This is a genomic window from Winogradskyella psychrotolerans (assembly GCF_018860565.1).
Taxonomy (GTDB): Bacteria; Bacteroidota; Bacteroidia; order Flavobacteriales; family Flavobacteriaceae; genus Winogradskyella; species Winogradskyella damuponensis.
In genome coordinates this window covers 1-57,671 of sequence record NZ_JAHKPS010000001.1, presented here as the reverse complement: position 1 = coordinate 57,671, position 57,671 = coordinate 1, and the positions used below count along the sequence as shown (strand labels likewise).

Here is a 57,671-nt window from a genome sequence, read left to right as displayed (position 1 = left end):
ATGGTGCTGGTGCGCAAAGAAACGATCCAAAACAAGTAGGAAACAATACTTACCCAACATATTTTGGACCACAAGGTGATATTTTATATGTTAATAACTATGTGAGAGCCGTCAGAGACATACCTTTGGCATTGTCTTTAGATGAAACAATTAAAATAAATTTCAATATTTATCCAAATCCTGCAACTGATAAAATAGTAATAGAAACCACTAATGACCTCAAATTAAAAATTCAAAATATTGAAGGAAAAACGATAAAGACCATCAAAATTAATGCTGGATTAAATACAGTTTCTTTAAAAGAAATATCTTCAGGAATATATTTCTTTCAATTATCTGATTCAATTTCAAGACGTGTAGAAAAAATAATCATTAATTAAATAGAACTTTTTAATAACAAGATAGAGCTAAACAATCGTTAAATGTATTGGTAAAATAATACTAATGATGTCTTAGAGTCAAAACTGAATACCTTTAAACACCAAATAAAACCATACAATTCAGCTTAAAATTTATTAAAAAGTGGTTACAATATAGCTTACCTTAACGAGATTAAATTATTTTCCATTTTTTGATAATCAAGATGCTGTAGCAAACTAAAATCAAACTTTAGTTTTTAGTAAACGCTATTTTATAAGTAAATATCAATGCTATAGAATTGTAAATAACAGACAAATAATGAAAACATTAAAAGAACAAACCGACGCTAAGATTGCTGCAGGGAGAAAAGCAAAACCTGAATTTATGCAAGGTGTTGATGATATCATTGAAAAAGCAAAAGCTTTTGAACAAGGAAAAGATGCTCTAAAAATTGGGAACAAAGCTATAGATTTTGAATTACCAAATCCAAAAGGGCAACTCATTTCACTGTCTGGTTTACTCGAAAAAGGGCCTGTAATTGTTACATTTTATCGTGGTAGTTGGTGTCCTTATTGCAATTTGCAATTGAGAGCATTGCAAGATAAATTAAGTGAAATTCATGCCTTAGGAGCTACATTAGTTGCCATTAGTCCAGAAGTACCAGATGGCTCATTAACAGAAAACGAAATCAACACAATGGCATTTACAGTGTTATCTGACCAAGACGCAAAGATAGCGTCACAATATGGTGTGGCTTGGGAAGTTCCTGAGTTTTTAATGGAACATATGCGCGTAGATCGTGGACTAGATTTGAAGAAAATTAATAATGGCAATGCTAGTATTTTACCAATACCTGCTACATTTATTGTAGATACGGATGGTATTATAAAATGGAATTACGTCAATGTAGACTACAGAACGCGCTCTGAACCAGATGAAATTATTGAAGTACTTAAAAATTTAAGTTAAGCAATAACAAAATGTTTAGAGTTGTAATATAAACGGTGTTTTAGTTTATTAAAAATTGAAGATAAATAAAAAACTAAATACTTAAGAATAAATCACTTGACTATAAATCTCAAAAAAACTACTTTCGTTTAACGTTGGCTATAAAACATTCAAACGCTTTTATAGCCGCGAGACATTGACATTCATTGATGGAACGCACTCTGAACGGATAAAAATCGAAATAAATAAAACGAAATTTTAAAATTATGAAACATATATTTATCCTTACGACAATTTTTCTATTGAATTCAGTTTCATCACCTCTGTTTGCTCAACAGGATAGTTTTATTGAGGATTATTTGGAACGATTGGAAAATTCTCGGAAATACTTGGTTCTTGTTGCGGAGAAAATGCCAGAAGACAAATATGCTTTTAAAGCATCACCAGAGTCATCGAGCTTTGCTGAAAATTTAATGCATATTGCTTGGGCAATGGATTGGCATAGTCAAACTTTATTGGGTGAACGTAAAGCAAGAGATTGGAATACAGACACAGAACTTAAAGTTGAGAATAAATCAAAAAAGGAAATGATTGCAACAATAGAAAAAACATTTAATGAAACAATAAAATTAATAACTGAATTTGATACAACTAAATTTAATGATAGATTGGACTATTTAGGATTAGATAGAACCAAAAGACAAATTTTTCTATTACTTACTGACCACATTACTCATCACCGAGGGCAAATGCTCGTTTATTTGCGACTAAATGGAATAAAACCACCGAGATATGTTTTATATCAATAAATTGAATAATATAATACAGAATGAATTATTAACACAAAATCGGAATTGAAAAACGAATGGAATAAAATAACGAAATGGCAACACCGTTTATAATTAATTACTAGTGTGGGTACTCGGAAAATCCTGCGGATTTTCCTAATGGTTCGTTTTCTTTTAATAATTTAATCATAGCCAACACAACTAATCATACACAAAACCGTCAAACAACTATATGTCCTCACATAAAATGAATACCAAATAAACCTAAATTTTTCATTCACCACTGAGCAATACCCAAACCCATTGGCTTTTTCACACACACGTTCCATACCAGCCTTAGTTTAAATCGCTTTTCTAGTAAACCCACCATCCGCTTTTTGTGCCATCGGCTTACCATTCAAATCCTAAAAATTAATATCATATAACGTTCCTACTAAAGGGATAATTTCGGTCTGTTGTGCCACAATCTCAAATCTTAAGCTAAACACCTATGAAACAGCGTTATAAAAAATTTCAAAATACAGGTTATAGCGTGGTTATAGCATGCTTATAAAGTGCTTAAAACAAGCTTATAGCATAAAAGAACACACGGCGTAAGGCACAATACTAATATCTAGATTAATAATACAGGCTTATAACCTTAAGATTTGCATAACTAATTGCTGGTTCTCTACGTACTCTCGGTCATTAAAAACATCTACTAAACGTCATAATTAAAACTTTCATTACCTTTAAGTACTAACTTAAACTCTAAATTATGAAACTAGGCGCATTTTCAATAAGTCTTGCGGTAAAGGATATAAAAGCCTCACAAACATTTTACGAAACTTTAGGATTTTCAGTATTTGCTGGAAGTTTAGAACAGAACTATCTCATTATGAAAAATGGAGAATCCTTAGTGGGTTTGTTTCAAGGCATGTTTAAAAACAATATATTCACTTTTAATCCTGGTTGGGACCAACACGCCAATGCACTCGAAAAATTTGATGATGTGCGCACCATTCAGAAACATCTAAAAAGTAAAAACATCATATTAGAACACGAAGCAGATGAAACCACCTCTGGACCTGCAAGCTTTGTGGTTTTAGATCCTGATGGCAATGCTATTTTAATCGACCAGCATGTCTAATAATTTTTCATTATCTTTTAAGGATAACTAAAAAACGAAACACATGTCAAAGCCAGATTTTTCAAATTTAAAAGCCGTTTTCATTAACTGTACGCTTAAGAAGTCACCAAGAGTGAGTCATACACAAGGCTTAATGGATCGCTCCATAGACATTATGAAAAAGGAAGATGTTAGTGTAGATACCATTCGTTTTATAGACCATGATGTGGCATCAGGAGTATATCCTGACATGACAGAATACGGTTGGCAAACCGACGAATGGCCAACACTCTTTAAACGTATTTTTGAAGCAGATATCTGCGTTATTGGCACACCAATTTGGTTGGGTGAAAAATCCTCGGAAGCCACCAAATTAATTGAACGTTTTTATGCCATGAGTGGCCAACAAAATGACAAAGGGCAATATCTATTCTACGGAAAAGTTGGAGGTGCTATTATAACAGGCAACGAAGATGGCGTAAAACATTGTGCCATGGGTATGCTTTATGCCTTGCAACATATTGGTTATTCTATTCCACCACAAGCAGATTGCGGTTGGATTGGCGAAGTTGGACCTGGTCCTAGTTATCTCGATAAAGAAGCAGATGCTAAAAACAATGATTTCACCAATAGAAATACCACCTTTATGACTTATAATTTAATGCATTTGGCTAAACTTTTAAAGGAAAATAATGGGTATCCTGCTTACGGTAATTCTCGTAAGGATTGGGATGATGGTACACGTTGGAATTTTGAAAATCCGGAATACAGATAAATGAAATAAATTAATATAAAGTCTTAAAAAACGAAAGGCAACATTTAAAAAACAAAATACCAAATAATCACACTAACAAGTGTATAAAACAATAATAAACCTATTTGCATTCTATTGTGTTTTACTGAGCTGGTCATATTACTACGGATTTGTATTCAACTATATGACACAAAATACAGTATATTGTCACTTGTTTAACAGAAATATCAAACAAAATGGAAAAAGCGTTACAAACCATGATTGATAATATGCCTGAGAAAACAGGCAAATCCTTAGAACAATGGAAATCTATTTTAAGTAAAAAAGCATTTGCTAAACATTCTGAAGGAGTCAATTTCCTAAAAAAAGAACATGGTGTCACCCATGGTTTTGCCAATACCATTGTTACCCTTTCTAAAGAAGAAAACAATACGCCTGAGGATTTGGTGAGCAACCAATATAAAGGCAAGGAGAGTTTATTTCCTATTTATGAAAAGATACTTGCTACCGTTAAAACCTTTGGAACAGATGTGACCATCACACCTAAAAAAACCAGTGTTAGCGTTATTAGAAAACGCCAATTTGTGTTAATAAAACCTGCTACAAAAACACGAATTGATTTAGGATTAAAACTCCCTGAAAAACTAACTACAGACCGACTAGGAAATTCCGGACCTTTTGGTACCATGTGTACACATCGTGTTCAAATAACATCTATTGACAACATTGACGACGAATTAATTGAATGGATGAAAGAAGCCTATATAAAAGCCGAATAGCACAACTGTAAAAAGCTTTAGCTATTTCAAATTGTTTTAGGACACTAAGACTTCGCCATACAAATCAAAATCTTCTGCTTCAGTTACTTTAATGGTTGCAAATTCTCCGGTTTTTAAATAAACCTTAGAGGCATCAATTAAAACTTCGTTATCTACATCTGGCGAATCAAATTCAGTTCTACCAACAAAATAATTACCTTCTTTACGGTCAATAACCACTTTAAACTCTTGTCCTATTTTGGCTTGATTCAATTCCCAAGAAATCTGAGATTGAATTTCCATGATTTCATTGGCACGCTGAATTTTCACCTCTTCAGGTACGTCATCTTCTAAATTGTAAGCGTGTGTATTTTCTTCATGAGAATACGTAAAACAGCCTAAACGCTCAAAACGCATTTCAGAAACCCATTGTTTAAGTTCTTCAAAATGTGCTTCTGTTTCACCAGGATAACCAACAATTAGTGTTGTTCTAATGGTCATTTCAGGAACTATAGCTCTAAATTCATGAATCAATTTAGTGGTCTTTTCTTTAGTTGTACCACGACGCATCGATTTTAGTAAGTCATCAGAAATATGTTGTAACGGAATATCTAGATAATTACAAATCTTAGGTTCACGCTTCATGATGTCTAACACATCCATCGGAAATCCTGTTGGAAATGCATAATGTAATCGTATCCACTCAATACCTTCAACCTTAACTAAGTGTTCTAGTAACTCAGCAAGATTTCGTTTTTTGTAAATATCTAAACCGTAATAGGTTAAATCTTGAGCAATTAAAATTAATTCTTTAACACCTGAGGCAGCTAATTTCTCTGCTTCAGTAACTAAATTTTCAATTGGAGTACTTTTATGTTTTCCGCGCATGATAGGAATAGCACAAAAACTACAAGGTCTATCACAACCTTCTGCTATTTTAAGATAAGCGTAATTTTTTGGTGTTGTTGTTAAACGCTCTCCAATTAACTCATGCTTATAATCGGCTCCTAAAGCTTTTAACAAGCCTGGTAATTCTGTAGTACCGAAATACTGATCTACATTTGGAATTTCTTTTTCTAAGTCTGGCTTATAACGCTCACTTAAGCAACCTGTTACAAAGACTTTATCAACCTCTCCATCTTCCTTTTTCTGCATGTATTCCAAAATGGTGTTCACACTTTCTTCCTTGGCATTATTAATAAAACCACAAGTGTTAATCACTACAACGTTGCCTTCTTGCTCATGGACAACGTCCTTTCCGCTTGCTTTTAGCTGTCCCATTAACACTTCGCTATCGTAAACATTTTTACTACAGCCTAGAGTTACTACGTTGATTCTGTTTTTCTTAAGAGTTTTTGTACGCATGTTTAAATAAATCAGTTTGCAAAGATACAATGTAAATTAAACCTTTAGTATATTTATAGGTCTTAAATAAAAACTTACGATGAAATCTTTTCAATTTACATCCATTTTAATAGTTATATTTCTATTTATTTCTTGTTCAAGTGATGATACTTCTTCAGAGAACCAAGGCTCTCCAACCGATGAGATCTATTTCCCTCCTTTAAATTCCGATACCTGGGAAACTAAATCAATTTCAGAATTAAATTGGAATGAAGATCAGCTTCAACCATTATTAGACTTCCTAGAGGAAAAAAACTCTAAAAGTTTTATGATTCTTCATAACGGCAAAATAGTTGAAGAACATTATTTTAATAACCATACCAGTTCTACCCCATGGTATTGGGCAAGTGCAGGAAAGACATTAACTACTGCAGTTACTGGAATTGCTCAAGATGAAGGTTTATTGGATATCAATAATAAAGTTTCAGATTATCTTGGTACTGGTTGGACAAGTGCTCCATTAGAAAAAGAAAACCTAATTACTTGTAAAAATTTATTATCCATGACCTCTGGTTTAGACGATACTTTAGGTGATGATGTTTCGCCTGTAAATTTACAGTATATGGCAGATGCTGGTACGCGTTGGGCTTACCATAATGTGTATGTAAAATTACAAGATGTTGTGGCTGAGTCTAGCAATACAACTTGGGACAATTACTTTAATACACATCTTAGAGACAAAATAGGAATGACTGGAAATTGGATAGACTTAAGTGGCTTAAGTGTTTACCTAAGCGATACCAGAAGCATGGCTAGATTTGGCTTATTAACTTATGCCAATGGCAAATGGGAAGATGAACAAATTGTAAACGACAATTATTTATCTGCTGCCACCAACACTTCTCAGGAGGTTAATTTGGCTTATGGTTATTTGTGGTGGTTAAATGGTAAATCTTCGTATCATTTACCTCAAACTCAAGTTGAGTTCTCAGGAGCACTTATTCCTGATGCGCCAGATGACATGTATGCTGCGCTGGGTAAAAATGATCAGAAAATCTATGTGGTTCCTAGTAAAAAATTAGTCATCATACGAATGGGCCAATCTGCTGACGATAATAATTTTGCGCTTTCTAATTTTGATAATGAGCTTTGGATAAAAATTAATGCTTTGATTAATTAGCCATAAGGATTAAAACGCATAATGCATTGATAAATCTGCCTCTGAAAAATGCAAAACAAAAATACAATTCCAAACAAGGCATAAACACGTTTAACATTATACTGTTTAGTCCATAAACTTCGCATACTAAAGAAACTTAGGACAGCAAAAAATACGACTATAAAATACAACGGAAAGGATGCATAAGCATTTAACTGCTTTGGAAGTAAAGGGCTTTGTGGTGTTGCATAGACCAATATTAAAGACGCTGCATATTTAAAAAACATAAAAGCCGAATACAATACCGTAAGTATTGTAATCGGCTTTAAAATCTTATAATCCTTTAAATGTAATGGTTTACACATTATAAAACGCCTAATGGTGCTACACCTGAACTTAGAAGGTGTTATTTAAAGAATGAATCTACAAATTCGTATTTATTAAAGACTTGTAAATCTTCAATACCTTCTCCTACTCCAATATATTTCACCGGAATTTGAAACTGGTCGCTAATACCAATCACAACTCCTCCTTTGGCAGTTCCGTCTAACTTGGTTACGGCTAAAGAAGTAACTTCGGTTGCTGCTGTAAATTGTTTAGCTTGTTCAAAAGCATTCTGACCTGTTGAGCCGTCTAAAACTAAAAGTACATCGTGAGGCGCATCGCCAACTACTTTTTGCATGACACGTTTTACTTTTGTCAGCTCATTCATTAAATTGATCTTATTGTGTAAACGTCCAGCTGTATCAATAATAATGACATCTGCTTCTTGATTGACACCAGATTGAATAGCATCAAATGCTACAGAAGCAGGATCAGATCCCATTTCTTGTCGTATCATTGGTACATCTACTCTATCTGCCCAAACCTGTAATTGATCTATTGCTGCTGCTCTAAAGGTATCTGCAGCTCCAAGCACTACTTTTAAGCCTTTCTTTTTAAACTGATATGCCAATTTACCAATGGTTGTTGTTTTTCCAACACCATTTACTCCAACAACCATAAGTACATAAGGCGTTTTAGAACCATTAGCTTGTTTTGGTAATTCAGGAATTGTGTATTCTGTTTCTTCGCCAGACTTAGTTTCTGAGAGTAACGCAGCTATTTCTTCCCTTAGAATTTTGTTCAATTCTGAAGTGCCTAAATATTTATCTTTAGCAACACGTTCTTCAATACGTGTAATCACTTTTAATGTCGTGTTAACACCAACATCACTAGTGACTAGGATTTCTTCAAGATTATCTAAAACGTCATCATCAACTTTAGATTTTCCGGCAACGGCTTTATTTAATTTATTGAAAAAAGAAGATTTAGATTTCTCTAAGCCTTTATCTAAGGTTTCTTTCTTTTCGGAAGAGAATATTTTTTTAAAAAAACTCATTTTGTTGTTAGGTTATTAATCAGCACCTCGACAAGCTCAGTGTGACAGTATTATTCGCAATTATTACATTGCAACAACCTTGCCTTTAATATTTTACTGTTAAGATGTCAGATGTTTTCAAATATAAACATAAAAAAACTGCTTTCAAATGAAAGCAGTTTAGTTAATCTATATATAAATAAAGATTATTTTTTGTTTAAAAAGTCATTGACAAATTCTGGTGCCATTACTGATTCTACGAACATGTATGCTCCAGTTTTTGGTGATTTCACCATTTTTATAGCTTTTGTCAAACGTTTTGATCCTGTCTGTAAAGACGCTACTGATTTCTTTGCCATGGTTTCTTATTTTATCTCTTTATGAACTGTCATACGCTTAAGGATAGGATTAAATTTTTTAATCTCCATACGGTCTGGCGTATTCTTCTTATTCTTCGTTGTAATATATCTTGATGTTCCTGGTTTTCCAGAAGTTTTGTGCTCTGTGCACTCTAAGATAACTTGTATTCTATTTCCTCTTTTTGCCATTGTAAATTGACTTAAGCGCTAACGCTATTATTTGTAAAATCCTTTTGCTTTAGCTTCTTTTAACATTGCTTCGATACCAATTTTATTGATAGTCTTTAATGCTGATGTAGAAACTTTTAATGTTACCCACTTATCTTCTGAAGGAATATAAAAACGTTTTTTGATTAAATTGGCATCAAATGTACGTCTTGTTTTATTCATAGCGTGAGAAACATTGTTTCCAACCATCGCTTTTTTCCCAGTAAGTTCACAAACTCTTGACATTGTTTTCTTTCTTTAGGTGTATTATTATTTTTCTGCTAACTCTTAAAATTTTATTTTTCTCAAAGAAATTCTTTGAAAATACTAACCCTAAGAATATAATATCCGAACATAGATATTTTAAACAGGGTGCAAATTTAATAAAACTTTACGTTTCAGCAAATATAAAACTCTACTTTTTCAAAAAATATTTCTGAAGCATTTCAAAAGCTTTATTTGTAGCTCTACCAATCACTTTTTCACGATGATCTCCAAAGTTAAAAACTTCAGAATACACCTGGTCTTTAGAGGCAATTGCAATCCATACCGTTCCAACCTCTGCTTCTGAATCTCCTTTTGTTGGCCCTGCGTTTCCTGTTGTACTTATAGCATAATCGCTGTCAAATAATGTTCTTACATGCTTCGCCATAGCTTCTGCTACCTGTTTACTCACTACCGAATATTTTTTAATATCCGCTTCTGAAACATTTAAAATTTTTATTTTAGATGTTGTTGCATAGGTTACTACACCACCATTAAAATAAGCTGAAGATCCTGCATTTGCTGTAAATGCTTCGGCAATGCGTCCACCTGTACAACTTTCTGCAACAGCTAACGTTTTTCCTTGCTCAGTTAAACGTTTTCCAATAACAGCTTCAATAGATTCATCTTCCTCATAACCTACAAAAACATCTTCAATCTGTGTTAATAATAAATCTACCTGATGTAGTATTTCTTTTTCAACTACAGATTTATCATTAGCTTTTCCTGACAAACGCAAACGTACACGTCCTAAACTTGGCAAATAGGCTAGCTTTATAAAGTTAGGTAAATTATTTTCCCATGTTTCAATACGTTCTGCCAATGCACTTTCTCCTAAACCATAAGTTAAGATGGTTTTGTGCATTATATAAGGAAACTTAAATTGTGCTCTTAATTTTGGAATAACTTGCTCTGTAATTAAGGCCTTCATTTCGTAAGGCACGCCAGGAAGCGATACAAATACTTTTCCGTTTTTTTCTAACCACATACCTGGTGCTGTACCATTGTGGTTCATTAATACTTTACATTTAGAAGGCACTAAGGCTTGTTGCTTATTAACTTCTAATAATGGTGCAGAATTATATTTTGCAAAAATCTGCTCTACATTAGTTAAAACAGCTTTGTCTTCTACTAAGGTATCCTCAAAGTATTCGCAAATAGTATGCTTGGTAATATCGTCTTTGGTTGGTCCTAAGCCACCAGTTATAATAATGATATCTGCATTTTCTTCAGCTTCTTTTAGCGCTTTAAGGATATGTGATTTTTCATCTTGTACTGATGTAATCTGATAGATAGAAATTCCGAACTTATTAAACTCTTTGCCTAAGAACGCCGAATTTGTATCTACAATTTGGCCAATGAGAATCTCATCTCCAATAGTAATAATCTCTGCTTGCATCTATATGTTATAGTCCAAAATCGGCTTTAATTTCATTTACAGCATTATCTACTGCAGTTAAGACTGTTGTAAGCTGCTCATCTATATTTTTATCTGATTGCTCAAATTTACCCCAATCCTGTACTTCTATCAATGTATCTAATACACCAAGTTCAAATAGATCGATAGTTGGCTTCATTTTATGAGCAGCTTGATAAACTTCCTTATAATCTTTTTCTGGTACTGCTGTTCTTAAACGTTCAGCGTCTTCTGGCACCTCTTCTAAAAAAGCGGCTGCTAAAGCTGCAACGAAATCTTCGTCATTATCAGCCATTTCTCGTACGCGATGTAATTTATAATATTCTGACATTTATTTTATTTTTATTGAAAACATTTCCTCGTTTTCAAGATATCCTTTTAATTGGTCTTCTGCAAAAACTTTACCAACTCCTGCTGGTGTGCCCGTAAATATAATGTCTCCTATTTTTAAAGTGAAATATTTTGAGACATATTCTATAAGTTCATCAATTTTCCAAAGCATAAGTGCTGTATTCCCTGTCTGAACGGTGTCGTCATTTTGCTTTAAACTAAAATTGATATTGTCTATATTTTCAAATTTAGTTTTTGGCAACCACTTCCCTATTACAGCAGCTCCATCAAAGGCTTTTGCCTTTTCCCAAGGTAAGCCTTTGGCTTTTAATTGTGCCTGAAGGTCTCGTGCTGTAAAATCTATACCAAGCCCTATTTGGTCATAATATTTATGTGCAAATTTCTTATCTATATATTTCCCTACTTTGTTGATTTTCACTAAAACTTCTACTTCATAGTGAACATCATCTGAAAAATCCGGAATAAAAAAAGGCTGCTTCTTTAATAGTATTGCCGTATCTGGCTTTAAAAACACGACTGGATCTGTAGGTTTTTCGTTTTCGAGTTCTTTAATGTGGTCTGTGTAATTACGACCTATACAGATTAGTTTCATTCTTCTTAACGCTTTGGTATTAACTTAACTTATTATTAAATTGACGCAGTTTAATTGCCGTTAAAACCTTCTTGGTATACAAAGGAAAATCTGCATTTAGTAACCAACCAAAATAGCCTGGTTCTTGTTCCATGACATCAACCACACGTTTGCCTTTATGCTTTCCAAATGAGAAACACTCTTCTCCTTCTTTATTAAAGATTAAAAAACCTGCAAAATCTGCAAACTTTTTACGTGAGCTAAATTCTGCTAAAAACTTGGTATCGTTTTCTAAATCTTCGTAACGCTCTAATTGTGCTTTTAAAACTTCGTATGTGGCTTTAGTATCTGCTTCTGCGCTGTGAGCATCACTTAAATCCTTATCACAGTAAAACTTATAAGCAGCCACTAAAGTGCGCTGTTCCATTTTATGAAATATGGTTTGCACATCTACAGATCGTGTATTTTTCATATCAAAATCTACACCTGCTCTTAACATTTCTTCTGCCAATAAAGGGATATCGAATCGGTTAGAGTTAAAACCACCTAAATCTGAATCCTTAATTAAGTTATAAATTTCCTTGGATAATTCTTTAAAAGTGGGTTTATCTGCAACATCTGCATCCGAAATACCGTGAATTGCTGTCACTTCAGCTGGAATTGGCATTTCAGGGTTCACTAACCATGTCTTTGCATCTTCCTTACCATCTGGATAGACTTTAAGGATTGAAATTTCTACGATACGGTCTTTTGAAATATTAATCCCTGTAGTTTCTAAATCGAAAAAGCAGATGGGTTTTGTAAGATTGAGTTGCATGACTTATTTATTTTTTTACAAAGGTAGTTAGATTCTTTAATAAAGACTGATTTGCTTTAATAAACCTACAGTATATAGAACCATACTTTAGTAATTTACTTTTCCATTTTATCAAAAAACCTAAGCGTTAGAAAACCCCTAAGCATTCCTCTATTAATATTATAAAAAAAACCCACAGTATAAACAATAAATTTCAGTATTTTGTAGGACAATAAAACATTTTGCCAACCAATAATGCGATTTTTACTCCCCTCCCTCCTATTACTTTTACTCATTTGTAACGTTCATGCGCAACATACAAATGACACCAATGATAGTATTCTAGACGCTTCTGATTCCGAAATCACAAGTCATATTGATTCCATTAAAAACGTAATGATAGCAGATTACTATGAAGAAAACTACAGTTCTGTAATTCTTAATGCTAGCGAAATTTTAAAAATTGTTGACCAAAATGAGCTTCCTCTCGAAGTTTTTAACATCCGTAGTTACCTAGCCAATTCCTACCTTCATTTAAACGATTCTGTAAAAGCTATTGAATACGCTCAAAAAAACAACAAATTATCAGAACGACTTAAAGACACTACGGCGATTATAGGCGCTAAGATAGACCTAGGTAATATCTATTTAGCGTTTGGATCCTCTATTGAATCTATACATTCTTTTGAGCAAGCCTTACCTCTGGCAAAAAATCAAAATAACAAAATGGCGCTTTTTATATTAAACTATAATATTGCAGATATCCATTTTAACCAACTTAACGATCCTACAGGCGCTATGCCTTATATAGATGCTGCTGAAGAAAATGTAGGCAAAGATTTTAAATTAGGACAAACCGGCATTAGTTTACTTAAGTCGCATTATGCATTTTACAATAAAGACTACGATGTAGCCGCAGATTTATACCAGCAAACCATACGCATGGCTAAAGAAACAAACTATATCGATGTCTTAAAGCAAGGCTATGAAGGCTATATTAATTGCCTTGTAAAAAAAGAAGATTATAAAAAGGCTTACGAGATTGGCAAAATACAGGACAGTCTTTCGCTTGCAAGACGTGAAGAGGAAATTGAGAAATCGGCAAAAATTTTAACGGCAGGTTTAAAAAGTGCACAAATCCAAGAAGAGCTTGAGAATGAAGAATTAAGAAGTAAATTGGCGATTGAAAAATCCGAAGCACAAAAAAATCTACTAATAGGCAGTGTCTTAGTTTCATTGTTACTTTTAGGACTTTTATTATACCTTCTGAAGGTAATAAAAAACAGAAGAAGACTAAATAACGAACTCAAGATTAAGAATCAAGAATACTTAGAAGCGAAATTAGAATCTGAAAAATTAGCAGAAGTAAAAACGCGTTTCTTATCTACAATGAGTCATGAGTTACGCACACCATTATATGGAATTATTGGATTAAGTACTGTACTTAACAACGATAAAAATCTAAAATCTCATAAAACAGAATTACAATCTTTAAAATTTTCTGCAGACTACTTACTCAATTTAGTAAATGACGTACTGACTTTAAATAAAATGGATTCTAATGAAAAAAATGAATTAGAAGCTAAAGCCTTTCTTCTTAAAGACCTATTAAATAATATAAAAGAGTCTCTAGAATACATCACAGGCCAAACCAACAATAACCTTACAATAGCTTTAGATAGTAAAATCCCTAAATGGATAAAAGGTGATCAGACAAAAATGTCACAGATCCTAATTAATTTACTTGGTAATGCTTTAAAATTCACTAATAATGGCGAAGTACAACTTGTTGTTACTTTAATAGAAAAGGTCGAAAACAATTTAAAGCTAAAATTTGAAGTTATAGATAATGGCCAAGGCATCTCTGAAGCAGACCAGAAAAAAATCTTTGAAGAATTTGGACAACTAAAACATCAAGGCTATTTTCAAGGTTCAGGGTTAGGACTTACCATTGTGCGTAAATTACTTTTTGATATGGGCTCTAAAATAGAACTCAAAAGTGTTGTTGGTGAAGGTTCAAATTTCTATTTCGAAATCACCGTAGGTCAAGCCCAAAAAGAACACGCCAATGAAAATATAGAAGATAAGATATCGATAGACAGGCTTAAAAACAAAAGAGTTTTAGTTGTAGATGATAATACCATTAATCTTTTAGTTACCAAGAAAACACTAGAGAGTCACAACATTTTAGTTGATGTTGCCACTAATGGTCAAGAAGGGCTAGATAAAATTATGATAATGGATTACGATATCGTGCTAATGGATGTTAACATGCCTATAATGGACGGTATAGAGGCCACAAAAAAAATCCGTGAACTCCAAAAACCTGTAATAGTTATTGCGCTAACAGCAGTTACACAAGATGAACAAGATGACCGTTTTAAAAGTGCACAATTCAACGATTCTATTGTAAAACCATATAAGGTTAATGAATTTTTAAAAACACTCTACTACAACCTCAACAAAAGAGCTTAACAATACGACATATCAGGTAGGTTGTCACATAATAAGATAGTATAGAAACAGTATAACACCATGCTTTAATAGCAATTCAATTGTTATAAAAACCCATAGGACCATAAAAAAAAGCACAGTACCAAACTGTGCTTTTTTTAAAATTTTATTCTATAGTTGCTATTTCACAAAAAATAAAATTAATACAACTATATAGTAAAGAATAACGGAAGAAACAGCTATAAGAAGTATACCTCCAACCCAATATAATATAACTTCCACTACCTCAAAAAACGTAGATTTCGTTTTATTATCAATTGGTTTTTTAGAATTCATTATATCTCTCTATCACTATCCCAACCTTCCAAATAATCTTTTACGGCTTTTACAAATTGTCCACCTAGCGCTCCATTAACAACTCTGTGATCGTAAGAGTGCGACAAGTACATTTTATAACGAATACCTATATAATCTCCTTCTGGTCCTTCAATTACGGCTGGTGCCTTTCTAATAGCACCTAAGGCTAAAATACCTACTTGAGGTTGATTGATAATAGGTGTTCCCATAATACTACCAAACGTACCAACATTAGTTACGGTATACGTTCCGCCTTGTATATCATCTGGGTCTAATTTTCCCAAACGTGCTCTATTCGCTAAATCGTTTACACGCTTTACCATACCAAATAAATTTAACTGATCTGCATTTTTAATTACAGGTACAATTAAATTACCATCAGGTAAAGCCGCTGCCATACCAACGTTAATAGCTTTCTTTTTAATAATTTTATCTCCTTGTACAGAAATATTCATCATTGGGAAATCTTTTAGAGCTTTAGTTATAGCTTCCATAAAGATTGGAGTAAAGGTCAGATTTTCACCTTCACGTTTCATAAAACCGTCTTTAACCTTTTTTCTCCAGTTCCATATATTAGTGACATCAGCTTCTATAAACGATTGCACGTGTGCAGACGTCTGTACTGAATCTATCATATATTTTGAAATGAGTTTCCCCATTCTACTCATTTCAATAATCTCATCTCCTCCTGAAACTGCAATTGGCTTTTCTTTAGGTTTTTCAACCTGTTTCTCAGCCTTAGGTTGTTCTGGTGCTTTAGGTGTTTCTACTTTTGGAGCAACAACTGGTTCTGCCTTAGGAGCTTCAACTGTTTGTGCAGCAGGTGCAGGACTTGGTGCAGAACTGCGAGATTCTAAATACGCTTTAATATCGTTTTTAGTCACACGATTATCTTTTCCTGTTCCTGGAATGGTATCTAATTCTGCTTGAGAAATACCTTCTTGTTTTGCTATATTTTTAACTAATGGAGAATAAAAACGATCTTCTGTAGAAACTACCGGCTCTACAGATGTTTTTGCTGCCACCACTGTTTGTGCAACTTCTGCTACTTTTGGTGCTACTGCTTCAACCACTGGTTCTGGTGCTGCAGCAGGAGCTTTTACTTCTACTGTTCCACCACCTTCAGTTTCAATAACTGCAATGGTTTGACCTACTTGTACAACATCATCAACTTCAAATAGTTTTTCAACTAAAACTCCGTCTACTTCACTTGGAACTTCACTATCTACTTTATCTGTAGCAATTTCTAAAACAGCTTCGTCTGCTTCAATAGTGTCTCCAACATCTTTAAGCCATGAGGTTATAGTTGCTTCTGCAACACTCTCTCCCATTTTTGGTAACTTAAGTTCAAACTTTGCCATATCTTTAATTTGTGGGTCTTTATTTTGTAATCGACTGCAAAATTAATAAAAAAACATGTGATTTACTGACTTTTATTCAATTATTACAACCTAAAAATGTAGCACTTCCCCTCTATTTGTAGCACTATCACTTCCGAGTATAAATTTACTGTTTTTTGGTAGAAATCTAAAAACAATATTCTCTTGCATCGATTTTTGTTTCATGTCATTAATTACATCACTAGCTTTCAATACATTAAAATCATACACAAGCATACTGTCTTTTTCAATTTTGTCTTGTATTGCATCTGTAATCTCGATTGGTTGGGGTAATTGTTCTTCTAAAGATTGACTAATAGCCTTAGTGTAAATAAAACTTCTTTCAGATTTTATTTCTACTATTTCTGGAGCTTTACTCATTACATAAGCCAGTTTAATTCCTAACCAAACGATAGCATTAAATACCGCATTCTGTTTAAAATGCTTTTTGTAAAAAATTTGCATTGCACCATAAAAGCGTTTAGCATATTTACGATCTCTTAAGGTACTTTCTCCTTTAAAATGAACGACTGTTGTATCTCCAAAATAAAAATTATCATAACCTGCTTTTATTACTTTATAAGATAAGTCTATATCTTCTCCGTACATAAAGTAAGCTTCATCAAAACCATGAACATATTCGTAAACATCTTTTTTAAGCCACATGAATGCACCTACTAAAATATCAACTTTGCCTGTGTTTTCAATCTCTACGTCATTTGCATAATAACCATTAGTATTACCTAACACTTTTTGTAAAGACACTTTTGGAGTGGGCACATTACGCTTACTTTCTGGAAGAAACTTACCCTTTCCATCAATTAATTGACAGCCTACGATACCAAGATTATCTTTGGAATCTGCAAATTGAATAAGTTTTATAAATGTATCTTCTGCAACTACGGTGTCTGGATTAAGAATACATAAATACTCACCTTTTGCATGAGTTACACCAATGTTATTTCCTTTTGAAAACCCTGAATTATCTTTGTTTTCAATTAAATTCACAGTTGGAAAAAGCCGCTTAACCATATCACAACTATCATCAGGCGAATTATTATCTACAACTATAATCTCTGCATCGATATCTGCAATTGCAGCTACGACACTCTTTAGACATAATTCTAAAAAGTAGCGGACATTGTAGTTTAATATGATAACAGATAACTTCACTATTTTGCTATGATTTTAAAGAAGCTTCAAAAGGTACACGGTCTATAATGCTTCGACCTAATGTAATTTCGTCTGTATATTCTAATTCGTTACCTGCAGCAACACCTCTTGCAATGGTTGATGTTGCTACATTATAACCTTGTATTTGCTTAAAGATATAAAAGTTAGTCGTATCCCCTTCCATTGTTGGGCTCATAGCAAAAACCAATTCTTTTACTTTACCTGATTTTACTTTTTCTACTAAGGTCGAAATATTTAAATCTTGAGGTCCAATACCATCCATTGGAGATATTTTCCCTCCTAAAACATGATATAAGCCTTTAAAAGAACTCGTGTTTTCTACAGCCATAACATCTCTAACATCTTCTACTACACAAATAAATTCACTATTTCTATTTGGGTTTTCACAGATTTCACACAAAACCTTGTCACTAATATTGTGGCAAGATTTACAGAAATTGATTTCCCTGCGCACCTTAGACAAAGCATCTGCCAACTGAAAGGTTTGATTTTCTGGCTGTCGTAATAAATGTAAAACTAAACGTAGTGCTGTACGCTTACCAATTCCTGGTAATTGCGACATTTCATTAACAGCGTTTTCTAAGAGTTTTGATGAAAATTCCATGAGTGCGAAGGTACTGATTTTTAGACATAAAAAAATCCAATTATAATGCATATATAATTGGACTTTTTAGTTTTTTATTGGTTTTATTTTATAATTAACTTTTTAATGAGTTCTCCATTTGAACTGTTCAGTTTTACAAAATAAACTCCAGTTTCATAGGCTAAGGTGTCTATTTTATATGCATTAGATAAATTAACGTTTTTAGCATAAAACATCAGTTTACCCATCGCATTATAAATTCTAACCACAACTGCTTCGTTTGTATTCCATTTTAAATTGACTTCGTTAGTGGTTGGATTTGGATATAACGACAAATTATTTAGTTCAAAATCATTAACACTTAACGATTCATCATAAAGACTCGATCTCCATAAACCTCTACCATAAGTTGCAGCATATAATTTATTGTCTGCGGCATTAATTTCAAGTTCATTAATTCTAACATTTGGCAAACCATTGTTAAAAGGAGTCCAAGTATTTCCTAAATCATTATCGGTATAATAAATGCCATAATTCATACCAACATACAAGCCATCTTTACCATTGTCTTGCCAAGCTAAAGCTTGTGAAGAGAAACTTGGTAAATCCCAACGAATAGATGAAAAAGAGGCTCCATTATCTGTACTAACATATACTTTTTGATTGTTGGTTGTAGCTATCGCAATTTTATTTGGATCTGTAGGATGAACAGCGATATCATTTATACGTCCACCACCAATACTAAGCGATGATTTCGTCCAATTAACTCCTCCGTTAACAGTATACCAAAATGCTCCATTAATAGCTAAATACATTTTATTATTATCTGTTGGTGCTACTTTAAAGTGGTCTATATCTGCCGAAAAATTTGGGGATATAGAGGTCCATACATCTCCTCCGTCTATTGATTTGTAAACTTCATCAAAAGCACAGTAAATCACATCTTGTGTAATAGGATCTTGCTCAAAAGGCACTACCCAATTCCAATCACTATCACCACCTTTATCATCTGGTTGTGTAAGATATGAGATACTTAAACCAGCATCAAAGCTCTTAATAAAACCACCAAACTGTGATGTCCCGTAAATTAACTGTGAATTGTTTTTATCTACAAACCCTTCCATGCCATCTGCTCCAAACCAATCTGTCCAATTTCCGTCTGCCCCCAATAATGACGAACCGTTATCCTGAGAACCACCTGTTACAATTACCGGATTAGTTTGACTCACTCCAATCTTATAAAACTGTCTTATCCCCATTCCTGCTGTTAGGTCTGTATAATAATTACTGTTAACTACTGTTGGATTTTCTGCTCTATAAATACCACCATCTGTTCCTACTAAAAGCTTTGTGCTTTCACCTGTACCCACAAACTCCATAATATCAACATCGGCATGACAGTATCCAACATCCTCTAAGTTAGCATCATAAGGAGTCCATTGCGACGTCACATTAAAAGTAACACCTCCGTTTGTTGATCTCCAAGTATTTATACCAGCAATATGTACATCGTTAATATTATTGGGATTTACTGCAATGTCCATATCTCTTGGTGCTTGTCCTAAATCGTCATCGGCTAAAGATGAATAGCCAAAATAATTTTTATTCGTATGGTTTAATTTTGTGAACGTTATACCTCCGTTTGTTGATTTATACAAACCGTTATACAAACCACTTTGAGCCTCAACAACATATATTACAATAGGATTATCTGGCGAAACTCCTATCATTTTAGGGCCATTTGAAAACTGATTGGGTCCCACTCCTGGTACTTCAGAAAAAGTTAATCCATTATCTGTAGATTTATAGAAGGCATTTCCAGAGGCATAAATAACGCTAGGATCTCCAGGTTTAAATTCAAAATCGTAACCATTTGTTGCACTAAAATGAATAATACTCCAAGACAAACCACCATCTGTTGACTTATACAAGCCTCCTCCTTCAGCACTACAATACATTTTTGAAGTATCTGTTGGATGGATTAAAATCTTATTTACATTTCCACCTCCAGGTAAACTACTTAATAACGACCATGTCGCTCCATTGTCTAAAGATTTGAATATAGCTCCACTGTAAGATCCCCAAAAGTAAGTTGAACTATTTAGCGGATCAATAGCAAGTGCATACACATCCATATTTGCTAAATTATCTGTAAGAACTGCCCAAGTTACACCTCCATCTAAAGTTTTCCATACGCCACCAGTCTGACTTCCAGAAATAATATGGTTTAGGTTTCCGGTTTCTACCGCAATAGACGTTATTCTACCTACACCAGGATTATAGCCTGAAGTGGCATTCCAATAGGTTGGTCCCATTTCTTCCCAAGTCCCCACTACAGTTCTTGCTGCTAAGCCTTCATTATTCATTCTTGCATTGAAGTCTTGTAATTCATTATAATAAAACTCAGGCGATTTTAATTTTCCTGTTTCATCCATGGCACGCTCAGCAAAGTACTGCCAACGTCTAAAAGGTTTATAACCTCGGCCACGCTCTCTTCCTACAGTATCAAAGTGACGCTCTGCCACTTCTACTATAGCCTCTACTGTATTTGTTCCTTCGGCAACAAGCTGTTTGTAATCTTGAGCAAAAAGCCCCAATCCAAACATAATAAACACAAATAAGCAGATGATATTTTTCATAAATAATTTATTTTTAAAGCCGTTTTTTTTTCAAATGTACTACTTTTCGAAAATATTACTAAAATATTACACTTCATGTCACCAACATCAATATTATTATTAATTGCAGGTTACTTCGGATTGCTAATTTTAATCTCTTATTTCACCGGAAAAGAAGATTCTAACGCTGCCTTTTTTAAAGCCAACAAATCTGCTCCATGGTATTTGGTAGCCTTCGGAATGATTGGTGCGTCTTTATCTGGTGTTACTTTTATTTCGGTACCTGGTGCTATAGAAGCAAAACAGTTTGGATATTTACAAGTGGTCTTAGGGTATTTTTTTGGATACCTTATTATTGCTTATGTTTTATTACCTCTTTATTATAAATTAAATCTAACCTCTATATACACCTATTTAAAAGATCGTTTTGGAATGGTTAGTTACAAAACAGGATCTGTAGCATTTCTTATTTCTAGAACTGTTGGTGCCTCTTTTAGACTATTCTTAGTTGCTAAAGTTTTACAGCTTTTAGTCTTTGATCTTTTTGACATTCCATTTGCTATTACAGTAATGATTACCATAGCATTGATTTGGCTTTACACCTTTAAAGGTGGTATAAAAACCATCATTTTCACAGATACACTTCAAACCTTGTTTATGTTGATTTCTGTTGTTGTAACAATAGTATTCTTAGCTTCGGCTTTAGATTTAAATAGTATTGGAGAGCTTATTACTTATACTAAAGAAAGTAACCTTAGTAAAGTTTTCTTTTTTGACGATGGCAATGATTCACAGTATTTTTGGAAAAGCTTTTTGTCTGGTATTTTTATTACGATTACCATGACAGGTTTAGACCAAGATATGATGCAAAAAAATCTTACCTGTCGTAATTTAAAAGATGCTCAAAAAAATATGGTAACGTTTAGTATTGTGCTCATTTTTGTAAATATCTTATTTTTGGTACTGGGATTAATGCTTACAAATTATGCCGCTATAAATGGCATTACTGCTTCAAAGGACGATTTATTTCCAACAATCGCAATGCTTCCTGAAATTGGCATAGTAACCTCAGCTTTCTTTTTACTAGGCTTAATTGCTGCTGCCTACTCTAGTGCAGATTCGGCCTTAACATCCTTAACAACCTCTTTTTGTTTTGATATTTTAGATATTGAAAACAAACCTGAAACTGAAAGAAAAAATTTAAGAAAACGCGTTCACATAGGATTTAGTGTTGTTCTTATTTTGGTAATCTTACTATTTGATCTCATTTTTAAAGACGTCTCTGTAATTTGGGAACTGTTTAAAGCTGCAGGTTATACTTACGGACCGTTGTTAGGTTTATTTGCTTTTGGCTTAATAAGCCAATCACAAATTAAAGATAAGTTTGTTTGGATTATAGCCATTGCAGCTCCATTGCTTTCTTATATGTTAAACATGTATTCTAAAGAATTATTCAACGGTTATGAAATTGGATTTGAAATATTAATCATCAATGGCCTTCTTATGTTTTTAGGCCTATTACTTATTAAAAAGAAAGCTTAATACTGATTAGTACTCAATAGCACCAATGTACAAGCCACTTCATAAGTAATATTATTTTGCTTAAGTAAATTATAAAATTCAGAATTTTCTGTTCCAGGATTAAAAATCACACGCTTAGGATTTAACCCTATAATATAATCATAATAAGTCGTTTGACGCGTTGGATTAAGATACAATGTTACTGTATCTATTCCTTTATATGGCATTAATTCGGTATCAATAGAAACATCATCAACCATTCCAGACCTTAAACCAAAAGCTTTTACCTCATGGTTATAATGCCTCAATTTTTTTATCGCCATATGAGAATAGCGCTCAGGTTTTAAAGACGCTCCAATAACTAGTGTTTTTTTATTCATAATGTTAAAAAGTGTTAATAAAAATTAATTAAAGTAACATAATATAAAAATAGTCGTCTAGTGAGTAACAAACTATCAAATCAATCAAAAAAAATCAATCAAAATGAAGCATTTATTCCTAATGCTTATCATGGTGTCATCGACCATTTTAAGTGCACAACCCAACTCCAATTCTGACATTAAAAACGGTACTGTCTCAGGACGTGTTATTGATGCCCAACTAAATCAACCTCTACCTTATGTTAATATTGTCATTAAAGATATAGCAAATAAAGTAATTACAGGAGGCATAACTAATGACGATGGCACCTTTGAAATTGAAAACATTCCAGAAGGCAATATCATTGTTTCCATTCAGTTTGTAGGTTTTAAAACTATTGACAAAAACATCACTTTAGGCAAAGGCAACTACAAAGTAAACATTGGCGATATTAAGCTAGAAGAAGAATCTACAGGTTTAGATGAAGTTACCATTGTTGCAGATGTCTCTACCATACAACAAAAAGTAGATCGTAAAGTTATTACCATTGGTAAAGACTTACAAACTGCTGGAGCAACGGCAAGTGAGATTATGAATAATTTACCATCCGTTAGTGTAGATCAACAATCTGGTTCAATAAGTTTACGTGGCAATCAGAATGTACGTGTTATGGTAGATGGCAAACTGTCCAATATTCCGGCAGAACAATTACTTAAACAAATTCCTTCCACCTCAATTAAGAGCATTGAATTAATTACCAACCCTTCAGCAAAATATAATCCAGAAGGCATGAGTGGTATTATAAACATCATACTTCATAAAAACACACAACTGGGTTTTAATGGTAATGTTAATGTTGGTTTGGCTTATGATATAGAACCTAAATTTAACGGCTCTATTGATGCTAATTACCGTAACGGAAAATTTAACTTGTTTGGCTCTTACAGCAATAGTGTTTCAAAAAATGATAATTATGGCCAGATTAATAGAATTGAACAAGAAATTCAACAAAATTTTCACATTCTAAACAATAACAAGTCAAACCTATTTAAAGTAGGTGTAGACTATTATTTGAATGACAAAAACACCATCTCTATATTTACAAATCAAAATATATTTGATGGTTGGTCTAAGGTCAATTCTGGAATAGCATATCTTACGAACAGTTCTCTTAATGAATCGCAATTTACAGGAGGCGAAAATGAAAACGATTCACAACAATACAACTTTAATTACAAGCACGATTTTAATGATGAAGGTCATAATATTGAGCTAGAAGTAGATCATAATATATATGAAGGCTTAGGAGATACCAACAATGTCTTTTTCAGTTCACAACGTCCAAATTTTATTGAAAATACAGATACAGATAGAAATCGAACCACTATAAATTTAGATTATGTTAATCCCTTATCAGAATCTGTAAAGTTAGAATTAGGTCTTCAAGCCCGTTTATTTGACAACAGTATTTTTTACGAGTCTGACGCTAGAGAAACCAACCAAGCTGGCGATTACATCCCAACAACCACTCGTTTTGATTACACAAGAGATATTTACTCTGCATACGCAACCTTTGGTAAAAAGCTAGAAAAATGGAGCTACCAAGTTGGATTAAGAGCCGAAACAGTAAATGTAGATTCTGAAGCGTTTAAAAAAGATTTATCATCAAACGAAGAATTAAATATTCCTTTTGAAAATGATTATTTTGAATTGTATCCTTCAGCATTTGTGACCTACTCACCTTCAGAAAAAAACTCATACCAATTTAGTTATAGCAGAAGAATTGATCGTCCTGGCATTGGACAAGTTAATCCTTTACCAGAATGGAACACGCCTTTAATTTCCCAATTTGGAAATCAAGAGTTACGCCCTCAATTCACCAATTCTATTGAAACAAATTACACCAGACAACTTGAAAAAGGAAGCATTACAGCTGGTGTATTTTACAGAATTATAGAAGACGAAATACAACAAGCTATTTTAATAGACCGCACAGATCTTAACCGCTTAATTATGACCAATTTGAATTTTGACAATACCTCTGCTTATGGTATAGAATTATCTTCAAATTACCGTCCAACCAAATGGTGGAGTATTAATGCTAGTTTTGATTTGTTCTCGCAAACCCAAAAAAGTGTAGCAGAATCGTTTGATACTAATCAAGACATTATTTTAAACACTGTTGAAGTAGATAACATTTCTTATAATGTTAGAGCATTCAACAACTTTAAAGTGAGCAAAAGTTTAAGCTTTTCGGCTTTTGGTATGTACAGAGGAAAAAATAAAAGCATACAATTTGAAATGAAAGACATGCTTATGGTTAACTTAGGTATGCGATACAGCTTTATGGAAAACAGAGCGAGCTTTAGTTTGAGTTATAATGACATTTTTGACACGATGTTTGCTGAGTTTGATAGCCAAAGACCATTTGTACAACACGGCCAGTTTAATTGGGAAAGTCAACAAATATCAGGACGTTTATCATACCGTTTTGGTGGTGGAAAATACAGAGCCAAATCTCGTAAACAACGTGATAATGACGTTAAAGAAGGTGGTAGTATGTTTTAAAACATATATTTAATAGTTAGCATAATTAGTTGATGGTTAGTGAACATGCTTAACTATTAAATGAAGAAAACCCGAAACTTGCGTTTCGGGTTTTTGTTAAATACGCGTTAAATGTATGATTCGATGAAATAAATTTCAAACTATTACGTCTATATTAGTATAAGTTTTTAGTAATAGTAATTATAAACTATCGTTTATAATAGTGTTAGTTAAAGTTGGTTAATAGCGGAAAAGCCCAAACAAATTGTTGTTTGGGCTTTTTTTTATATTGAAAACTCAAAAATTAGTTCAGATCTTGTAGGTGTACATTTCCATCTTTCATCACAAATACCACTTGTGTTATGGTAGTCATAAAATCAGTAGTAATATCACCTTTTACCGCAATTATATCTGCTTTAGCATCTGGTTTTAGTACTCCAAGCTCGTTTTCCTTGTGTAAGCTTAACGCAGATATATAAGTTGCCGACTGTAAAATATCCAAAGGTGTCATGCCGGCTTCAAAATAGGCTCGAAACATATCTCGTGAAGATTCACCACGCGTACCACCAATATCTGTGTAGTTATCAGAACCGGCTACAATGGTTACTTTTTTTTGGATGGCTCTATTGAGTCTATTTTTCATCTTATTGATGTAATTACCTACCCAAGGTAAATCGCCGTCTTCATAACCAGACAGTTTAGCATAAATCTTCATATAAGCTTTACTGTTTTCTGTGGGTACTAAAAATACCTTTTTTTTAGCCATTAAGGTTAAAGTTGAATCTGCTAAATTAAATCCATGCTCAATACCATCTACTCCTGCTTGTATAGCATTCCATGCCGATTGATTCGTAATGGAATGTGCTACCACAGTTAGGTCATACGCTTTTGCCGTTTCTACAATGGCTTTCATTTCTGCAATAGAGAGGTGTGTATTGTTTGGAATATTATCTGCACAAATCTTAATGAGATCCACCTTTTGGTTGACGTGTTCTCTTACCGCAATTTTAGCGTCTTCTACTCCATTTACAATTCTGTATTCCAAATCTATCAGATTTTGGTGTTTTGGAGATACGCCATAAACTTGACCTCCTGTAGCGGCCATAATTGGCCCAGAAGCAAAAATACGAGGTCCTTGAATAGTACCTTCATTAATAGCATCACGTAGGGCAACATCTAAAAAGAGTCCTGAATTACCCAAATCTTTAACACTCGTAATGCCAACATCTAAATACGATTTTGCACGTTTTGAACCTCTAAGTGTTCTTATGGCATCACTTTCCATAGTGAGCGAACGAATACTATGTTCTGAAAAATCTTCGGTGGCATCTTGCGAAAAAAGCACATGAGTATGCGCATCTATCAAACCGGGTAAAACGGTGTATTCAGAAAGATCGATTACTTCAGCATCATCTGGAATCATATTAAAAACACCAATCGATACAATTTTGTTGTCCTTAACATGAATCACTTGATCTTTTAAAAGGACATTTTGTTCGCTGTCATAAAAAAGACCTGCTTTAATATAAGTATCCTTTTGTTGCCCGGTCGCATTTTTTGATAAGCACAAAATAAGTAGTAAAAAAATGGATAGTTTGTGCATGCTGCATATGTTTTAGGTGTTAAAAATAATCATACCGTCAGTCTTTTAAGCATATAAAAAATCAACCTCGTTGTTATATGATATACGTTCAAGTCATTCGCAAAATTTAATTACAAATAATGCCCCCTTTTTCAAAGGGATTTGTATTACCACTTCATAATCACACTTCCCCAAGTAAATCCACTTCCAAAAGCAGCTAAAACAACGGTATCTCCTTCTTTTATTTTACCTTCTTCCCAAGCTTCAGTCAATGCAATTGGAATAGAGGCTGCCGTTGTATTTCCGTATTTCTGTATGTTGTTAAATACTTGATCGTCGCTTAACTTAAACTTGCGTTGTATAAACTGTGAAATTCGTAAATTGGCTTGATGCGGAATTAACATATCAATATCATCAACCTGTAAGTTGTTTTTCATTAAACCTTCCATGATTACTTCACTAAAACGCACTACAGCATTTTTAAACACAAACTGACCGTTCATGTGTGGAAAATAACTTTCATCATTAGGATCGTTATCTGCTAAAATATCGTTTACCCAACGTTTACCCATCCCTGGAGCTATTAATACTAATTCTTCAGCATGTTCACCTTGCGAATGTAAATGCGTAGACAAAACTCCTTTAGAGTTATCTTCTTCTCTAGTTAAGACAGCTGCTCCTGCTCCGTCTCCAAAAATAACAGTAACACCTCTCCCTCGTGTGGTTTTATCCATACCATGAGAATGTAACTCACTTCCTATAACTAGAATGTTTTTATACATTCCTGTTTTAATAAAATTATCGGCTACAGACATGGCATATATAAAACCAGAACATTGGTTACGCACATCTAATGCACCAACCGTTTTTATATCTAAAGCATGCTGTACTTGTACACCTGGACCAGGAAAATACATATCAGGACTCAATGTTGCGAAAATAATAAAGTCGATGTCATCTTTATCTATACCTGCACGTTCAATAGCAATTTTTGCAGCTTTCACTCCCATAGTTGCTGTAGTATCACCACTACCTTTTTCTACCCAACGACGCTCTTTTATTCCTGTGCGTTCTTGTATCCACTCATCATTAGTGTCCATCAATTTAGACAAATCATCATTGGTTACCACATTATCTGGCACGTATTTACCTAAGCCTATTATTTTTGAATTGTACATCGAAAAATTATTTTCGTTTCCGAGCCATCGGAAAACTTATTATTTAGTTTAGCAATTTAAGATATAAGATACAATTTATTTTTATTAGCATTTACATTCGTTATGCATGCATAGTACTTGTGTCACTTTGTCACATTTTACGTCTTGGTATTTTATTTGACTATAGATAACCATTCAAATTAATTATACAAAAAACTATATATCATGACAAAAGGAAGTATTAATGTATCGGTGGAGAATATCTTTCCGTTAATTAAAAAGTTCTTATACAGCGATCACGAAATCTTTTTACGTGAACTTATTAGTAATGGTACAGATGCCACACTAAAATTAAAGCACCTTACAAGTATAGGTGAATCTAAATCTGACTATGGAAATCCTATCATTGAAGTTAAAATTGATAAAGAAGGCAAAAAACTTCACATTATTGACCAAGGTTTAGGAATGACAGCCGAAGAGGTTGAAAAATATATTAACCAAGTGGCATTTTCTGGTGCTGAAGAATTTTTAGATAAATACAAAGACTCTGCAAAAGATTCAGGTATTATTGGTCACTTTGGTCTTGGTTTTTATTCTGCATTTATGGTTGCAGAAAAAGTTGAAATTATTACAAAATCGCATACAGGTGCTGAAGCTGCACATTGGACCTGTGATGGCTCTCCAGAATTTACATTAGAACCTTCTGATAAAGCCGATAGAGGAACTGAAATCATCCTTCATATTGCAGAAGATTCTACTGAATTTTTAGAAGAATCAAGAATTAGTGAGCTACTTAATAAGTACAACAAGTTTATGCCTGTTCCAATTAAATTTGGAACTAAGGAAATAAACGACCCAGATTTTACTCCAAAAACAACGAAAGATAAAGATGGCAAAGAAACAACTGAGCCACACAAACAGATTACTGTAGATAACATTATTAACAATCCAAATCCTGCTTGGACTAAACAACCAACAGAATTAGAAAGTGATGATTATAAAAATTTCTACAGAGAATTGTATCCAATGCAATTTGAAGAGCCTTTATTCAACATTCATCTTAATGTAGATTATCCATTCAACTTAACAGGGATTTTGTATTTCCCTAAGATGACGAATGATATGAACATGCAAAAGGATAAAATTCAACTGTACCAAAACCAAGTATATGTAACGGATAACGTTGAAGGCATTGTACCTGAATTCTTAACCATGTTACGTGGTGTTATTGATTCTCCAGATATTCCATTAAACGTATCGCGTTCGTATTTACAAGCTGATGGTGCGGTGAAGAAAATTTCATCTTACATTACACGTAAAGTTGCTGATAAGTTGAAATCATTATTCAACGCAAATCGTGAAGATTTTGAAGCAAAATGGGATGATATTAAGATAGTCATTGAATACGGAATGTTATCTGAAGAAAAATTCTTCGAAAAAGCAGATGCCTTCGCCTTATACCCAACTGTTGATGGTAAATTTTATACCTACGAAGAGCTTTTCAATAAAATAAAAGCCAATCAAACGGATAAAGACGGTAAGTTAGTTATTCTTTATGCTTCTAACAAAGACCAGCAACATAGCTATATTGAAGCTGCAAAAGCTAAAGGTTATGAAGTATTATTATTAGACTCTCCTATTGTATCGCATTTAATTCAGAAGTTAGAAACGACTAAAGAGAATATTTCTTTTGCAAGAGTTGATGGCGATCATATTGATAACTTAATTAAGAAAGAAGAAAATACCATTTCTAAATTAACAGAAGAGCAACAAACAGAACTAGATACTCTTTTAAAAGAAGTAATACCTTCTGAGAAGTTTGCTGTACAATTAGAAGCTATGGATAGTGATGCCTCTCCGTTTATTATTACACAACCAGAATTTATGCGTCGTATGAAAGAAATGCAACAAACTGGTGGTGGAGGAATGAACATGTTTGGTAATATGCCAGAAATGTACAACCTCATCGTTAATACTAATTCTCCTTTGGTTGGTGAAATTTTAGAAACAAAGACCAAAAAGAAACAAGAACGTTTAATAAACCAAAGTTTAGATTTAGCACGTTTATCTCAAGGTCTTTTAAAAGGTGAAGAGTTAACTAACTTTATCAAACGTAGTTACGAGATGATTAAGTAACATATTTCTGCGAAAGCAGAAATCTCATTAATATTCAAAAACCACTTTGTGAATTCAAAGTGGTTTTTTCTTATAGAAAAAAGCAGATAAACAGATATTCAACTATAGTAACGAATTTATAATTTCTGTTCAACTATATTGCGTATCTTAAAGGATATTCATTAATTCACTGCAAGTGCAAACCGATAATCCTATTATAAAAGTAGCCTTTAAAGATCTTAGCTTCACAAAGGCCGAAATGAAGACTATCGAGCCTCTTTTTCATAAAATTAATATAAAGAAAGGAACCATACTCCTTAATGCTGGCGATGTTGTAGATGTTCAATATTATATTTTAGAGGGCTGTTTAAGAACATTCCACACAGATTCTCATGGTAAAGAACATACCATTCAATTTGGTATTGAAGATTGGTGGGTAAGTGACTATACAGCATTTATCGATTCTGATAAAGCTATACTAACCATTGAAGCAATTCAAGATTCTACACTGTATAAAATTTCTAAACAAGACATAAATAATCTATTTTCTAAAATCCCCAAAATAGATAGTTACTTTAGATTAAAACTAGAGCGCTCTTTTGCCGCCTTTCAAAAACGAATTTTATCTTATTTATCTCAAAGTGCAGCAGAACGTTACTTGAATTTTATTAATACGTATCCTAATATTGAAAAAAACGTAAAGAATTATCATATAGCCTCTTACTTAGGTATGACTACAGAAAGCCTAAGTAGAATTAGAAAAGAATTATAATTTTTTTGCATTTATTATCATAAATCAATTTTTTAAATCATTTAAAATTCTATTTTTGCGGTACTAACAAGGTAAATATCCCCTTATTTCCCTAAGATTAATAGCTATGAAGCGCAAGTTTAATAAACTTGCGCTTTTTTATTTATATTAGCTCATGGAAGAAATTAAAATACTATTTTTTGTTATTGGCACTTTTTTTGGAATTCACCAAAGTAACATTATCGCAGAAAAAGCAACAATAACAATAAATCCTGAAGCTAAAACCATTACTGTTTTACAAGAGAATTTAATTTCAATTATTCAGAATGAAAGCGACAGTTTAAAAGTAAAGAGTGAATTAGAAAACATCATTCAACCTAACTATCCTTGGAGTTCAGAATTCGCAAATTATTCAAAAAAAGAGAAATACTTCTTTATTTCTGAAGACACCCAAACACTCAATTTAAAACTAACTCTAACTTATAAAACTACTAATGATTTAAAAGCTTTTGGAATTAATAAAAATAATGTTGGTAAACTGTCAATGACTAACTTTCCTAAAGCTCATACCAAATCTACAGATGGCATATTAGGGGAACGTTATTGGAATTTTAATGCAGACGCCCCGTTCACATTTACAGAAGAACCTTTAACAGACATTCCTACAGAATATGAAATTCATAAAAAGAGTGTATTACCTTTTTGGAAAACTATTAAACGCTAAACCATGAATGTAATTTCAACCAATATTGCACAACCAACCAAATTCATTTGGAATGGCGAAGAAATTACTACTGGAATTTATAAGAAACCAACTGATGTTCCTATCTATTTAGGCAAAAAAGACGTTAGAGGTGATGAAATTTCAGATCGAAAGGTTCATGGTGGCGAGTTTAAAGCCTGCTATCTATTTTCTGCAAACCAATACCCCTATTGGCAAGGTTTATATCCAAATTTAGATTGGACTTATGGTATGCTAGGAGAGAATTTAACCGTTGAAAATTTAGATGAAAAACAACTTTTTATTGGTGATGTTTATAAACTAGGAAACGCATTAGTACAAATTACACAACCCAGAGAACCGTGCTTTAAGTTTGCGCATAAATTTGGAACTGAAGCCGTTTTACAACAATTTATAGACCAAGGCTATTCCGGAACATATATTAGAGTTTTAGAAGAAGGTCATGTAAAAACTGGCGATCATTTTAAATTAATTACATCTGCAAAAGATAGTGTTTCAATTTTTGATTTTTTTGAATTATTATACGCCGAAAATAAAAATCCAAATCATATTAATTTACTACTTAATAATGATGCTTTACCTCAACGTACAAGAAAACGTCTAAAGTTCTATTTACGTTAAACCATTCACAATAAGATTTATTCGATAATTGAATCAGGTTATAGTTATTATTCAACCACACACCTAATTTCTACCTACAAAAATGTAGCTTATTGATAATTTATGTAACTTTCACGAAAACGTTATAGTTAATATTATTTTCATAATATAAATTATCACAAATTAGATTTTCAACTCTAGCATTAAAACATTTAACCAAAACAATACCAACACATTAACACACTCATGAAGATCAAAAAAATATTAGTTGCTAACCGAAGTGAGATCGCTATTCGTATTTTAAGAGCATGTGCAGAACTTAACATTTCTACAGTTGCTATTTACACCTATGAAGATCGCTATTCGCAACACAGAAATAAAGCAGATGAATCATATCAAATAGGTGAAGACAACGATCCTCTAAAGCCTTATTTAGATATTGATGAAATTGTGGCTTTAGCAAAAGAAAAAAATGTAGATGCTATTCATCCTGGTTATGGTTTTTTATCTGAAAACTCAGAATTTGCGAGACGGTGTGCAGAAAACGACATTATTTTTATTGGTCCAGACCCTGAAGTTATGGATGCTTTGGGTGATAAAATTACCGCTAAGAAAATCGCTGTAAAATGTAATGTTCCCATTATAGAAAGCAATAAAAAAGACCTTAGCTCTTTACAAATTGCACTTTCAGAAGCTAATACCATCGGTTATCCATTAATGCTAAAAGCTGCTTCTGGAGGTGGTGGACGTGGGATGCGCGTGGTTAGAAATGATAAAGACCTAGAACAACATTTTGATTCCGCTAAAAACGAAGCCTTAAACGCTTTTGGTGACGATACCATGTTTTTAGAAAAGTATGTCGAGAACCCTAAACATATTGAAGTACAAATTGTAGCCGACAGACATGGTAATATTAGACATTTATTTGAACGTGACTGTTCTGTGCAACGTCGTCATCAAAAAGTTGTTGAAGTTGCTCCATCTTATAATATATCTCAAAAGGTAAAAGATGCCTTATACAAATATGCTGTTGCCATTACCTCTGAAGTCAACTATAATAACATTGGTACGGTTGAATTTTTAGTAGATCAACAAGACAATATCTATTTTATTGAAGTCAACCCAAGAATTCAGGTAGAACATACGGTCACCGAAATGGTTACTGGTATTGATTTGGTAAAAACCCAAATATTCATTGCTGGTGGTTATAAATTATCGGATCAACAAATAAAAATATACGATCAAGAATCCTTACAAACCTATGGTTTTGCTTTGCAATGTCGATTGACAACTGAAGATCCTGAAAACAATTTCACACCAGATTACGGTAATATTACCACTTACCGAAGTGCTTCAGGAATGGGAATTCGTTTAGATGCTGGCAGTATTTATCAAGGGTATAACGTGAGTCCGTTTTTCGATTCTATGCTTGTAAAAGTGTCTGCACATGGTAGAACACTCGATGGAGCGGTTCGGAAAATGACACGTGCCTTAAAAGAATTTAGAATTAGAGGTGTAAAAACCAATATTCATTTTCTTCAAAATGTCATTCAGCATGAGACCTTTAAAGAAGGAAAAGTCACGGTAAATTTTATTCAAAATACGCCTTCATTATTCGAAATAAAACTACCTCAAGACCGAACCACTAAAGCAGTGAACTTCTTAGCTGAAGTAATTGTTAACGGTAATTCTGATGTCAAAAATATTGATAACACCAAAGTTTTTAGAACAGCTAAAGTTCCTAAATATAATCGCTCTGAAGCATTTCCAAAAGGCACCAAAGATCTATTAACAGAATTAGGTCCTGAAGCCTTTTGCCAATGGCTTAAAGACGACAATAAAATACATTATACAGATACCACCATGCGCGATGCGCATCAATCACTTTTAGCAACACGTATGCGAAGTTATGATATGCTAAAAGTGGCCGAAAGCTTTGCAAAAAACCATCCCAACACCTTTAGTATGGAAGTTTGGGGAGGCGCAACTTTTGATGTCTGTTACCGCTTTTTACACGAAAGCCCTTGGACACGCTTAAGAGAATTACGTAAAGCCGTTCCAAATATTTTGTTTCAAATGTTATTACGCGGCTCTAATGCTGTGGGTTACAAAGCCTATCCTGATAATTTAATTGAGATGTTTGTTGAAAAATCTTGGGAAAATGGAGTTGACATTTTTAGAATTTTCGACTCACTCAATTGGGTAAAAGCTATGGAACCTAGCATTAATTATGTTCGTGATAAAACAGGTGGTATTGCACAAGCGGCCATTAGTTATACAGGAGACATTTTAGACCCAAAGCAAAGCAAATATAATCTCAACTATTATACGCAACTCGCAAAAGATTTAGAAAATGCAGGTGCACATATGATTGCGATTAAAGATATGGCTGGTTTATTAAAACCTTATGCTGCAACGGAATTAGTTGGTGCTTTGAAAGACACTGTAAATATTCCGATTCATCTTCATACACATGATACCTCATCCTTACAAACCGCAACATACTTAAAAGCCATTGAAGCTGGAGTTGATGTGGTTGATGTAGCGCTTGGCGGCTTATCTGGACTCACATCTCAACCCAATTTTAATGCCGTTGTTGAAATGATGAAAGGGCAAAAACGCGCTCATGATTTTGATATAAATACGCTCAATCAGTTTTCAAACTATTGGGAAGATACACGTGAAATGTACTATCCTTTTGAATCAGGATTAAAAGCAGGAACAGCTGAGGTGTATCAACATGAAATTCCTGGTGGTCAATATTCAAATTTAAGACCACAAGCCATTGCCTTAGGTCTTGGAGACCGCTTTGATGAGGTCAAGAAAATGTACGCACAAGTCAATACTATGTTTGGCAACCTCATAAAAGTCACACCAAGCTCAAAAGTGGTTGGTGATATGGCTATTTTTATGGTAACTAATAATCTCACGCCAGAAGATGTCATGCAACGTGGCGAAACGATTTCGTTTCCAGAATCGGTAATCAATTTCTTTAAAGGAGATTTAGGTCAACCTGTTGGAGGTTTTCCTAAAGCGCTTAAGAAAATTATATTAAAAAATAAAGCCTCTTACACAGACCGACCAAATGCCCATTTAAAACCCGTAGATTTTACTAAAGAATTTGCTGCTTTTAAAAAGAAGTTCCAACAAGGCTTTACAAGACCTATTGAAATAGAAGATTTCTTATCGTTTATGTTATATCCAAAAGTTTTTGAGAAAGCCCATGAAAACTATAAACTCTACGGAAATATAGCACTAATACCAACTAAAGATTTCTTTTTTGGTATGAAGCTTCAAGAAGAAACCAACATTACGCTTGAACCAGGAAAAACGATAATTGTAAAATTACTTTCAGTAAGTATTCCAAATGACGATGGAGTAAGAACCGTATTTTTTAAGGTCAATGGTGAAAACCGATTTGTTGAAATTTTTGATACCTCTTTAAATATAAAAAAGGTTGAAAATGTAAAAATAGACAAAGAAGACAACAACCAAGTTGGCGCTCCTTTACAAGGTTCTTTATATAAAGTTTTAGTAAAAAAAGGTACAACCGTTAAAGAAAACGATCCGTTGTTTATAATTGAAGCCATGAAAATGGAAACAACCGTTACAGCACATAAATCTGGAAAAATAAAATCGGTGACTTTAGCTGAAGGCAGTATGGTAAAACAAGATGATTTGGTCGTTACTATGGAATAGTAATTAAACTATGATGTTTAAATTAAAAATTGGCAAGACTTTTGATTTTCATCTATCATAACCAATATTTATATTTATGACGATACTAAAAACAATGTCAGTAGTAATTTTAACAGTAATGTTATCCTCCTGCTCCACAACAAAAAAAACGACGGCAACCTATTGGGTAAATAGTGCCAAAGTTGATTGTGATGCTGGTGCTGGAAAAACAACTTGCTTACAAGTTTCAAAAGCCGATAATTATAAAAATACGGAATGGTCTAATTTTTACGCCACAATAAATGGGTTTAATTTTGAACCTGGTTATTTGCAAAAAATTGAAGTTGCAGAAACACAGTTAGATTCTAAAAGCGTTCCGGCTGATGCGTCTTCAATTCAATATGATCTTATAAAAGTGTTAGAAAAAAAGCAAGATCCCAAATTAGCCATTCATGATATTTGGGCAGCAACCCATGTTAATGGTAAAGCGATAGAAAGTACAAGCAATGTGCCAACGCTTGAACTAAACACCACTGAAATGCGTGCTTCTGGAGCTAATGGTTGTAATAATTACACCGGACAAATAAAAAACATAACTTCAGATACTATCGAATTTGGAGCTATAGCATCCACTCGAAAAATGTGTATGGATATGGCTATTCCAGACAGTTTTGACCAAGCATTTAATAGTATTTCAACATATAAAAAAGAAGGATTAACGTTATACTTTTACAATGAAGCTGGTGACGAAATGTTACGTTTCAAAAAAGTAGATTAATTTCATTGTTATTATATTCAAAATGAATTGGGTTATTTGGGCTAAGGTCTCAATAACCCAATTTCTTTTCCATTACCTTTGTCTCCATAAATTATTAAGCATTGGAAAAGAAAAAACAACATCCTCAAGTAAAATCAGAACTTCATCCAAGAAATCAGCATAGATCACGCTACAATTTTGACGCCCTTATAAAAAGTTCTCCAGAATTAGCCAAGTATGTGGCTCCAAACACATATGGTGATGATTCTGTAGATTTTTTCAATCCTGCAGCTGTAAAAGCACTTAATAAAGCTTTATTAATTCACCATTACGGATTAGAATATTGGGATATTCCTGAGCATTATTTATGCCCACCAATTCCTGGCAGAGCCGATTATATTCATAATATCTCCGATTTATTAAAAGGTAATAGTTCGGTGATTCCAAAAGGAAATCATATAAAAGGCTTAGATATTGGAGTTGGTGCCAATTGCATCTATCCAATTATTGGTCAGCATGAATATGGCTGGTCCTTTATAGGAAGTGATACTGATGAAACCGCTATTATATCTGCTAAAACTATAGAGCAAAAAAATTACAAATTAAGATCTACTCTAGAAATTAGACGTCAAGACAAAGCAAACAACTTTTTTTATGACATCTTAAAACCAGAAGAAAAAGTAGATTTTACGATTTGTAATCCACCCTTTCATGCCTCTGCCGAAGATGCTCAAAAAGCAAGTTTAAAAAAACAGAGGAACCTAAAAGGTAAACGCCCCAACAAAGCACTTTTAAATTTTGGTGGACAACACAACGAATTATGGACCAAAGGTGGTGAAGCACGCTTTGTAAAAGACATGATTTATGAAAGCAAGCATTTTGGCAAACAATGTTATTGGTTTACAAGTTTAATTTCGAAAGAAGTGACACTAAAACCAACCTATAAAGTTTTAGACAAAGTGAATGCTACTGCAGTAAAAACCATTGAAATGGGACAAGGTCATAAAATCAGTAGATTTATTGCTTGGACTTTTTTAACGGAACAAGAACAAAACGATTGGATACAAGAACGTTGGTAAAACATTTCAATTACCTTTGTACTATGCTAGTCACATCTTGTTTCTCATTCCTGCGAAGGCAGGAATCTACAAGCTACGTTTAACAAAGTGGATTCCTGCTTTCGCAGGAATGACAAACTTAATAAATACAAAACACATGTCATTTAAAGACTTACATCTCATAAAACCTTTACTAAAAGCTGTTGATGCTTCTGGTTATGTTGAACCAACTTTAGTACAACAACGTACTATTCCATTGGTTTTAGACCGCAAAGATGTTATTGTTTCTGCTCAAACCGGAACAGGAAAAACAGCTGCTTTTGCCTTACCTATTTTACAACAATTGTACGATAAGCAAGATGCGCCAAAAAAGGGTAAAAAAATAAGAGCCTTAATCGTAAGTCCTACACGAGAATTAGCAGTACAAATTCAGCAGAATTTTAAGACTTACGCTGAGTTTACCAATCTAACATCCTTAGTTGTTTTTGGTGGTGCATCCATTGAACCTCAAATTGATGTATTGAAAAAAGGGGTCGATATTTTAGTCGCCACTCCTGGTCGCCTACTCGATTTGCATAAGCAAGATTATATTAATCTCGATTATATTGAAACCTTTGTTTTAGATGAAGCCGATTTAATGCTAGACATGGGTTTTATAGATGATATAAAGAAAATTGAGCGCTTGTGTCCTAAAGACAAACAAACCTTATTATTCTCGGCTACAATTCCTTTTAAAATTGAAGAATTAGCAAATACCATTCTTAAAACTCCAGAACGTATTGATGTAACTCCAACTAAATCGGTTGCAAAAGACGTGAGTCAACGGTTGTATTACGTCCCTAAACGCAATAAAATTGAATTGTGTTTGCATTTAATGCGAAACACTATTGAAGGTAATGTTCTTATTTTTAGACGTACCAAATATGGAGTGGATAAATTGGAACAAACCTTATTAAAAAATGGTTATGCCGTAAATAGTATTCATGGAGATAAAGCACAAAGTGAACGCCAAACAGCACTAAATAAGTTTAAAAATGGTTATGTAAAAGTATTGATTGCTACTGATGTTGCTGCTCGCGGTATTGATATTAACGAACTAGATAATGTTCTTAATTTTGATATGCCCAATGTACCTGAAACTTATGTACATAGAATTGGTAGAACAGGGCGAGCTGGTCATATAGGGAAAGCCTATTCTATGTGTTCTGCTGATGAGAAAAGTTATGCAAAAACCATTCAGAATGCTATAAATGTTCAGATTCCTGTGGAAACTGAGCATCCTTACCCTTTAGATCCTAAAGCCAAACCTATTGTACATAAAAAGAAAGGTAGTAAGTATAAAAAAGGACGCAAAAGTGAGGCTTCTAAGAAGAAGAAGAAACGTTGGTATTAGATTAGCTGTTAGCTCTGTAGCAAAAAAAACAAAAAGCACTTAGTTAACCTAAGTGCTTTTTCATTTAAACAAACTTTTGACTTTACTCGCCTAACTCAATAAAATCTTTCCCAAATCTAATGATGCCATAAACGGCATTGATTTGAATTTTATTCGGGTTCGTTTCCTTACCCATAATCATCATTTTTGAAGATTCATTCTTTTTACTTGGTGAGATTTTTGTAATTAGATTATCCGTATAATGTACAGTATCATGCCCAAACGTTGTAAGGAAGAAATCATTATCTTCAGGATAGAAAACATTGATTTCCGAATATTCTGTATCCATTTGAAAATTTTTGAAATTTTCAGAAAAATTATGAATCCAAAATTTTCCATTAAAATCTACTATTCTGACATGCTCTCCTACTTCCCCTATTTTCATTGTTGAAAACTCACTATCAATAGTTAAATTTTGCACCTCAGCTATTTGAACATCACTTAAATGGTTAAATTTATAAGCTCCCCCATCGAGTTCATTACTTTTAAATTTACCGTTTACAATATCAAAATTATTTAAAGGATTAGTGATCCCCATAAACATTAGATTGGTATTTCTTGAATTTATATTAACCTGAGTCGTAAGATCAAACTTAAAAGTTAGGTGAGAATTCACAGCCACAACTCTTAAATCGATATCTGAAGGTAACTTTATTATAAAATTAGTTTTTAATGTTTTTACATTCTTTTTCTCAATTTTTTTAGTTCCGCCTTTACCATCAAGTCCTTTTAAATTTTTAAGATATTCTTTTAGACTTTTAATTTTAGAACCATCATTAAGACTGTAGAAATACTGTTTAGATTTTCTCCAATGTTTATTTGTTGGTTCTTTAAAAGATATATTATTACCTTCAAACGTAATACCAAATAAGCTTTCTATACTATACACAACATCAGATAATACATTTGTACTACTAGTTTTAAATATCAATTTATCTTCGACAATTTGAGCAGAAGTGTTAATACCTTCTAACTGCTTTTCAATTTCTTTTTTAGAATAATTATCGAATTCAATTGAATATTCAAAATAGATTTTATCATCCTTAGATTCTTCAATTCCTACATATGTACCATCTAGGTCTAGGTCTAATATTTTAATATTTTGAGCATCAAAACTCATATTATAAACGTCGTGTTTTTGTGCATTAATTGACCATGATGTGATGAGCATCAGCAATAAGATTTTAAATTGATTTTTCATTCTGTTCGTTTTTTTGATTTAATATGTTGATGTGCTTTTGAATATCTTTTAAAATTTGAAGTCGTGTTTGAAGATTTTCAACTAGTGCTTCAATGACTAAAATGTTATTAGAATCGTCTTTAAACTGAACAGAAATATCTTGGTAATCTGTATCTAAATCTTTCAGCTTTTTTCTGAAACGTTCTACCAAAACGGCATCATCTGCAATAGCTACAAAACTCTGCCATTCGGTTTCAATATCTTTAAGATATGCTGCCTCTACGGCTTCTACTTGTGCTATAATTGGTGAAACGTGATTTAGTTCTGGTTTTGATTCCATTTCCATAACATTAAACCCTATAGTTAATGCCATAATTAAAATAGCTGCAGCACTTAACCAAGCATAAGGATTTTGTTTTGGTTTGGATTGCTTCTTAAGCTTATCTGCAAATTCGCTTCTATGATTTTTAGGAAGCGGTTTTAAATCGTCCTCCTCTGTAAATAAGGTCCTAATATCTTGCTTCATTGTACTTTTGTTTTAATAGATCTTGTAACTTTAATTTACCACGTCTTAGATGCGTACGTGATGTTTTTATAGGAATCTCTAATATCTCTGAAATCTCTTCGTGATCGTAGCCTTCTAATAAATAAAGCTTTACTACAATTCTATGTTTTTCGTTTAACTGCTCAATGGCAAATAAAATCTCTTGCTTCGTAATTGAAGTATCAAATTGCCAATCGTCCTCAATGGTAATCTGCAGGTCTGAAACCTCAACAGCTTCAAACTCTAACTTATTTTTCTTTAAAACGTCTAAACATTGGTTAATGATAATACGTTTTAACCAAACTCCAAAAGTGGCTTTTGGTTTATAAGCTTCAATATGTCTAAATGCTTTTAGAAAGCCTTCTTGCATCGCATCCTTTGCATCTTCTTCATTCAAATAACGACAAGCAATGGTAAACATAGCTTGACTATACTTATCATAAACTTGCATTTGAGCAACGTCATTTCCTTTTTTACAAAGCTTAATAAGTTTAGTCTCTAATTTCTGCATTGCGTTGGTTAGCGGTTTTAAAAACTCATATTGACTTTTTCAATTTCCTAAGAACAAAAAATCAAGTTGAGTTCTATTATAAAAACGATGAAATTTGGAAAGGGTTTCAAAATAGGACAAAAAAGATTGATTTTAATTGAATATGCCTAATTTTAACCTGAATTTCAATCCACCCAATAAAAATGAGTGAAGATTATAATAAACCAACATTTAAAAAACTATTAGATAAACTACAAGAAGAAAGCTGGCAATTAGAATTGCTAATATCGGGTTTTGCCATTTTTGGCTTATTCTCCGCTTACCCAAACTTAGAAATTGCCTACCAACACGCTCAAAACGAAAACAATATTTTTTTCTCGATAGTTATGATTGTGGCGCTTTCGGCTTGTTCTATATTAATTTTTAACTTACTACTACATGTACTTTTACGAGGCTTATGGATTGGAGCCTTAGGATTACGTTATGTTTCTGGAGACATTGAATACGACACCTTAAATTACAGCAAACGATTTAACAACTATCTAAAACGTAAAGTTGGCTCTTTTGATAGGTATATTGGGCGTTTAGAGAACTACTGTAGTGTTATTTTTGCTATTTCGTTTTTACTTATATTCTATATGTTGGCCATTGCGCTAACTTTTGGGGCTATTGCTTTTGTGGTTACTGTTTTTCTGAACAATCATACTTTTAGTGACATCTCAACATATTTTGGCATTATTCTTTTGGTGTTTCTTACTGTTGGAATGCTACTTACCTTTATAGATTTTATAACTCTTGGTTTTTTAAAAAAGAAAAAATGGATTAGCAAGCTGTACTTCCCAATCTATTGGTGTTTTAGTATTATTACACTTTCGTTTTTATACCGACCATTAGTCTATAATTTCCTGGATCATAAATTTGGAAAACGTTTAAGTTTATTTTTAGTCCCCATCTATATTTCATTGATATGGATGACCTCTTTATACTACAATCAGTCTAACTATTTTAACTTTATTGAACCTTCAGGGCAGCACATTTCTAATTCATTAAATTATGAAGATATGCTTGTTGATGATTCCGATTTTATTCAAAATATTGCTATTAATAGTAAAGTGATAAACGATTCCTACATTAAAGTATTTATTGTTTTTGATAAATCTATAGAAGATGAAATTTACAAGTTTAACCCTAAATTAAAACTTGACGAAGACACCAGAGGGATTACCTCTGAAATGAGTTCCATTAATTCTGGTACTATTAGTGATGCCTCAAAAAGTGAATATATGACAACATTTAATTCACTCTATTCTATTGAAATTGATACTACATTATATAAAACCGATTTTGTTCTTGGTAAAACCGTAAAAAAACAAAACGGCTTTGAAACCTATATTGGTGTAAAGAATTTAGATGACGGTAAACACATCTTACATGTAAAACGCAAGGAACTAAAAGCCTCAGGTACCCTATCTAAAACAGCAGCTTCTATACCATTTTGGTATTATCCCAATTAGTAAACAACATAAAAACGTCTCATTTTGAGACGTTTTTTTATGCGCATAAATAATGTATCTTTAGAAACTATAAGCTTAACCATGCATAAAATACTATTTTCACTTTTCTTAATTGGGCAATTATCCTTTGCTCAAATTACTATTAAAGACAGCATTTCTACGTATCCTATTAGTTACGCTACCATTTCTTTTGGCAATGGCAACGGTATTTTTGCCGATGATGAGGGGCAGTTTTTTTTTACTAAAAAATTATATCCAGATATCGATTCGCTTTTTATTTCTGCATTAGGTTTTAAAGACCTTAATGTTGCTACAAACAATTTACCTAATCAACTTCTGATGCAACCGGAAGCTTCAGAATTAGATGAAGTTTTTATAGGTGTTACAATTGATAGAAAATTTAAAGAGGAAAAACTAAAACCATCTCTAGATGACGATTATTATAATTGTTGGCTGCCTACTATAGAATCTGAGATTGCAGTATATTTTCCTAAGACAAGTTCAAAAGATCAAAAGATAACTAATGTACAATTCCCTATTGCTTTAGAATCTAAAGATTGGGAAAAACGCAACCGTAAAAACAGTGATAAAAAGAAATTTTCAACGCTTTTTAAAGTAAAATTTTATCAAAATGATAACGGAGTTCCTGGTAAAGCACTAACCTACGAAACCATCGTTTTTAGAGCAACTGAAAAAGATGGAGATGCATACGATTTAAATGTTGAAGACTACGATATCTACATCCCTAAAGATGGTTTTTTTGTATCGCTTCAAGTTTTAGGTTACACCAACAAAGCCGGAAAATTATTACCAAATAAAAAGTACAAAGAGATAAAATCTAAAACGGGCAGTATTGTTAAAATACCAACCAATTTTAGACCTTTGTTACCGTTTACAGACGAGATTGAAAGTAAAAACACGTATATAAAACGCGTATTTATTAACGGAAATAATTGGGTGAAATTTGAAAAAGGGAATGGCTTACAATCTAGTTTACTAAAAAGAGATTTATTTAATTATGGCATAGGATTAACCTACAAAACCTATAAAGATGAATGAAGCATTAAGGTTTAATATTATGATTGTATATTTCTGCGAAACCAATGTGCTTTTAAAATAAAAAAACACCATGAATATTATACCTAATTTGTAAAACTACTCAACTTCAAAATCAAAAAAAGTTTTTGGAAAAGGTTCCCAACGTAGTGTAAAATGCCACCACTCTTTTGCGTAGTTTCTAAAATTATGTTTTAGCATTACAGTTTGTAGTAACTGTCTGTTTTTCTTTTGCTCATCTGTTAAGGCCTCATGAGCAACCCAAGAGGCTTCTCCAAAAAAATCATAAGGGCTTCCCATATCTAAAGGCTCGCCAGTTTCGCCATTTGTAATGGTTAAATCAATAGTACTCCCTCTACTATGACCAGATCGCGAAGCTATATAGCCTGCTTTAAACAAGTTTTTTTTATTTACCTCAGGATAAAATTGCTGTTTCTTAATAGTGTCATTTAAGTCTTTTGCCCATCTAATAAAATGGTTTACAGCACGCTGTGGTCTATAACCATCATAAACTTTTAAACACAAGTTTTGTTTTTGCAACTCTTCTTGAACCAATTTTAACTTCTCTGCTGTGTTTTTGGTTATTATTAAACGATTCGCTTTATAACCATCTATAGTATCCCCAACAAAATTATTTTCTGAAAAATAGCGCAATTCAACATCCAAGTCAGGTATTACAGATTTTGCATAAACAAAACCATCAGGTAAGGTTTGTTTTTCTTGAAAACCTAAAGTTATTAGAAATAGGCTAGTTAAATATAATAGCGTTTTATAATTCATATCAGAATACTAATTTACTGAAAAATAAAATTACGACTTGTTTTATAAAAAGACACATGAATACAGATTAAAATAAGAGAAATAGCTTAAGTTATTCACTATTATAAAAACAAAAAACCGAGATCCCTCAATCTCGGTTTTCGTTTATTTGCTTTACTATGCTGGTAGATTTAGGGTCTCTAATTACACACAACACAAGGCAAATATTAATTAATTAATCCATTGAACTAAAAACTAATTTTTAGTACGAGTCAAATATATAATTCATTTTGAACTACGACGCTAAAAAACATATTTAATCGATGAAATACACTTAATTTTAACATTTATAGACAAAATAACGTATTTCGTCGCTGAAAAACACAATTTTTATAATTCAATAATTGTATTTACAAATCATAAATTGCTATAAAATTCGTTAAAAAAAACAAAAATCAATTCTATATCAATTAACTTTATCCTTAAAATAATTTTAAAATGAAACAATTTGTAATTCTCATTCTATGTATAGTTAATACTTTAGGTTTTAGCCAAGACAAAACCTATAATGAAGAAGAACTAACAATAACAAAATGGATTGATGGAACATTACTCCTTCCACACGATATTGATAAACCCGATTTAGCAATCATAATTGCAGGCTCTGGTCCTACTAACCGAAATGGAAATCAAAATTTCCTTAAAAACAATTCCTTAAAAAAATTAGCAACAGGACTCACTGAAAATGGAATTGCAACATTTAGGTATGATAAGCGTATTGTAAAACAAATTTTAAGAAATAATGTAGATAAAGATATAAAGTTTGATGATTTTGTGAGCGATGCTTCAGATATTATCAATTATTTTAAGGACAAAGAAAGTTATGGTAAAATCTACATCATTGGCCATAGCCAAGGTAGTTTAGTTGGTATGCTAGCGGCTAAAGATAAAGCTAACGGATTTATTTCACTGGCAGGTGCTGGTAATAATATAGGAGATGTACTTGTAGAACAAGTTACTAAAATGGCTCCAAAACTAGGTGAAGAAGCCCAGCGTGTGGTTAGCTTATTAAAAAACGGAGAGAATACCACAGATTATCCTCCTGCATTAGGATCGCTATTTGGTCCAGAGATACAAGATTTTATGATGAATTGGATGTCGTACAATCCTACTGAAATTATAAAAGAGTTAACAATGCCTATTCTTATTATTAATGGTACTAAAGATCTTCAAGTTTCAGTAAAAGAAGCTGAATTATTAAAAGAAGCTAATGAAGAATCTAAATTGGTAATTATTGAAAACATGAATCATGTACTCTTTGAAATTGGAGGAGATGATTTAGAGAACTCAAAATCTTATAACGAATCCTTTAGACCTATTTCTCCTGAACTCATTAAAAGTGTTACAGATTTTATAAAATCTTAATTCAAAAAACAACTATTTAATATTTAGAAAGCATTTTGGAAACGAGATGCTTTTTTCGTTTCTATCCCCTTATAAAATGAAAAGCATCCCAACCACGAGATGCTTTTTCTAACTAACCAACCAAATGTAATGATACTACTTTGTAGTAGTGTTACCAGGTGGTAACTATAGTAATAGTCATTACACTTAGTATAACACAAAGCTCGTGCCAAACTTTATATTTTAATTCTTTTTTATAAAGTTGTAACAAAAATATCTATTTGTATACTTATAAAATAAGTTATATCTTTATGATATCATTTTAATATCATATTGATTAATTACAATTATTAACCAATTAAAATTATAGATTATGAAAGAAGAAAAAATTATCGTCCCTGCAAATGGCTACTTAATGTTATTTTTATTTTTAATATTATTCTTAGGTAGTATTGCTCTTATTCCTATTACAGAAACGGGCTGGTCTGTATTTGGCATTATAGCTGCATTAATATTAGCCTTTGGATTTTTAATGGTGCAACCCAATGGCTCTCGTGTATTGCTTTTATTTGGAAAGTATGTAGGAACAATAAAGCAGAATGGTTTTTATTGGGTAAATCCGTTTTTTACTAAAAAGAAAATTTCATTAAGAGCAAGCAACTTTGATAGCGAGCGTTTAAAAGTAAATGACAAATTGGGAAACCCTATTATGATTAGTACCATCTTAGTTTGGCGTGTTCATAATACCTATAAAGCTGCTTTTGATGTCGATAATTATGAAAACTTTGTTCGCGTACAGACCGATGCTGCTGTTCGTAAATTAGCAAGCATGTATCCTTATGATAATTTTGCAGATGAAGGTGTTGACGAAGATATTACCTTACGTTCTAGTGTTAATGAAGTCAGTAATGCCCTAGAAAAAGAAATAGACGAGCGTTTATCTATCGCAGGTATCGAAGTATTAGAAGCACGTATTGGTTATTTAGCGTATGCACAAGAAATTGCTAATGCTATGCTTAAGCGTCAACAAGCTACAGCAATTGTTGCAGCACGACATAAAATTGTTGAAGGAGCTGTAAGCATGGTAGAAATGGCCATTGATGAATTAAATAAAAAGCAAGTCGTAGATTTAGATGAAGAACGCAAAGCTGCTATGGTCAGCAACCTAATGGTCGTACTTTGTGGAGACAAAGATGCTTCGCCTGTCTTAAATACTGGAACTTTAAGCCATTAAAGTATGAAAGAATATAAATTAGTACAACCTAAACTCGGGTTTAAAAATCGTATCCAAAATTTTGAAAATCTGCTGAATCAGTACGCACGAGAAGGCTGGGTTGTTAAGGATATTGGAGTTAACTGGTCATCGGTAGTTTTTGAACGTGATAAAAACAGATAATGAAAATTTTTAAAGAAGAACAACGTTTTAATCAGTTGTGGTTAATTATACTTATGTTAGTAAGTACAATAGTTCCTATTAGTATTTATGTAAAAGAATACACAGAAAATCCTGAAAATTTTTCTAGTTTAGAACTCATAGGTGTTATTTTTCTTATTCTCTTAGCTTCTGGGTTTATCTTTTTCTTTAAACTTACAACGCGTATAGATGAAACTGGGATTCATTATAAGTTTTTTCCCTTTCATTGGAATTTAAAAAATATTAAGTGGAACGAAATTAATAAAGCTTACGTAAGAACCTATGACCCACTGGGTGAATATGGAGGTTGGGGACTAAAAGGAGGCACACTTTGGAATAAAGCTAAAGGAAGCGCTATAAACGTTTCTGGTGATATTGGGATTCAGCTCGTATTAAAAAGCGGTAAAAAATTATTAATTGGCACACAAAAAAAAAACGAAGCCAAGAGTGTATTAGCTACCTATAAAACAAAGTTTAATTAATGAAACTATAATGTCTAAAAAGAAAGCATTTGCACTACGAATAAATGAAGATATGCTGAAAGCCATTGAAAAATGGGCTTCGGACGAATTCCGCAGTACTAATGGTCAAATAGAATGGATGTTAATGCAATATCTCAAGGAACACAATAGGCAACCCAAACCAAAAGATAAACCCATAGAAAAAAAGTGATTCGAAACGGTCACTTTTTTCGTTTTTAATTTTTGTATTTTGCGTCTTATAAACCAACTAAACTATGGATAACACTCCTCTTTTTACTGACGACACTATTGTATTTGGCCTTTTAATGCTGGCCCTTGGATTTGTATTTATTACAGAATCTATAAAAACAGGATTTTGGGCAAAGTTCTATAAAATAATACCAGGACTATTTATGGCGTACATGGTTCCGGCTGTTTTAACCACAACTGGTTTAATCTCGCCAGAATGGACAACCGTTTCAGATGAAGGTGTGTTAACAGAACATAGTTCCAATCTGTACTATGTTTCTAGTCGTTACTTATTACCTGCAGCCTTAGTTCTAATGACTTTGAGTATCGATTTAAAAGCTGTTTTTAATTTAGGTTGGAAAGCCTTGGTAATGTTTTTTACAGGAACTTTAGGTATTGTTATTGGAGGGCCAATTGCTATTTTATTAATTGCTACCGTTTCACCTGACACAGTTGGAGGTATTGGTCCGGATGCTGTATGGAGAGGGCTTTCTACTTTAGCAGGAAGTTGGATTGGTGGAGGAGCCAACCAAACTGCCATGCTAGAAATTTATGGCTATAACCAAGCCAAATACGGAGGTATGGTGTTTGTAGATATCGTCGTTGCTAATATTTGGATGGCAATTATATTAATTGGTATCGGAAAAAGAAATCGTATTAATAAATGGTTAAAAGCAGACACATCCTCTATTGAAGAGTTGAAAGAAAAAATGTCAAACTTTTCTGAAAAGGTCAAACGAAACCCATCAGTTACAGATATAATGATAATCTGTGCCATTGCATTTGGAACAGTAAGCGTTGCACATCTAAGTGCTAATTTTTTAGCTCCTTTTTTCGAAGGTATTGTGGCAGGAATAGAATCTCCTACTACACGAAACATATTTACATTTCTAGGTTCTAAATTCTTCTGGATGATTAGTGTAGCTACTATAATTGCTATTTTATTGTCAAATACAAAAGCCAAAAATTATGAAGGAGCAGGTGCTAGTAAATTTGGAAGTGTTTTTATTTACATCCTAGTTGCTAGTATTGGAATGAAAATGGATTTAACCATGATTTTTGATAACCTTGGACTTATCGCTATTGGAGTCGTTTGGATGACCATCCATGCTATACTCTTAGTATTAGTAGCAAAACTCATTAAAGCACCATATTTCTTTTTAGCTGTTGGAAGTCAAGCTAACGTTGGTGGTGCTGCCTCTGCTCCTATTGTCGCTTCTGCTTTTCATCCATCCTTAGCTACAGTAGGTGTTCTTCTTGCTGTCTTTGGTTATGCTGTTGGAACAATTGCAGCTATAGGTTGTACAATTTTAATGGAATTAGCAGCTGTTAGCTAGCAATTTTAAAACAATTATAAGATATTTGCGCACCTAATTATTTAGTAAACCATGACAAAATTGAACAAAGCTCTAAGTCTCATAATTTTAGTAGTACTAGCTGTTTCTTGCGGCAAAAATAATGACGCAAATTTTACCTTAAAAGGACATATTAAAGGATTAAAAAAAGGGGTCGTTTACCTTCAAAAAGATGGAGATTCTACTATTATAGATTTAGATTCAATGGTTATTACTGGTCAACCAGAATTTAACTTACACACCAATTTGGAAGAACCTATATTACTCTATTTAAAACTATTTAAAAATGATGGTGAGGAACATTATATTCCGTTTTTTGCTGATAAAGGCATAACAGAAATTAATACAACTTTAAAGAATTTCAATTTTAATTCTGAAATTAAAGGATCTAAACAGCACGAATTATTAGAACAGTATCTTGGAATTATATCGCAATTCAACAATAAAAATCTAGATATTATTGAAGCTCGTTTTAATGCCCAAAAGAATAATGACAGTATTGCTGTAGACTCTTTAGGCAGAATTACAGATCAGCTTTTAAAGCGTAAATATGCCTATACCATTCAGTTTGCAATGAATAATAAGGATAGTGAAATTGCACCTTATTTAGCATTATACGAAGCACGAAATGCGAATCCGGTTTATATAGATTCTATTTACAACAATCTAACTACAGAGATTAAGAATTCGTTCTACGGAAAAAAACTAGGGAAAGCTATTACAGATAGAGAAGCTGGTAAATAGACTAAGTATACAATGCAGCTTACACATTAGAGTCCTAAAAAAATCCAATCATTTATGTGATTGGATTTTTTTTGCATCAAAGAAGGAATTGACATCTGCTACGTATTGTAAATACCTCAAATTTTATATGTATTAAACAAAAAAAACTTCAATTACTATAATGGTAATTGAAGTTTTAAAAAAAGAGCCGATGGAGGGACTCGAACCCACGACCTGCTGATTACAAATCAGCTGCTCTAGCCAGCTGAGCTACATCGGCAAAACAGTTTGCAAATTTAAAATAGATTTTCAAATTTACAAGTCTATTTATTTTAATTTATTGATTTTTTCAATAAGATCTCTTCCTTTAGACTCAAGATCGTTGCTAATGGCTTTGAAATGCGCTTTCTTATTTTCTGCACTTCTATCATTAACACGAGTAATTAACTCATCAAACGTTGCAATAGCTTCATCAATAATAGCTTCACTTTCTTTAGTTGGCTTTTCAGCGTTCGCTAATTCCCACACGTAAACCGCTTCAATAATATCACCTAAAACGTAGTTAATATCTTTTTTTAATTCTCTTTTATTTGACATGATAATTATGTTTTTTAATAACCGCAAAAATACTAAATCCTTTTAGTTATTTAATCGATTTTTATTTGAAGTTTTAAACGTACACTTCTAGAAGCTTTCCTGAGTTAGATTTTAGTTTAAAACTTTTAATATGAGCAGGAATTAATAGTGTTTCACCTTTAGAGATACTATTGAGAGAATTATCTGTTAAAATTTCAACATCTCCATCTACACACATATAAATTATAAAAGAATCGTAGGTGTTTTGTTTTTTAATTTCTGAATCTATTGTTATAAAATTAGTTGTGAAAAATGGGCAATTTATTATAATGTTTGAAGCATTTTTTTGCTTCTTATAATCGATTCTAAAATCATTTTTCATTTCAAAATCAAATGCATCAATAGCATTATCTTTATGTAGTTTACGCGCATTCCCTTCTGAATCTAAACGTCCCCAATCATAAACTCTGTAAGTGACATCACTGGTTTGCTGTATTTCAGCTAGCAAAACACCTGCTCCAATGGCATGAACTCTTCCTGCTTCAATAAGGTAAGTATCACCTTCTTTTACCTTATCAAAATTTAAAATATCAGTTAATGTTTTTGCTTCTAAATGTTTTAAGTACGTCTCTTTATCTATTTTATCCTTAAAGCCTACGATAAGATTAGCGTCCTTATCTGCTTGCATTACGTACCACATTTCTGTTTTCCCAAAAGAATTATGTCGTTTTTTTGCTAACTCATCATTGGGATGTAACTGAATACTTAAATTTTCTTTGGCATCAATAAATTTTATAAGCAGTGGAAATTCTTCACCAAAACGTTTCCAATTTTTTTCACCTAAAAGTTCTGATTTATAAATACCTAAAAGTTCTTGAAGCGATTTTCCTTTTAATTCTCCATTAGATACTATAGAAACATCGCCAGGAACAGCGCTTACTTCCCAACTTTCACCTAATTTTTTAGATTTTGAATCTTTATTGAGATATTGATTCAGCTTTTCACCACCCCAAATTTTATCTTTTAAAATAGGCTGAAACTTTAATGGATATAACTGATACTTCATAAAATTAATCTCCAGAATAAGTTACAAAATTACGAGGTGTTTCATAAAGCGTAATTTCAAGATGAAACTTTGAATCTAACATCGGTTTAATCTTATTATAAATTACAACCGCAATATTTTCTGCTGTAGGGTTTAAATCTTTAAATTCAGGGACTTCAACATTTAAGTTTTTATGATCAAAAGCGTCTTCAACTTCAGATTTAATAATATCTTTTAGCTTTTTAACATCTATAACATAGCCCGTTTCTGGGTCTATTTCACCTGTTACACTTGCTATTAATTCATAATTATGACCATGAAAGTTAGGATTGTTACATAAACCAAAAACGGCGTCATTTTTCTCAAAACTCCAATCTTTCCGATAAAGTCGGTGTGCTGCATTAAAATGTGCTTTTCTATGTACAGTAACTTTCATATTACTTATTAACGTTTATAAATTCATAAAACTTCTCAAAAATTATTTTAAACCAAGCTGTATACAATTGCGGATTTGTATGCATATCAGATTTTATGGCATCTAATGACATCCATTTCCAATTGGCTACTTCATCTTGGTTAATATTTGGTTTTTCATTATAATAACCAATCATAATATGGTCATATTCATGTTCTGTTAACCCGTTCTCAAATGGTGCTTTGTAGATAAATGAGGTTGTTTCTTCTAAATTGGTAACAAATCCCATCTCTTCCTGTAAACGTCGCTTACCCGCTTTTAAATTTGTTTCTCCATCGCGTTGATGGCTACAACATGTATTGGTCCATAAATTTGGAGAATGGTACTTATGTGCTGCACGTTGCTGAAGCATTAACTCCTTTTTATCATTAAAAATAAATACCGAAAATGCACGATGTAAAAGCGCTTTTTCATGGGCTTCCATTTTTGGCATTAAACCAATCTTATTATCCTTTTCATCTACTAGGATGACTTGTTCTTCTGTCATAATGCGAAATTAACACCTAAAACTTAAATAAAAGTAAAGGATTTCATAAAAAATAGCCGCTTAAAGATTTAAGCGGCTATTTAGAGTTATATCATAGTATTAGGCCTAGTTGTTTTCCTCATCGCAAGTTTTTCCATTAATACTTGTGATGATAAACTCACTACGTCTATTAAGTTGGTGCTCTTCCTCAGAACAATGAGAATTGTTCGATGGTTCACAGCCACAATCGTTTACCAATCGTGATTCTCCGTAACCTTTAGCTGTTAAGCGTTCTGCTGCAATTCCCTTATTAATGAGATATTGACGTGTAGACTGTGCTCTACGCTCTGAAAGCTTTTCATTATAAGCTGCTGGTCCTCTACAATCTGTATGACTACGGATGTCAATATGCATTGTTGGATATTTGGTAAGTACTGCTAATACTTTTTGAATTTCAATTTCGGCATCATATCTAATATTAGATTTATCAAAGTCAAAATAAATAATAGGAATATCTAACACTTTTGCCAAATCATCGCAAGGCTCTATTTGTTGCTCATCTTTCTCTATAAGCAGCTCCATCTTTAATTCTTGATTCTTATTTGGAGTAGTAAAACGTTTTTCGTCAGAAGTATATTTTTCTTTTTCAACTCTAATTAAATATTCTTTTTTAGGATCTACCTCAAATTTAAAATAAGCATCCTCTCCTACTGTTTGACGAGCTATTTCAACACCATCCTCATTATACAAAATAACGGTTGAATTAGGTATTAATTCTTCTGTATTCATGTCTTGAACAACACCTTCTACTAATAATTTTATCTCTGGAACTTCAAACGTATAAATATCATCACTTCCTTTACCACCTTCTCTATTTGAACTGAAGTACACACGTTTAGTAACTAAGTTTTCATAATATCCAAAATCATCCCATTCACTGTTAACTGGTTTACCAACATTTTCTATAGGAAAATTTCTGTTAGATCCTGTTTTGATTTTTTCATCTATACCTTCAGATTTAAATACATCTAAACCTCCTAAACCTGGAAATCCTGTAGATGAAAAGTATAAATCGCCATTAGTATTCATAAATGGAAATGATTCTTGACCTTCAGTATTTATAGAACTTCCTAAGTTTTCTGGTTCTCCTAATGTTCCATCATCATTAACATCTACTACAAATATATCTGATTGCCCATAAGTTCCAGGCATATCTGAAGCAAAGTATAACTTAGTTCCTGTTACGTTAAGCGTAGGATGAGCCACACTGTAATCTACGCTATTAAAATGAACTTTATGAATATTACCCCAATGACCATCTTCATTTAAAGTTGCTCTGTATAATTGCAATCTATTAATGCCTGTGTCATCTTCTTTATACTTTAATCTGTGGTAATTATTTCTAGTAAAGAACATATATTTTCCATTAGGTGAAAATACAGCACTAGATTCATGAAACTTAGTATTTACTTCTCCTTCTATACTTTTAACTTCTCCAAATGTATCATCTTCTGTTTTTTCAACATAATACAAGTCTAAGTAAGGTTCTTCATTCCATCTGTATTTACGACCTCCTCCTCTTGCCGAAGCAAACACAATACCTGTTTCATATTCTGTGGTTCCAAAATCTGATAACTCAGTATTAATTTCTAGATTAAGTAATTCTATATCATCTCTACTTAATTCTTCTATATCTGATTTATAATCTACTTTAGATAAAAATGCTTTCCCTCTTAAATCATTAGGTTTAAGCTCATTAAATTTTTCCATCCATTTATCTGAAGCCTCATAATCTTTTATTCCTTTTAAAGCTAGAGCATATCTAAAATAGTATTCTGGATCAATAACCTCATTCATATTCATTAACTCACCATACCATTTGGCAGCTTCTTTCATTTTATTTTGAAAGTAAAATGAATTTGCCAATTTTTGAAAGAGATCGGCAGATTTATACCCTTTATTAGCGACTTCCAATAAAACTTCACTTGTTTTTACATAAGCAAAATCTCTATAGTCATCTTTTACACTTTGTATCTTTCCGTTCTGTGCAAAAACAGCTGAAGAAAATGCAAGCACAAATGTTAATAATATATATTTAGATATTGTTTTCATGCGTTTTTATTTATTTTTTTAACGGACACATATTAATAATTTCTTTTGATAATCACCCATTTTAACAAGCTCATTTTATCCTTTTATTTTAAAAGAAACGTGGTGATAGTATTCTACCCAATCTTTTAACTTCAAATCTTAGTGTAAATTCATGCGTACCACTATTATAATTGTTTAGTCCAGTTGTTGTCATATCATAACTATACCCAACAAACATACCTGGGGTTATTTGAAAACCGGCTAATGCACTTACTGAGTCGTCCCATCTCCAAGCTAAACCTAGAGTGACTTTCTTTTGGAACCAAAAATTTGCTGATACGTCTGCAATCATTGGTGCGCCTGACACTCCTTTAAGTAAAAATGCTGGTTTTAACTCTGTTGTTTCACTAATATTGAAAACGTAACCACCAATTAAATAAAAATGCATGCGTTCAGTGGCAACCGACTCTTCATAATCGTCATAATGTTTTGTTTCAATAAAATTAGGAACAGCTAAACCTAAGTACCATTTTCTAGTGTGCATATACAAACCCGCTCCAATCATTGGTGATATTAAGTTTATGTTATCCTGAAAATTCGCATCTAATTGATTTTGAAATCGACCTTTGCTCCAATCAGTATCTAGCATATGAAATCCTCCTTTTGCTCCAAATGACAATTTTAAATCGTTGGCATTTAAAGGTATTGTATAAGAGAAATTCGCATCTACAAATGTTTCACTTGCTGGCCCTAAAGCATCATTTACAACATTTAGTCCTAAACCAATACGCTCATTTCGTAATGGAGTATGAATACCTAAAGATTGTGTTTGTGGTGCACCATCAATACCCACCCACTGAGACCTGTGTAAACCAACAACACTTAATGTCTCTCTTTGACCAGCATAAGCAGGATTAACACTTAACGTATTATACATATAATGTGTATACTGAGGATCTTGCTGTGCATAACTAACAGCACTGATTAGTAAAAATACTAAAACTATTAATCCTTTTATTAGTGATGATTTATGTATCATTTTAATTATTTTATAATTCAGTATTAATTAGTTATTTCTGTTAATGTATAACCATCCAACTTTTGGATCAGAACCATTACCTAAATCTAGTACATAATAGTAGGTACCTACAGGTAAGTCATCTGATTGATTCATAACAGCTCTACCATTAGATGTACCTTTCCAGTTATTTAGGTATCCTTTGGTACTATAAACAATATTTCCCCATCTGTTATAAACTTCTAATTTATTATTTGGATACTGTTCTATACAATCAATTACAAATGTTTCATTAACACCATCACCATCTGGTGAAAACTCGTTATAAATTGTTAAACATATTGGGAATACTTCTGCAGCACCTTCATTATTACTAGTGTCAACATCGATTCCTCCAACTGAACTTTGAATATAAGCTGTATTCAAATAATCACCAAACCCAAGTACTTCTACTGTAATCTCAAGGATTTCAACTTGATCTGGATCTAATTGAGTAATTGTCCATTCTCCATTAAGTTCAGAATATGTACCACCAGTCGTTAATGCTGAAATAAATGAGTATCCACTTGGTATATGCTCATCAATTATGATATCTGTTGCAGTTACATTACCAATATTTGCCACTTCAATAGTAAATGTAACCTGAGCGCCAATTACTGGATTAAGTTCATCTACTAATTTAGTTACTTCTAAATCGTAAATTGACGTGACATAAACTATTGTTGGATCATCTGGATTACCATTACCATTATCATCAATGTTATCATCATCATTTGGATCATCACTGATATCTGTAATATCATCTAAAGGATCATTTAAATCTCCACCTGGACCTTCACCTCTTACAGAAGCTGAATTTGTAACACTACCTAGATCAATATCCTCTTGTGTAATAAGGTATGTTGCTGTATAAGTTGTGTCGTCAATCTCACCTGGAATAAGCTGAGCTATTGGACCTCCTAATAAATTTAAGCCAGGTAAATTATCTTCTATGATAATATTAGTTAATGTTAAATTCCCTGTGTTTTCAACAATAAATACATAGGTAATAATATCATCTATACCACCAACTATGCCATCTCCATTAGTGTCTTCTAAAGGTAATGTCGTTTTAATCAAACTGATTTTAGGATCTGACGTGATAGTAATCACTGTTGCATCATCATCCGTATTACCATCTGAGTCATCACCATCATCACTCGTATCATCTACCGTGGTATCCTCTGGACTATCGCCTTCTACAAATACACTGTTGCTAAAGCCGCCTGCATCTACTGCTTCTTGCTCTATAACATAAGTGGCTGTGTATGTAGCTGTCTCTCCTACTAATAAGGTCCCCTCTGAACTGCCTTGGTCAGCACTATCAAAGGTTGGCACTGTTAATAAGGTTAGAGCATTTCCATTAGCATCTTCAAACGTATC

The 57,671-nt window shown here is 32.8% G+C and carries 55 protein-coding genes and 1 tRNA gene (1 of these 56 running past the window's edge); 27 read left to right on the top strand and 29 right to left on the bottom strand.

Going from position 1 to position 57,671, the window contains the following annotated elements; genetic code table 11:
• The 6 genes from KO504_RS00280 to KO504_RS00255 form a co-directional block, all read left to right on the top strand.
• On the top strand, positions 1-380 hold the final stretch of the coding sequence (locus KO504_RS00280) for an Lcl domain-containing protein (RefSeq protein ID WP_215924185.1). 1,069 nt of this gene lie to the left of the window's left edge; 380 of the gene's 1,449 nt are visible here — the last part of the coding sequence; its start codon lies beyond the left edge, outside the window; its stop codon occupies positions 378-380.
• Positions 381-678: 298 nt separating this feature from the next.
• The gene (locus tag KO504_RS00275) at positions 679-1,329 is read left to right on the top strand and encodes a peroxiredoxin-like family protein (RefSeq protein WP_215924183.1); all 651 of its coding nucleotides are present in this window, start codon (positions 679-681) and stop codon (positions 1,327-1,329) included.
• 245 nt (positions 1,330-1,574) lie between these two features.
• Positions 1,575-2,117, top strand: a complete 543-nt coding sequence (locus KO504_RS00270; RefSeq protein WP_215924181.1) for a DinB family protein — start codon at positions 1,575-1,577, stop codon at positions 2,115-2,117.
• Between the two features lie 736 nt (positions 2,118-2,853).
• Positions 2,854-3,225 carry a VOC family protein gene (locus KO504_RS00265; RefSeq protein ID WP_215924179.1) on the top strand — a complete coding sequence of 124 codons (372 nt, stop codon included), beginning with the start codon at positions 2,854-2,856 and terminating at the stop codon, positions 3,223-3,225.
• A 43-nt stretch (positions 3,226-3,268) separates the two neighbouring features.
• Positions 3,269-3,979, top strand: coding sequence for a flavodoxin family protein (locus KO504_RS00260; RefSeq protein WP_215924177.1), 711 nt, complete (start codon positions 3,269-3,271; stop codon positions 3,977-3,979).
• Between the two features lie 215 nt (positions 3,980-4,194).
• Complete coding sequence (locus KO504_RS00255) at positions 4,195-4,737, top strand: DUF4287 domain-containing protein (RefSeq protein WP_215924175.1); 543 nt, start codon at positions 4,195-4,197, stop codon at positions 4,735-4,737.
• A gap of 36 nt (positions 4,738-4,773) precedes the next feature.
• Here KO504_RS00255 and rimO read toward each other — a convergent pair whose 3' ends face one another.
• Positions 4,774-6,081 carry a 30S ribosomal protein S12 methylthiotransferase RimO gene (gene rimO / locus KO504_RS00250; RefSeq protein WP_215924173.1) on the bottom strand — a complete coding sequence of 436 codons (1,308 nt, stop codon included), beginning with the start codon at positions 6,079-6,081 and terminating at the stop codon, positions 4,774-4,776.
• A gap of 79 nt (positions 6,082-6,160) precedes the next feature.
• Here rimO and KO504_RS00245 point away from each other — a divergent pair, with 79 nt between their 5' ends.
• Entirely contained in the window at positions 6,161-7,240 is a 1,080-nt protein-coding gene (locus KO504_RS00245) for a serine hydrolase domain-containing protein (protein ID WP_215924171.1), read from the top strand.
• On the opposite strand, the gene KO504_RS00240 is transcribed toward KO504_RS00245, so the two are convergent.
• From KO504_RS00240 to KO504_RS00200, 9 genes are all read right to left on the bottom strand, one after another.
• Positions 7,237-7,584, bottom strand: coding sequence for a hypothetical protein (locus tag KO504_RS00240; protein WP_215924169.1), 348 nt, complete (start codon positions 7,582-7,584; stop codon positions 7,237-7,239). The two genes, KO504_RS00245 and KO504_RS00240, sit on opposite strands and share 4 nt — an antisense overlap.
• 41 nt (positions 7,585-7,625) lie before the next feature.
• A complete protein-coding gene (gene ftsY, locus KO504_RS00235; protein WP_215924167.1) occupies positions 7,626-8,600 on the bottom strand; it encodes a signal recognition particle-docking protein FtsY in 975 nt (324 codons plus the stop codon).
• Positions 8,601-8,785: 185 nt separating this feature from the next.
• Complete coding sequence (locus KO504_RS00230) at positions 8,786-8,938, bottom strand: DUF4295 domain-containing protein (protein ID WP_008271041.1); 153 nt, start codon at positions 8,936-8,938, stop codon at positions 8,786-8,788.
• Between the two features lie 6 nt (positions 8,939-8,944).
• Positions 8,945-9,127 carry a 50S ribosomal protein L33 gene (gene rpmG / locus KO504_RS00225; protein ID WP_215924165.1) on the bottom strand — a complete coding sequence of 61 codons (183 nt, stop codon included), beginning with the start codon at positions 9,125-9,127 and terminating at the stop codon, positions 8,945-8,947.
• A 27-nt stretch (positions 9,128-9,154) separates the two neighbouring features.
• Positions 9,155-9,391, bottom strand: coding sequence for a 50S ribosomal protein L28 (gene rpmB, locus KO504_RS00220; RefSeq protein WP_215924163.1), 237 nt, complete (start codon positions 9,389-9,391; stop codon positions 9,155-9,157).
• 169 nt (positions 9,392-9,560) lie between these two features.
• Entirely contained in the window at positions 9,561-10,808 is a 1,248-nt protein-coding gene (locus KO504_RS00215; protein ID WP_215924161.1) for a competence/damage-inducible protein A, read from the bottom strand.
• Between the two features lie 7 nt (positions 10,809-10,815).
• On the bottom strand, positions 10,816-11,157 hold the full coding sequence (locus tag KO504_RS00210) for an Hpt domain-containing protein (protein ID WP_215924159.1): 342 nt from the start codon (positions 11,155-11,157) through the stop codon (positions 10,816-10,818).
• A complete protein-coding gene (locus KO504_RS00205) occupies positions 11,158-11,769 on the bottom strand; it encodes a fumarylacetoacetate hydrolase family protein (RefSeq protein ID WP_215924157.1) in 612 nt (203 codons plus the stop codon).
• A 19-nt stretch (positions 11,770-11,788) separates the two neighbouring features.
• Positions 11,789-12,565, bottom strand: coding sequence for a 3'-5' exonuclease (locus KO504_RS00200; protein WP_215924155.1), 777 nt, complete (start codon positions 12,563-12,565; stop codon positions 11,789-11,791).
• Between the two features lie 234 nt (positions 12,566-12,799).
• Between KO504_RS00200 and KO504_RS00195 the strand changes: the two genes are divergently transcribed.
• Entirely contained in the window at positions 12,800-15,019 is a 2,220-nt protein-coding gene (locus KO504_RS00195; RefSeq protein WP_215924153.1) for a response regulator, read from the top strand.
• Between the two features lie 314 nt (positions 15,020-15,333).
• On the opposite strand, the gene KO504_RS00190 is transcribed toward KO504_RS00195, so the two are convergent.
• From KO504_RS00190 to KO504_RS00175, 4 genes are all read right to left on the bottom strand, one after another.
• Positions 15,334-16,716, bottom strand: coding sequence for a dihydrolipoamide acetyltransferase family protein (locus KO504_RS00190; RefSeq protein WP_215924151.1), 1,383 nt, complete (start codon positions 16,714-16,716; stop codon positions 15,334-15,336).
• A 90-nt stretch (positions 16,717-16,806) separates the two neighbouring features.
• A complete protein-coding gene (locus KO504_RS00185; RefSeq protein ID WP_215924149.1) occupies positions 16,807-17,907 on the bottom strand; it encodes a glycosyltransferase family 2 protein in 1,101 nt (366 codons plus the stop codon).
• Positions 17,908-17,914: 7 nt separating this feature from the next.
• Positions 17,915-18,532, bottom strand: a complete 618-nt coding sequence (gene recR / locus KO504_RS00180) for a recombination mediator RecR (protein WP_215924147.1) — start codon at positions 18,530-18,532, stop codon at positions 17,915-17,917.
• Positions 18,533-18,615: 83 nt separating this feature from the next.
• Positions 18,616-21,150, bottom strand: coding sequence for a VPS10 domain-containing protein (locus KO504_RS00175; protein ID WP_215924145.1), 2,535 nt, complete (start codon positions 21,148-21,150; stop codon positions 18,616-18,618).
• A gap of 75 nt (positions 21,151-21,225) precedes the next feature.
• On the opposite strand from KO504_RS00175, the gene KO504_RS00170 reads away from it, so the two are divergent.
• Positions 21,226-22,671, top strand: a complete 1,446-nt coding sequence (locus KO504_RS00170) for a sodium:solute symporter (RefSeq protein WP_215924143.1) — start codon at positions 21,226-21,228, stop codon at positions 22,669-22,671.
• Here the strand turns inward: KO504_RS00170 and KO504_RS00165 are convergent.
• Complete coding sequence (locus KO504_RS00165) at positions 22,668-23,030, bottom strand: CoA-binding protein (protein ID WP_215924141.1); 363 nt, start codon at positions 23,028-23,030, stop codon at positions 22,668-22,670. The two genes, KO504_RS00170 and KO504_RS00165, sit on opposite strands and share 4 nt — an antisense overlap.
• A gap of 103 nt (positions 23,031-23,133) precedes the next feature.
• On the opposite strand from KO504_RS00165, the gene KO504_RS00160 reads away from it, so the two are divergent.
• Positions 23,134-25,578: an outer membrane beta-barrel family protein gene (locus tag KO504_RS00160; protein WP_215924139.1), complete on the top strand. Its 2,445-nt coding sequence runs from the start codon at positions 23,134-23,136 to the stop codon at positions 25,576-25,578.
• A 283-nt stretch (positions 25,579-25,861) separates the two neighbouring features.
• On the opposite strand, the gene KO504_RS00155 is transcribed toward KO504_RS00160, so the two are convergent.
• Positions 25,862-27,160 (bottom strand): metal-dependent hydrolase family protein, encoded by a 1,299-nt coding sequence (locus KO504_RS00155; RefSeq protein WP_215924137.1) that lies wholly within the window; start codon positions 27,158-27,160, stop codon positions 25,862-25,864.
• Between the two features lie 146 nt (positions 27,161-27,306).
• Entirely contained in the window at positions 27,307-28,317 is a 1,011-nt protein-coding gene (locus KO504_RS00150) for a 3-oxoacyl-ACP synthase III family protein (RefSeq protein WP_215924135.1), read from the bottom strand.
• Between the two features lie 204 nt (positions 28,318-28,521).
• Here KO504_RS00150 and htpG point away from each other — a divergent pair, with 204 nt between their 5' ends.
• The 8 genes from htpG (at position 28,522) to KO504_RS00110 (ending at position 39,390) form a co-directional block, all read left to right on the top strand.
• Entirely contained in the window at positions 28,522-30,432 is a 1,911-nt protein-coding gene (gene htpG, locus KO504_RS00145) for a molecular chaperone HtpG (RefSeq protein ID WP_215924133.1), read from the top strand.
• Positions 30,433-30,670: 238 nt separating this feature from the next.
• Positions 30,671-31,183 carry a Crp/Fnr family transcriptional regulator gene (locus KO504_RS00140; RefSeq protein WP_215924131.1) on the top strand — a complete coding sequence of 171 codons (513 nt, stop codon included), beginning with the start codon at positions 30,671-30,673 and terminating at the stop codon, positions 31,181-31,183.
• 154 nt (positions 31,184-31,337) lie between these two features.
• The gene (locus tag KO504_RS00135; RefSeq protein ID WP_215924129.1) at positions 31,338-31,886 is read left to right on the top strand and encodes a hypothetical protein; all 549 of its coding nucleotides are present in this window, start codon (positions 31,338-31,340) and stop codon (positions 31,884-31,886) included.
• 3 nt (positions 31,887-31,889) lie between these two features.
• On the top strand, positions 31,890-32,525 hold the full coding sequence (locus tag KO504_RS00130) for an MOSC domain-containing protein (protein ID WP_215924127.1): 636 nt from the start codon (positions 31,890-31,892) through the stop codon (positions 32,523-32,525).
• Positions 32,526-32,750: 225 nt separating this feature from the next.
• The gene (locus KO504_RS00125) at positions 32,751-36,203 is read left to right on the top strand and encodes a pyruvate carboxylase (RefSeq protein ID WP_215924125.1); all 3,453 of its coding nucleotides are present in this window, start codon (positions 32,751-32,753) and stop codon (positions 36,201-36,203) included.
• 94 nt (positions 36,204-36,297) lie between these two features.
• Complete coding sequence (locus KO504_RS00120) at positions 36,298-36,960, top strand: DUF4377 domain-containing protein (protein ID WP_215924123.1); 663 nt, start codon at positions 36,298-36,300, stop codon at positions 36,958-36,960.
• Between the two features lie 101 nt (positions 36,961-37,061).
• The gene (gene rlmF / locus KO504_RS00115) at positions 37,062-38,018 is read left to right on the top strand and encodes a 23S rRNA (adenine(1618)-N(6))-methyltransferase RlmF (protein WP_215924121.1); all 957 of its coding nucleotides are present in this window, start codon (positions 37,062-37,064) and stop codon (positions 38,016-38,018) included.
• 136 nt (positions 38,019-38,154) lie between these two features.
• The gene (locus KO504_RS00110) at positions 38,155-39,390 is read left to right on the top strand and encodes a DEAD/DEAH box helicase (protein ID WP_215924119.1); all 1,236 of its coding nucleotides are present in this window, start codon (positions 38,155-38,157) and stop codon (positions 39,388-39,390) included.
• An 82-nt stretch (positions 39,391-39,472) separates the two neighbouring features.
• Here the strand turns inward: KO504_RS00110 and KO504_RS00105 are convergent, their stop codons facing one another.
• From KO504_RS00105 to KO504_RS00095, 3 genes are read right to left on the bottom strand one after another with little or no spacing between them, the layout of a single operon-like run.
• A complete protein-coding gene (locus KO504_RS00105) occupies positions 39,473-40,630 on the bottom strand; it encodes a hypothetical protein (RefSeq protein WP_215924117.1) in 1,158 nt (385 codons plus the stop codon).
• Positions 40,614-41,135, bottom strand: coding sequence for a hypothetical protein (locus tag KO504_RS00100; RefSeq protein ID WP_215924115.1), 522 nt, complete (start codon positions 41,133-41,135; stop codon positions 40,614-40,616). The genes KO504_RS00105 and KO504_RS00100 overlap by 17 nt, the downstream gene beginning before the upstream one ends.
• The gene (locus KO504_RS00095; protein WP_215924114.1) at positions 41,119-41,664 is read right to left on the bottom strand and encodes an RNA polymerase sigma factor; all 546 of its coding nucleotides are present in this window, start codon (positions 41,662-41,664) and stop codon (positions 41,119-41,121) included. Before KO504_RS00095 ends, KO504_RS00100 begins: the two co-directional genes overlap by 17 nt.
• Before the next feature lie 182 nt (positions 41,665-41,846).
• Between KO504_RS00095 and KO504_RS00090 the strand changes: the two genes are divergently transcribed.
• Entirely contained in the window at positions 41,847-43,157 is a 1,311-nt protein-coding gene (locus KO504_RS00090) for a hypothetical protein (RefSeq protein ID WP_215924112.1), read from the top strand.
• Positions 43,158-43,196: 39 nt separating this feature from the next.
• Positions 43,197-44,216, top strand: a complete 1,020-nt coding sequence (locus tag KO504_RS00085) for a hypothetical protein (protein ID WP_252723582.1) — start codon at positions 43,197-43,199, stop codon at positions 44,214-44,216.
• A gap of 96 nt (positions 44,217-44,312) precedes the next feature.
• Here the strand turns inward: KO504_RS00085 and KO504_RS00080 are convergent, their stop codons facing one another.
• Positions 44,313-44,993: a M15 family metallopeptidase gene (locus tag KO504_RS00080; protein ID WP_215924110.1), complete on the bottom strand. Its 681-nt coding sequence runs from the start codon at positions 44,991-44,993 to the stop codon at positions 44,313-44,315.
• 477 nt (positions 44,994-45,470) lie between these two features.
• Here KO504_RS00080 and KO504_RS00075 point away from each other — a divergent pair, with 477 nt between their 5' ends.
• The 7 genes from KO504_RS00075 (at position 45,471) to KO504_RS00045 (ending at position 50,599) form a co-directional block, all read left to right on the top strand.
• Positions 45,471-46,397 carry an alpha/beta hydrolase family protein gene (locus KO504_RS00075; RefSeq protein ID WP_215924108.1) on the top strand — a complete coding sequence of 309 codons (927 nt, stop codon included), beginning with the start codon at positions 45,471-45,473 and terminating at the stop codon, positions 46,395-46,397.
• Positions 46,398-46,749: 352 nt separating this feature from the next.
• The gene (locus KO504_RS00070) at positions 46,750-47,610 is read left to right on the top strand and encodes an SPFH domain-containing protein (protein WP_215924107.1); all 861 of its coding nucleotides are present in this window, start codon (positions 46,750-46,752) and stop codon (positions 47,608-47,610) included.
• Positions 47,611-47,613: 3 nt separating this feature from the next.
• Positions 47,614-47,772 (top strand): DUF4177 domain-containing protein, encoded by a 159-nt coding sequence (locus KO504_RS00065; protein ID WP_215924105.1) that lies wholly within the window; start codon positions 47,614-47,616, stop codon positions 47,770-47,772.
• Positions 47,772-48,272: a hypothetical protein gene (locus tag KO504_RS00060; RefSeq protein ID WP_215924104.1), complete on the top strand. Its 501-nt coding sequence runs from the start codon at positions 47,772-47,774 to the stop codon at positions 48,270-48,272. The genes KO504_RS00065 and KO504_RS00060 overlap by 1 nt, the downstream gene beginning before the upstream one ends.
• A gap of 10 nt (positions 48,273-48,282) precedes the next feature.
• The gene (locus tag KO504_RS00055) at positions 48,283-48,462 is read left to right on the top strand and encodes an Arc family DNA binding domain-containing protein (protein ID WP_215924102.1); all 180 of its coding nucleotides are present in this window, start codon (positions 48,283-48,285) and stop codon (positions 48,460-48,462) included.
• Positions 48,463-48,526: 64 nt separating this feature from the next.
• Positions 48,527-49,837, top strand: coding sequence for a DUF819 family protein (locus tag KO504_RS00050; protein ID WP_215924101.1), 1,311 nt, complete (start codon positions 48,527-48,529; stop codon positions 49,835-49,837).
• A 51-nt stretch (positions 49,838-49,888) separates the two neighbouring features.
• On the top strand, positions 49,889-50,599 hold the full coding sequence (locus tag KO504_RS00045; RefSeq protein ID WP_215924099.1) for a DUF4369 domain-containing protein: 711 nt from the start codon (positions 49,889-49,891) through the stop codon (positions 50,597-50,599).
• 185 nt (positions 50,600-50,784) lie between these two features.
• Here KO504_RS00045 and KO504_RS00040 read toward each other — a convergent pair.
• The 8 genes from KO504_RS00040 to KO504_RS00005 all read right to left on the bottom strand — a co-directional run.
• Positions 50,785-50,858, bottom strand: a tRNA-Thr gene (locus tag KO504_RS00040).
• A 47-nt stretch (positions 50,859-50,905) separates the two neighbouring features.
• Positions 50,906-51,175, bottom strand: a complete 270-nt coding sequence (locus KO504_RS00035; protein ID WP_215924097.1) for a hypothetical protein — start codon at positions 51,173-51,175, stop codon at positions 50,906-50,908.
• Between the two features lie 73 nt (positions 51,176-51,248).
• Positions 51,249-52,220, bottom strand: a complete 972-nt coding sequence (locus KO504_RS00030) for a type I phosphomannose isomerase catalytic subunit (RefSeq protein ID WP_215924095.1) — start codon at positions 52,218-52,220, stop codon at positions 51,249-51,251.
• 4 nt (positions 52,221-52,224) lie between these two features.
• Positions 52,225-52,635, bottom strand: coding sequence for a 6-pyruvoyl trahydropterin synthase family protein (locus KO504_RS00025; protein ID WP_215924093.1), 411 nt, complete (start codon positions 52,633-52,635; stop codon positions 52,225-52,227).
• 1 nt (position 52,636) lies between these two features.
• Complete coding sequence (idi, locus tag KO504_RS00020) at positions 52,637-53,161, bottom strand: isopentenyl-diphosphate Delta-isomerase (RefSeq protein ID WP_215924091.1); 525 nt, start codon at positions 53,159-53,161, stop codon at positions 52,637-52,639.
• Between the two features lie 105 nt (positions 53,162-53,266).
• Positions 53,267-55,252, bottom strand: a complete 1,986-nt coding sequence (locus KO504_RS00015) for an OmpA family protein (RefSeq protein WP_215924089.1) — start codon at positions 55,250-55,252, stop codon at positions 53,267-53,269.
• Positions 55,253-55,340: 88 nt separating this feature from the next.
• Positions 55,341-56,270, bottom strand: coding sequence for a PorP/SprF family type IX secretion system membrane protein (locus KO504_RS00010; protein WP_215924087.1), 930 nt, complete (start codon positions 56,268-56,270; stop codon positions 55,341-55,343).
• A 27-nt stretch (positions 56,271-56,297) separates the two neighbouring features.
• Positions 56,298-57,671 (bottom strand): DUF7507 domain-containing protein (locus KO504_RS00005; protein WP_215924085.1); only part of this gene is annotated, 1,374 nt, incomplete at its 5' end.

What these genes read in the sequence shown, in the direction of transcription:
- KO504_RS00125 (WP_215924125.1), top strand. Translation starts at nt 32,751, where the DNA reads ATGAAGATCAAAAAAATATTAGTTGCTAACCGAAGTGAGATCGCTATT.
- rimO (WP_215924173.1), bottom strand. Translation starts at nt 6,081, where the DNA reads ATGCGTACAAAAACTCTTAAGAAAAACAGAATCAACGTAGTAACTCTA.
- KO504_RS00015 (WP_215924089.1), bottom strand. Translation starts at nt 55,252, where the DNA reads ATGAAAACAATATCTAAATATATATTATTAACATTTGTGCTTGCATTT.
- KO504_RS00150 (WP_215924135.1), bottom strand. Translation starts at nt 28,317, where the DNA reads ATGTACAATTCAAAAATAATAGGCTTAGGTAAATACGTGCCAGATAAT.
- KO504_RS00270 (WP_215924181.1), top strand. Translation starts at nt 1,575, where the DNA reads ATGAAACATATATTTATCCTTACGACAATTTTTCTATTGAATTCAGTT.
- KO504_RS00045 (WP_215924099.1), top strand. Translation starts at nt 49,889, where the DNA reads ATGACAAAATTGAACAAAGCTCTAAGTCTCATAATTTTAGTAGTACTA.
- KO504_RS00130 (WP_215924127.1), top strand. Translation starts at nt 31,890, where the DNA reads ATGAATGTAATTTCAACCAATATTGCACAACCAACCAAATTCATTTGG.
- KO504_RS00205 (WP_215924157.1), bottom strand. Translation starts at nt 11,769, where the DNA reads ATGAAACTAATCTGTATAGGTCGTAATTACACAGACCACATTAAAGAA.
- KO504_RS00210 (WP_215924159.1), bottom strand. Translation starts at nt 11,157, where the DNA reads ATGTCAGAATATTATAAATTACATCGCGTACGAGAAATGGCTGATAAT.
- KO504_RS00200 (WP_215924155.1), bottom strand. Translation starts at nt 12,565, where the DNA reads ATGCAACTCAATCTTACAAAACCCATCTGCTTTTTCGATTTAGAAACT.
- idi (WP_215924091.1), bottom strand. Translation starts at nt 53,161, where the DNA reads ATGACAGAAGAACAAGTCATCCTAGTAGATGAAAAGGATAATAAGATT.
- recR (WP_215924147.1), bottom strand. Translation starts at nt 18,532, where the DNA reads ATGGAATTTTCATCAAAACTCTTAGAAAACGCTGTTAATGAAATGTCG.
- rpmG (WP_215924165.1), bottom strand. Translation starts at nt 9,127, where the DNA reads ATGGCAAAAAGAGGAAATAGAATACAAGTTATCTTAGAGTGCACAGAG.
- KO504_RS00085 (WP_252723582.1), top strand. Translation starts at nt 43,197, where the DNA reads ATGCGCATAAATAATGTATCTTTAGAAACTATAAGCTTAACCATGCAT.
- KO504_RS00260 (WP_215924177.1), top strand. Translation starts at nt 3,269, where the DNA reads ATGTCAAAGCCAGATTTTTCAAATTTAAAAGCCGTTTTCATTAACTGT.
- KO504_RS00230 (WP_008271041.1), bottom strand. Translation starts at nt 8,938, where the DNA reads ATGGCAAAGAAATCAGTAGCGTCTTTACAGACAGGATCAAAACGTTTG.
- KO504_RS00215 (WP_215924161.1), bottom strand. Translation starts at nt 10,808, where the DNA reads ATGCAAGCAGAGATTATTACTATTGGAGATGAGATTCTCATTGGCCAA.
- KO504_RS00090 (WP_215924112.1), top strand. Translation starts at nt 41,847, where the DNA reads ATGAGTGAAGATTATAATAAACCAACATTTAAAAAACTATTAGATAAA.
- rpmB (WP_215924163.1), bottom strand. Translation starts at nt 9,391, where the DNA reads ATGTCAAGAGTTTGTGAACTTACTGGGAAAAAAGCGATGGTTGGAAAC.
- KO504_RS00105 (WP_215924117.1), bottom strand. Translation starts at nt 40,630, where the DNA reads ATGAAAAATCAATTTAAAATCTTATTGCTGATGCTCATCACATCATGG.
- KO504_RS00100 (WP_215924115.1), bottom strand. Translation starts at nt 41,135, where the DNA reads ATGAAGCAAGATATTAGGACCTTATTTACAGAGGAGGACGATTTAAAA.
- KO504_RS00050 (WP_215924101.1), top strand. Translation starts at nt 48,527, where the DNA reads ATGGATAACACTCCTCTTTTTACTGACGACACTATTGTATTTGGCCTT.
- KO504_RS00120 (WP_215924123.1), top strand. Translation starts at nt 36,298, where the DNA reads ATGTCAGTAGTAATTTTAACAGTAATGTTATCCTCCTGCTCCACAACA.
- KO504_RS00175 (WP_215924145.1), bottom strand. Translation starts at nt 21,150, where the DNA reads ATGAAAAATATCATCTGCTTATTTGTGTTTATTATGTTTGGATTGGGG.
- KO504_RS00170 (WP_215924143.1), top strand. Translation starts at nt 21,226, where the DNA reads ATGTCACCAACATCAATATTATTATTAATTGCAGGTTACTTCGGATTG.
- KO504_RS00275 (WP_215924183.1), top strand. Translation starts at nt 679, where the DNA reads ATGAAAACATTAAAAGAACAAACCGACGCTAAGATTGCTGCAGGGAGA.
- KO504_RS00245 (WP_215924171.1), top strand. Translation starts at nt 6,161, where the DNA reads ATGAAATCTTTTCAATTTACATCCATTTTAATAGTTATATTTCTATTT.
- KO504_RS00155 (WP_215924137.1), bottom strand. Translation starts at nt 27,160, where the DNA reads ATGCACAAACTATCCATTTTTTTACTACTTATTTTGTGCTTATCAAAA.
- KO504_RS00110 (WP_215924119.1), top strand. Translation starts at nt 38,155, where the DNA reads ATGTCATTTAAAGACTTACATCTCATAAAACCTTTACTAAAAGCTGTT.
- KO504_RS00070 (WP_215924107.1), top strand. Translation starts at nt 46,750, where the DNA reads ATGAAAGAAGAAAAAATTATCGTCCCTGCAAATGGCTACTTAATGTTA.
- KO504_RS00265 (WP_215924179.1), top strand. Translation starts at nt 2,854, where the DNA reads ATGAAACTAGGCGCATTTTCAATAAGTCTTGCGGTAAAGGATATAAAA.
- KO504_RS00135 (WP_215924129.1), top strand. Translation starts at nt 31,338, where the DNA reads ATGGAAGAAATTAAAATACTATTTTTTGTTATTGGCACTTTTTTTGGA.
- KO504_RS00010 (WP_215924087.1), bottom strand. Translation starts at nt 56,270, where the DNA reads ATGATACATAAATCATCACTAATAAAAGGATTAATAGTTTTAGTATTT.
- ftsY (WP_215924167.1), bottom strand. Translation starts at nt 8,600, where the DNA reads ATGAGTTTTTTTAAAAAAATATTCTCTTCCGAAAAGAAAGAAACCTTA.
- KO504_RS00190 (WP_215924151.1), bottom strand. Translation starts at nt 16,716, where the DNA reads ATGGCAAAGTTTGAACTTAAGTTACCAAAAATGGGAGAGAGTGTTGCA.
- KO504_RS00195 (WP_215924153.1), top strand. Translation starts at nt 12,800, where the DNA reads ATGCGATTTTTACTCCCCTCCCTCCTATTACTTTTACTCATTTGTAAC.
- KO504_RS00075 (WP_215924108.1), top strand. Translation starts at nt 45,471, where the DNA reads ATGAAACAATTTGTAATTCTCATTCTATGTATAGTTAATACTTTAGGT.
- KO504_RS00160 (WP_215924139.1), top strand. Translation starts at nt 23,134, where the DNA reads ATGAAGCATTTATTCCTAATGCTTATCATGGTGTCATCGACCATTTTA.
- KO504_RS00055 (WP_215924102.1), top strand. Translation starts at nt 48,283, where the DNA reads ATGTCTAAAAAGAAAGCATTTGCACTACGAATAAATGAAGATATGCTG.
- KO504_RS00060 (WP_215924104.1), top strand. Translation starts at nt 47,772, where the DNA reads ATGAAAATTTTTAAAGAAGAACAACGTTTTAATCAGTTGTGGTTAATT.
- KO504_RS00080 (WP_215924110.1), bottom strand. Translation starts at nt 44,993, where the DNA reads ATGAATTATAAAACGCTATTATATTTAACTAGCCTATTTCTAATAACT.
- KO504_RS00035 (WP_215924097.1), bottom strand. Translation starts at nt 51,175, where the DNA reads ATGTCAAATAAAAGAGAATTAAAAAAAGATATTAACTACGTTTTAGGT.
- KO504_RS00025 (WP_215924093.1), bottom strand. Translation starts at nt 52,635, where the DNA reads ATGAAAGTTACTGTACATAGAAAAGCACATTTTAATGCAGCACACCGA.
- KO504_RS00240 (WP_215924169.1), bottom strand. Translation starts at nt 7,584, where the DNA reads ATGTGTAAACCATTACATTTAAAGGATTATAAGATTTTAAAGCCGATT.
- KO504_RS00065 (WP_215924105.1), top strand. Translation starts at nt 47,614, where the DNA reads ATGAAAGAATATAAATTAGTACAACCTAAACTCGGGTTTAAAAATCGT.
- KO504_RS00030 (WP_215924095.1), bottom strand. Translation starts at nt 52,220, where the DNA reads ATGAAGTATCAGTTATATCCATTAAAGTTTCAGCCTATTTTAAAAGAT.
- KO504_RS00255 (WP_215924175.1), top strand. Translation starts at nt 4,195, where the DNA reads ATGGAAAAAGCGTTACAAACCATGATTGATAATATGCCTGAGAAAACA.
- KO504_RS00095 (WP_215924114.1), bottom strand. Translation starts at nt 41,664, where the DNA reads ATGCAGAAATTAGAGACTAAACTTATTAAGCTTTGTAAAAAAGGAAAT.
- KO504_RS00165 (WP_215924141.1), bottom strand. Translation starts at nt 23,030, where the DNA reads ATGAATAAAAAAACACTAGTTATTGGAGCGTCTTTAAAACCTGAGCGC.
- KO504_RS00140 (WP_215924131.1), top strand. Translation starts at nt 30,671, where the DNA reads ATGAAGACTATCGAGCCTCTTTTTCATAAAATTAATATAAAGAAAGGA.
- htpG (WP_215924133.1), top strand. Translation starts at nt 28,522, where the DNA reads ATGACAAAAGGAAGTATTAATGTATCGGTGGAGAATATCTTTCCGTTA.